General features: G+C 42.3%; 51 protein-coding genes and 1 pseudogene. 21 read left to right on the top strand and 31 right to left on the bottom strand.

Features of this window, described 5'->3' with window-relative positions:
• Positions 1-18: 18 nt before the first annotated feature.
• Positions 19-1,209, bottom strand: a complete 1,191-nt coding sequence (efeO, locus tag V7L29_RS28055; protein ID WP_334737509.1) for an iron uptake system protein EfeO — start codon at positions 1,207-1,209, stop codon at positions 19-21.
• Positions 1,210-1,240: 31 nt separating this feature from the next.
• Positions 1,241-2,074, bottom strand: coding sequence for an iron uptake transporter permease EfeU (gene efeU / locus V7L29_RS28050; protein ID WP_334737508.1), 834 nt, complete (start codon positions 2,072-2,074; stop codon positions 1,241-1,243).
• A 766-nt stretch (positions 2,075-2,840) separates the two neighbouring features.
• On the opposite strand from efeU, the gene V7L29_RS28045 reads away from it, so the two are divergent.
• Positions 2,841-3,761, top strand: coding sequence for a hypothetical protein (locus tag V7L29_RS28045; protein WP_334689059.1), 921 nt, complete (start codon positions 2,841-2,843; stop codon positions 3,759-3,761).
• A gap of 58 nt (positions 3,762-3,819) precedes the next feature.
• Here V7L29_RS28045 and V7L29_RS28040 read toward each other — a convergent pair whose 3' ends face one another.
• The 4 genes from V7L29_RS28040 to V7L29_RS28025 form a co-directional block, all read right to left on the bottom strand.
• Positions 3,820-5,088 carry an MFS transporter gene (locus V7L29_RS28040; RefSeq protein ID WP_334689058.1) on the bottom strand — a complete coding sequence of 423 codons (1,269 nt, stop codon included), beginning with the start codon at positions 5,086-5,088 and terminating at the stop codon, positions 3,820-3,822.
• Positions 5,054-5,527 carry a MarR family winged helix-turn-helix transcriptional regulator gene (locus V7L29_RS28035; RefSeq protein ID WP_334689057.1) on the bottom strand — a complete coding sequence of 158 codons (474 nt, stop codon included), beginning with the start codon at positions 5,525-5,527 and terminating at the stop codon, positions 5,054-5,056. The genes V7L29_RS28040 and V7L29_RS28035 overlap by 35 nt, the downstream gene beginning before the upstream one ends.
• 132 nt (positions 5,528-5,659) lie before the next feature.
• Positions 5,660-6,514 (bottom strand): ABC transporter permease, encoded by an 855-nt coding sequence (locus V7L29_RS28030; RefSeq protein WP_334689056.1) that lies wholly within the window; start codon positions 6,512-6,514, stop codon positions 5,660-5,662.
• Entirely contained in the window at positions 6,471-7,322 is an 852-nt protein-coding gene (locus V7L29_RS28025; RefSeq protein ID WP_334737507.1) for an ABC transporter ATP-binding protein, read from the bottom strand. Before V7L29_RS28025 ends, V7L29_RS28030 begins: the two co-directional genes overlap by 44 nt.
• 381 nt (positions 7,323-7,703) lie before the next feature.
• Between V7L29_RS28025 and V7L29_RS28020 the strand changes: the two genes are divergently transcribed.
• From V7L29_RS28020 to V7L29_RS28010, 3 genes are all read left to right on the top strand, one after another.
• Positions 7,704-7,859 (top strand): hypothetical protein, encoded by a 156-nt coding sequence (locus V7L29_RS28020; RefSeq protein WP_334689054.1) that lies wholly within the window; start codon positions 7,704-7,706, stop codon positions 7,857-7,859.
• Positions 7,860-8,017: 158 nt separating this feature from the next.
• Entirely contained in the window at positions 8,018-8,464 is a 447-nt protein-coding gene (locus tag V7L29_RS28015) for a hypothetical protein (RefSeq protein WP_334689053.1), read from the top strand.
• 14 nt (positions 8,465-8,478) lie between these two features.
• Positions 8,479-9,090, top strand: a complete 612-nt coding sequence (locus tag V7L29_RS28010; protein WP_334737506.1) for a PIN domain-containing protein — start codon at positions 8,479-8,481, stop codon at positions 9,088-9,090.
• Between the two features lie 295 nt (positions 9,091-9,385).
• On the opposite strand, the gene V7L29_RS28005 is transcribed toward V7L29_RS28010, so the two are convergent.
• Both V7L29_RS28005 and V7L29_RS28000 read right to left on the bottom strand, forming a co-directional pair.
• A complete protein-coding gene (locus V7L29_RS28005) occupies positions 9,386-10,165 on the bottom strand; it encodes a DUF3598 family protein (protein WP_334689051.1) in 780 nt (259 codons plus the stop codon).
• 277 nt (positions 10,166-10,442) lie between these two features.
• Complete coding sequence (locus tag V7L29_RS28000; protein WP_334737505.1) at positions 10,443-12,113, bottom strand: ABC transporter ATP-binding protein; 1,671 nt, start codon at positions 12,111-12,113, stop codon at positions 10,443-10,445.
• A 507-nt stretch (positions 12,114-12,620) separates the two neighbouring features.
• Between V7L29_RS28000 and V7L29_RS27995 the strand changes: the two genes are divergently transcribed.
• The gene (locus tag V7L29_RS27995) at positions 12,621-13,475 is read left to right on the top strand and encodes a phosphate/phosphite/phosphonate ABC transporter substrate-binding protein (protein WP_334689049.1); all 855 of its coding nucleotides are present in this window, start codon (positions 12,621-12,623) and stop codon (positions 13,473-13,475) included.
• A gap of 59 nt (positions 13,476-13,534) precedes the next feature.
• Here V7L29_RS27995 and V7L29_RS27990 read toward each other — a convergent pair.
• The 4 genes and pseudogenes from V7L29_RS27990 to V7L29_RS27975 form a co-directional block, all read right to left on the bottom strand.
• Positions 13,535-13,789 (bottom strand): annotated as a pseudogene (locus V7L29_RS27990) (RNA-guided endonuclease TnpB family protein); the annotation flags it as partial.
• A gap of 382 nt (positions 13,790-14,171) precedes the next feature.
• Positions 14,172-14,942: a hypothetical protein gene (locus V7L29_RS27985; RefSeq protein WP_334737504.1), complete on the bottom strand. Its 771-nt coding sequence runs from the start codon at positions 14,940-14,942 to the stop codon at positions 14,172-14,174.
• A 610-nt stretch (positions 14,943-15,552) separates the two neighbouring features.
• Complete coding sequence (locus V7L29_RS27980; RefSeq protein ID WP_334737503.1) at positions 15,553-18,492, bottom strand: GAF domain-containing sensor histidine kinase; 2,940 nt, start codon at positions 18,490-18,492, stop codon at positions 15,553-15,555.
• Positions 18,493-19,047: 555 nt separating this feature from the next.
• Positions 19,048-19,518: an N-glycosidase gene (locus V7L29_RS27975; protein WP_334689559.1), complete on the bottom strand. Its 471-nt coding sequence runs from the start codon at positions 19,516-19,518 to the stop codon at positions 19,048-19,050.
• 129 nt (positions 19,519-19,647) lie between these two features.
• Here V7L29_RS27975 and V7L29_RS27970 point away from each other — a divergent pair, with 129 nt between their 5' ends.
• Positions 19,648-19,812: a hypothetical protein gene (locus V7L29_RS27970; protein WP_334737502.1), complete on the top strand. Its 165-nt coding sequence runs from the start codon at positions 19,648-19,650 to the stop codon at positions 19,810-19,812.
• Here V7L29_RS27970 and V7L29_RS27965 read toward each other — a convergent pair.
• On the bottom strand, positions 19,801-21,408 hold the full coding sequence (locus V7L29_RS27965; RefSeq protein ID WP_334737501.1) for an ATP-binding protein: 1,608 nt from the start codon (positions 21,406-21,408) through the stop codon (positions 19,801-19,803). The two genes, V7L29_RS27970 and V7L29_RS27965, sit on opposite strands and share 12 nt — an antisense overlap.
• The gene (locus V7L29_RS27960) at positions 21,408-22,088 is read right to left on the bottom strand and encodes a response regulator transcription factor (protein ID WP_334689565.1); all 681 of its coding nucleotides are present in this window, start codon (positions 22,086-22,088) and stop codon (positions 21,408-21,410) included. Before V7L29_RS27960 ends, V7L29_RS27965 begins: the two co-directional genes overlap by 1 nt.
• Before the next feature lie 150 nt (positions 22,089-22,238).
• Here V7L29_RS27960 and V7L29_RS27955 point away from each other — a divergent pair, with 150 nt between their 5' ends.
• From V7L29_RS27955 to V7L29_RS27945, 3 genes are all read left to right on the top strand, one after another.
• Positions 22,239-22,448, top strand: coding sequence for a hypothetical protein (locus tag V7L29_RS27955; protein WP_334689562.1), 210 nt, complete (start codon positions 22,239-22,241; stop codon positions 22,446-22,448).
• 83 nt (positions 22,449-22,531) lie between these two features.
• Positions 22,532-23,332: an intradiol ring-cleavage dioxygenase gene (locus tag V7L29_RS27950; protein ID WP_334689563.1), complete on the top strand. Its 801-nt coding sequence runs from the start codon at positions 22,532-22,534 to the stop codon at positions 23,330-23,332.
• Positions 23,333-23,457: 125 nt separating this feature from the next.
• On the top strand, positions 23,458-23,991 hold the full coding sequence (locus V7L29_RS27945; RefSeq protein WP_334737500.1) for a hypothetical protein: 534 nt from the start codon (positions 23,458-23,460) through the stop codon (positions 23,989-23,991).
• Positions 23,992-24,822: 831 nt separating this feature from the next.
• On the opposite strand, the gene V7L29_RS27940 is transcribed toward V7L29_RS27945, so the two are convergent.
• On the bottom strand, positions 24,823-25,257 hold the full coding sequence (locus tag V7L29_RS27940; RefSeq protein ID WP_334693148.1) for a hypothetical protein: 435 nt from the start codon (positions 25,255-25,257) through the stop codon (positions 24,823-24,825).
• Between the two features lie 269 nt (positions 25,258-25,526).
• The gene (locus tag V7L29_RS27935) at positions 25,527-28,511 is read right to left on the bottom strand and encodes a valine--tRNA ligase (RefSeq protein WP_334737499.1); all 2,985 of its coding nucleotides are present in this window, start codon (positions 28,509-28,511) and stop codon (positions 25,527-25,529) included.
• A 114-nt stretch (positions 28,512-28,625) separates the two neighbouring features.
• On the opposite strand from V7L29_RS27935, the gene V7L29_RS27930 reads away from it, so the two are divergent.
• From V7L29_RS27930 to V7L29_RS27920, 3 genes are read left to right on the top strand one after another with little or no spacing between them, the layout of a single operon-like run.
• Positions 28,626-29,015, top strand: a complete 390-nt coding sequence (locus V7L29_RS27930; RefSeq protein WP_334737498.1) for a GxxExxY protein — start codon at positions 28,626-28,628, stop codon at positions 29,013-29,015.
• A 46-nt stretch (positions 29,016-29,061) separates the two neighbouring features.
• Positions 29,062-30,327, top strand: coding sequence for an MFS transporter (locus V7L29_RS27925; protein ID WP_334737497.1), 1,266 nt, complete (start codon positions 29,062-29,064; stop codon positions 30,325-30,327).
• A 15-nt stretch (positions 30,328-30,342) separates the two neighbouring features.
• On the top strand, positions 30,343-31,299 hold the full coding sequence (locus tag V7L29_RS27920; protein WP_334737496.1) for an N-acetylglucosamine kinase: 957 nt from the start codon (positions 30,343-30,345) through the stop codon (positions 31,297-31,299).
• A gap of 26 nt (positions 31,300-31,325) precedes the next feature.
• On the opposite strand, the gene V7L29_RS27915 is transcribed toward V7L29_RS27920, so the two are convergent.
• Positions 31,326-32,045, bottom strand: a complete 720-nt coding sequence (locus tag V7L29_RS27915; protein WP_334737495.1) for a dienelactone hydrolase family protein — start codon at positions 32,043-32,045, stop codon at positions 31,326-31,328.
• Between the two features lie 213 nt (positions 32,046-32,258).
• On the opposite strand from V7L29_RS27915, the gene V7L29_RS27910 reads away from it, so the two are divergent.
• Together V7L29_RS27910 and V7L29_RS27905 are read left to right on the top strand one after the other, a co-directional pair.
• The gene (locus tag V7L29_RS27910; protein ID WP_334737494.1) at positions 32,259-33,848 is read left to right on the top strand and encodes an McrB family protein; all 1,590 of its coding nucleotides are present in this window, start codon (positions 32,259-32,261) and stop codon (positions 33,846-33,848) included.
• Positions 33,839-35,032: an McrC family protein gene (locus V7L29_RS27905; protein ID WP_334737493.1), complete on the top strand. Its 1,194-nt coding sequence runs from the start codon at positions 33,839-33,841 to the stop codon at positions 35,030-35,032. The genes V7L29_RS27910 and V7L29_RS27905 overlap by 10 nt, the downstream gene beginning before the upstream one ends.
• Positions 35,033-35,239: 207 nt before the next feature.
• On the opposite strand, the gene V7L29_RS27900 is transcribed toward V7L29_RS27905, so the two are convergent.
• On the bottom strand, positions 35,240-36,496 hold the full coding sequence (locus tag V7L29_RS27900) for an FGGY-family carbohydrate kinase (RefSeq protein WP_334737492.1): 1,257 nt from the start codon (positions 36,494-36,496) through the stop codon (positions 35,240-35,242).
• Between the two features lie 157 nt (positions 36,497-36,653).
• On the opposite strand from V7L29_RS27900, the gene psaM reads away from it, so the two are divergent.
• Both psaM and V7L29_RS27890 read left to right on the top strand, forming a co-directional pair.
• Positions 36,654-36,785 carry a photosystem I reaction center subunit XII gene (gene psaM / locus V7L29_RS27895; protein ID WP_334693634.1) on the top strand — a complete coding sequence of 44 codons (132 nt, stop codon included), beginning with the start codon at positions 36,654-36,656 and terminating at the stop codon, positions 36,783-36,785.
• Between the two features lie 252 nt (positions 36,786-37,037).
• A complete protein-coding gene (locus V7L29_RS27890; protein WP_334693635.1) occupies positions 37,038-37,445 on the top strand; it encodes a hypothetical protein in 408 nt (135 codons plus the stop codon).
• A gap of 219 nt (positions 37,446-37,664) precedes the next feature.
• On the opposite strand, the gene V7L29_RS27885 is transcribed toward V7L29_RS27890, so the two are convergent.
• Positions 37,665-38,390: a tetratricopeptide repeat protein gene (locus tag V7L29_RS27885; RefSeq protein ID WP_334737491.1), complete on the bottom strand. Its 726-nt coding sequence runs from the start codon at positions 38,388-38,390 to the stop codon at positions 37,665-37,667.
• 533 nt (positions 38,391-38,923) lie between these two features.
• Between V7L29_RS27885 and V7L29_RS27880 the strand changes: the two genes are divergently transcribed.
• Both V7L29_RS27880 and V7L29_RS27875 read left to right on the top strand, forming a co-directional pair.
• Positions 38,924-39,388 (top strand): hypothetical protein, encoded by a 465-nt coding sequence (locus V7L29_RS27880; RefSeq protein ID WP_334737490.1) that lies wholly within the window; start codon positions 38,924-38,926, stop codon positions 39,386-39,388.
• 6 nt (positions 39,389-39,394) lie between these two features.
• Positions 39,395-39,952: a glutathione S-transferase family protein gene (locus tag V7L29_RS27875; RefSeq protein ID WP_334737489.1), complete on the top strand. Its 558-nt coding sequence runs from the start codon at positions 39,395-39,397 to the stop codon at positions 39,950-39,952.
• Positions 39,953-40,056: 104 nt separating this feature from the next.
• On the opposite strand, the gene V7L29_RS27870 is transcribed toward V7L29_RS27875, so the two are convergent.
• The 5 genes from V7L29_RS27870 to V7L29_RS27855 form a co-directional block, all read right to left on the bottom strand.
• Complete coding sequence (locus tag V7L29_RS27870; protein ID WP_334693652.1) at positions 40,057-40,548, bottom strand: YajQ family cyclic di-GMP-binding protein; 492 nt, start codon at positions 40,546-40,548, stop codon at positions 40,057-40,059.
• Positions 40,549-40,852: 304 nt separating this feature from the next.
• Positions 40,853-40,963, bottom strand: coding sequence for an MAPEG family protein (locus tag V7L29_RS35675; protein ID WP_442944278.1), 111 nt, complete (start codon positions 40,961-40,963; stop codon positions 40,853-40,855).
• Positions 40,912-41,100 carry a hypothetical protein gene (locus V7L29_RS35670; RefSeq protein ID WP_442944277.1) on the bottom strand — a complete coding sequence of 63 codons (189 nt, stop codon included), beginning with the start codon at positions 41,098-41,100 and terminating at the stop codon, positions 40,912-40,914. The genes V7L29_RS35675 and V7L29_RS35670 overlap by 52 nt, the downstream gene beginning before the upstream one ends.
• 145 nt (positions 41,101-41,245) lie before the next feature.
• Positions 41,246-41,749, bottom strand: a complete 504-nt coding sequence (locus V7L29_RS27860) for a DNA recombination-mediator protein A (protein ID WP_334693639.1) — start codon at positions 41,747-41,749, stop codon at positions 41,246-41,248.
• Between the two features lie 81 nt (positions 41,750-41,830).
• On the bottom strand, positions 41,831-42,367 hold the full coding sequence (locus tag V7L29_RS27855) for a PadR family transcriptional regulator (protein ID WP_334693640.1): 537 nt from the start codon (positions 42,365-42,367) through the stop codon (positions 41,831-41,833).
• A 94-nt stretch (positions 42,368-42,461) separates the two neighbouring features.
• On the opposite strand from V7L29_RS27855, the gene V7L29_RS27850 reads away from it, so the two are divergent.
• A complete protein-coding gene (locus V7L29_RS27850) occupies positions 42,462-42,980 on the top strand; it encodes a DUF4188 domain-containing protein (RefSeq protein WP_334693641.1) in 519 nt (172 codons plus the stop codon).
• A gap of 55 nt (positions 42,981-43,035) precedes the next feature.
• Here the strand turns inward: V7L29_RS27850 and V7L29_RS27845 are convergent, their stop codons facing one another.
• The 3 genes from V7L29_RS27845 to V7L29_RS27835 all read right to left on the bottom strand — a co-directional run bounded on the left by V7L29_RS27845 (position 43,036) and on the right by V7L29_RS27835 (position 47,819).
• Positions 43,036-44,130 carry a phosphotransacetylase family protein gene (locus V7L29_RS27845; protein ID WP_334737488.1) on the bottom strand — a complete coding sequence of 365 codons (1,095 nt, stop codon included), beginning with the start codon at positions 44,128-44,130 and terminating at the stop codon, positions 43,036-43,038.
• Positions 44,131-44,992: 862 nt separating this feature from the next.
• The gene (locus V7L29_RS27840; RefSeq protein WP_298919162.1) at positions 44,993-45,493 is read right to left on the bottom strand and encodes a fatty acid hydroxylase; all 501 of its coding nucleotides are present in this window, start codon (positions 45,491-45,493) and stop codon (positions 44,993-44,995) included.
• 2,146 nt (positions 45,494-47,639) lie between these two features.
• Entirely contained in the window at positions 47,640-47,819 is a 180-nt protein-coding gene (locus tag V7L29_RS27835) for a CopG family transcriptional regulator (protein WP_334737487.1), read from the bottom strand.
• Positions 47,820-48,260: 441 nt separating this feature from the next.
• On the opposite strand from V7L29_RS27835, the gene V7L29_RS27830 reads away from it, so the two are divergent.
• Complete coding sequence (locus V7L29_RS27830) at positions 48,261-51,836, top strand: NB-ARC domain-containing protein (protein WP_334737486.1); 3,576 nt, start codon at positions 48,261-48,263, stop codon at positions 51,834-51,836.
• A 154-nt stretch (positions 51,837-51,990) separates the two neighbouring features.
• On the opposite strand, the gene V7L29_RS27825 is transcribed toward V7L29_RS27830, so the two are convergent.
• Genes V7L29_RS27825 through V7L29_RS27810 form a run of 4 tightly spaced genes read right to left on the bottom strand, consistent with a single transcriptional unit; the run spans position 51,991 to position 56,716 of the window.
• Positions 51,991-52,746: an SDR family oxidoreductase gene (locus tag V7L29_RS27825; protein ID WP_334737485.1), complete on the bottom strand. Its 756-nt coding sequence runs from the start codon at positions 52,744-52,746 to the stop codon at positions 51,991-51,993.
• Between the two features lie 49 nt (positions 52,747-52,795).
• Positions 52,796-53,764, bottom strand: a complete 969-nt coding sequence (locus V7L29_RS27820; RefSeq protein ID WP_334737484.1) for an SGNH/GDSL hydrolase family protein — start codon at positions 53,762-53,764, stop codon at positions 52,796-52,798.
• Positions 53,765-53,820: 56 nt separating this feature from the next.
• Entirely contained in the window at positions 53,821-54,948 is a 1,128-nt protein-coding gene (locus V7L29_RS27815; RefSeq protein WP_334737483.1) for a 3-oxoacyl-ACP synthase III family protein, read from the bottom strand.
• 10 nt (positions 54,949-54,958) lie between these two features.
• A complete protein-coding gene (locus V7L29_RS27810; RefSeq protein WP_334737482.1) occupies positions 54,959-56,716 on the bottom strand; it encodes a ScyA-related TPP-binding enzyme in 1,758 nt (585 codons plus the stop codon).
• 538 nt (positions 56,717-57,254) lie between these two features.
• Between V7L29_RS27810 and V7L29_RS27805 the strand changes: the two genes are divergently transcribed.
• The gene (locus V7L29_RS27805) at positions 57,255-57,596 is read left to right on the top strand and encodes an HAD family hydrolase (RefSeq protein ID WP_334737481.1); all 342 of its coding nucleotides are present in this window, start codon (positions 57,255-57,257) and stop codon (positions 57,594-57,596) included.
• Positions 57,597-57,671: the final 75 nt, after the last annotated feature.

The following is a 57,671-nucleotide window of genomic DNA, read 5'->3' as shown; positions in this document are numbered from 1 at the left end:
CTAGGAATTCTTGATCAATTAGTTAACGCCGAGAGTGCCGCGTAACTGAGACAAATCTTCAGAAAGTGCGGCTATTGCTGTTTTCATATCTTTTTTATCTGCTTCACTCACCTTGTCGTAGGTAGCAAAACCACCATCTGGGGTTTTGTATTTAGCAAGTTTTTGGTTAACTTTGGTGAAATTGCTATCCACACGCGTCAGCAAATCTGGGTTGGCTTTTTGGATAACGGGGTGCAATAACTCCACAATCTTTTGGGAACCCTCTACATTAGCGCTGAAGTCCCAGAGGTCAGTATGACTGTAACGGTCTTCTTCCCCAGAAATTTTGGTAGCAGCTACTTCTTCAATTAAGTCAGCAGCACCGCCAACCATCTTTTTCGGTTCAATGGTCAAGGTAGCAATGCGCTTTTGTAGATCGAGTCCATCTTTTTGTAGCTTTTCGGCAAAAGGTTTCATGCCTTTTGTAGTTTTGTCCTGGAATAAAGCTTTCTCTATGCGATGGTATCCAGTGAATGCTGGGTCAGCCTCTTTTTTGGCAAAGTCATCAGCACGGGAATCCATCGTTTTATCGAGATCGGAGAAAAGTTCAGCTATCGGTTCTGCGCGTTCCCAGTGGGCATGAGTAGAGGGATAGAGTTTCTGAGCTTTAGCAACATCTCCAGCAATCACAGCATCCGTGAAGGTCTTGTTGTCTGCCACTAGTTGGTCAGTTTCTTTAGTGACGTAGACTTTGTATTCGGTGATCGCACCGACTAATTGACCTTGATCTACAGTCCCTTTGGCTTGAGAATTTTCACCTCCTGCTTTGACTGTGATTTTCCCTTTGGGATTGCTGCGTAAACCGCAAGCCATGTCATATTCACCCGGTTGTAGATTGGTTTTGAGTTTTTGAACGAACCCAGGAGCAATATTTTCCTTTTCCTCAACGACTTTCACTCCAGACAAAATCTCCCACTCCAAAGGTTGGCTGCTTTTGTTGGTAAGCACAAAGTTGTTTTCCCCAGATGTTAATGTCAGCTGATTGGGTTCGCAACCTTTATCTGTCACAGCCAAAGCAGTTTCTGGAGAATTTTTAGCAGAGGTATCGCTGGCTACTTTAGCTTCTGGAGAATTATTCGTGGAAGTATCGCTTGATTTTTTGGATTCACAGCCAGCTACTGTCAAAACAATTAGACAAATAATTGTTGAGTACTTTAAAACATTTTTCATTGTTGTATTTTCCTAAAAATTATTCAAGTAGCTAGGAATGCCTTGCTGTAGTCTTCTGTCCAGGGTTATCCCCTAAGAAGAACAGCAGCATGGTAGGAATTAGATAGCCAAAATAGGCGATCGCCTCGCTAACAGTCGGGGTATCGTTATAGCCAAAAAATCCCGCCAAAAGTGAACCTAGAAACCCGTTCTTGGGAAGTACCCCACTAGCATCAAATATCACTGTTTGTAGTGAATTCCACACTCCGGCTTCATGGAAGGCTCTCACCCCACCTGCTAAGAGTCCAGCAGCAACCACGATAATGAAGGCTCCTGTCCATTTAAAAAATCGCTTCAAGTTGATGCGGATACCACCTTGATAGATGCCTACACCGACGGCTAGGGCGGCTGCATATCCGAACAATGCCCCCACGGGAGCTTGAATTCCCAAATTTTGCTGAAACGTGGCCAGCAAAAACACTACTGTTTCCAGACCTTCCCGCAGTACTGCAAAGAATGCCATCCCCACTAGTGCTGTACCCCATTTATCCCCCGACTGAATGGCAGTTTCAATTTGAGACTGTAACTCGCCTTTAATCGAACGAGCAGCACGGCGCATCCAGAAAACCATCCAGGTGAGAACCCCAACTGCGACGATGGAAATTACCGCTTCAAATAGTTCCTGTTCTTTCTGCGGAAACTCCTGACTGGTTATTTGCAAAATAATTCCAGCACCTAGACAAAGAATAGTCGCTAGTGCGATGCCAATCCAGACTGACTTCATCAAATGGGTACGTCCAGTTTGCTTGAGATAACTGGCAATGATCCCCACGACAAGTGCAGCTTCAACGCCCTCTCGGAACATGATCAAGAAGGGAAAAAGCATGGATAACCTTATTAGTTATAATTACTATCAAATCATCATGAGAATAATAACTTACTTGAGAACATTTGTATATAACTACGAGTTAAAAATCTCTAAAATCCTAGAATAATAAATTTCCCATTTAAATGACAATCTGTCAAAAAAATATTGCAGACTGTAAATTATTACTCAATTGAACTACGTAAATTAATTAAACAACTCCTGCAACGCATTGCTAGAGCGCCAATCCAGTAGAAGGAGTTGATGTAAAATATAGAATATGGGTGTTGTTTAAATTGAATATTTAGGCTCTGCGTTTTAATGCAATCGCTAAAAATAAGACTCGGACTTACGCACTAAAGCCCGAAACTTTGATTACCCCTAGCCCCACTTTAAAAGGGGGAAACTTCTAAAGCCCCCTTTAAAAAGGAGGCTTTAGGGGATCACAACTGCCATGAAATAATCCCTTGTACTGTCAAAGGATCGCCCAAGAAAACCTGATTTGTGCTTAAAGCCGACTTAAAATAGTCAACCTCAAACAAATTTTTGAAATTGACTGCTGCTCGGAATCTATTTTTCTATAGAAGATAGCAGCGTCCGTGCGTAGATAGCTAGGCAATGTAAACGTATTGGTTATATTTCCTGTTTTTGCAGTACAGCTAAACGTAACTGCATAGTTTGGTTGTGTTGAGACTTATAGTTAAATAGGAGAAATTTGGGAATCGTCACCAGCCATAAGGAAGCCTCTTAGACACAATTTACCGTAAATGAGGGAGAGCTTTGTCGGATGAAAAACATCCTTGATTGGGCTGGCAAAAATGGCGCAGCGGTCGTAATAGCCGGAGTCGTCATCGGCTTGTTCATCCCGCCATTGTCAAATGCCGCCAGGCCATATCTATCTGTAGCCATATTCGTTTTTACCTTCGGCTCGTTCCTAAAGTTCGACTTGAAATCTATGGAATCCGAGCTTGGAAACGTGCAGCGAAACCTGTTGATGGTGGCATGGACTACGTTCGGCTTGCCGCTGCTGATCGCGTTGCTGATCGTGGTCGCTCGACCGAGTCCGGAGCTGGCGCAAGGCCTGCTGTTCTGGGCGCTAGTCCCTGCAAGTCCGGCCTGCGTCGCGTTCGCCGCCATCCTCCGCCTGAACATACCGATCACATTGCTGGCCACCGTGATCGGCACCGCAGCGTCACCGTTCTACATCCCGGCCTTCGCGGCACTGCTCGGTGGCTACCACCTCAAGATCGATCCTGTCGCCATCTGCCTCCAACTCGTCCTCCTGATTGGCGGCGCCCTGCTTGCATCCCTCGTGGCAAAGCGTTGCGCGGGCGGGTTCATTCGGGCAAACCCCGAGACCATGACCGGGATCGCCGTGCTGGCGATGTTTCTTGCTGGAATGGGATCGATGCGGGGAATGCGCCAAAATCTGCTTACCCAACCGACCACGAGCATCAAGTTCATAGTTCTAGCTTATGCTCTGCTGTTTGCAGCAGAGTTGATTGGGACGCTGGTGTTCTGGCGTTACGGCCGAACTGCGGCCCTTACTGCCGGTCTCATCAGCGGAACTCGCACGATCACTTTGGCCTGGGTCGTCCTCGGCGATAAAGTGTTGCCGCTCGCCGATCTGTTCCTCGCCGCAAGCATGGTTGCAAAATATACGGCTCCCGGTTTGACAAAGTGGCTGCTGGCACGGGTAGTGTCTTAGATTTGTTGTTAGGCTATCGCTTGTTTTTTAGCCAACCTCACAAAATCGCATTGCTCCCCTATTTATACTCCTGCAAAGCCCCTAACTTCCGAATTTCCGGCCAAATCATGGCTGTAGCAATCACTACTACAATTGTGCCAATTCCACCACCCACAACCGAAATCACCGGGCCAAACAACGCAGCAGTCAAGCCTGATTCAAAGCCCCCCAACTCATTCGAGGCACTAATAAACACGCTATTGATAGCAGCAACCCGACCACGCAAATGATCCGGTGTTCTGATTTGAACTAATGTATGGCGAATCACAACGCTAATACTATCTAATGCGCCACCAAGGATCAGCATCAGCATAGATAGCCAAAACGAATGAGAAAGTCCAAAGATAATTGTCACAACCCCAAAGCCAACCACTGACCACAATAAGGCTGGACCTGCTTTGCGTAATGGTGGTAAATACACCAACGTAATCGTCATAGTCAAAGCACCGATGGAGTGACCTGCCTGTAAATATCCCAACTCCACTGGCCCCACATGTAAAATATCTTTGGCAAAGATGGGTAGCAGGGCGATCGCACCACCCAACAATACAGCAAACATATCCAATGTAATCGCCGCTAAAATCAACTGATTCTGCCAGACAAATTTAGCACCAGCTGATAGGGCTTTGAATGAGATTGGCTCAGTTGCGCGGATGATTTTTTGCTCTTTGATCGGCAGTATTAAAATAAAACACAGCAACGCGGCGATCGCAGCCAACACATATACTCCTGTGGCGCTTCCCAGCCAAGCAATGCCGAATCCTCCCAAGGCTGGGCCAATAACAGTAGCCAATTGAAAGCTACTACTATTCCAGGTAGCTGCATTGGTAAAAGCGCTAATAGGTATCAACTGCCACATCAAGGCATCACTAGCAGGCTTGGAGAATGCCCTGGCAACACCGATTAAAATTAAGCAGGCATAAACGAGAAAAATTGCACCTTTAGTATAGGAAAGCACTGCCAAAGCCAGCGAACAGAGAGCTAGTAGCATCACTGACAGTAACATGGTGAGTTTGCGATCGCGGCGATCAGCAACATCTCCGGCAATTAAAGTCAGAGCAATCATCGGCAAGACTTGCGCCAGTCCCACACCACCAAGAACTATCGCTGAGTTAGTCCGCTCATAGAGTTCCCAGCCGATAGCTACAGTTTGCATTTGCGATCCCACGGACAGCACCAGCCGTCCAATGATAAATAGCTGATAATCTCGAAATTTCAAGGCTGCAAAGGGATCGTGCTGTGCAACCTCAGAGTTATGGGGATTTGAGTTCCGTTTGCTCGAAGACATTTTTTAGTAGAGTTAAGCCTTCTTCAATGTTGGAAATTTGCTCTTGTGTAAGACCTTTCAACAGGTCGGTAATATGAGTACGAGTTTGATCTTGGGATTGCTTGAGATGGTGCTTTCCATCTTCAGTCAAATTCAGCAACACCCGCCGTCGCTCTTGAGGATGAGCGATGCGTTCCACGAAGTTGCGTTGTACCAAGCGTTCTATGGTTGCTGATGCTGTGGCAGAGGTGACACCTAAATGCTCTGCCAAATCAGATAATGAAGCACCAGGATTCCGGTTGATAAATGCTAGCGATCGCAACTGAGGTATAGATAAAAAAGCAGCGCTGTGAGCACGCATATCCGCTCGGATAAACCGCATCACTAATGGAACTGTGTCCATTACTCTAGCGGCACATTCTTCGGAAGTTGCACCTTGAGTAGGTTTATCCAAGGTCATGGGCTTGTTGTTCTCCTGATTACATCGCCACCCGTGGATCAAGTTTTCCACTAATGATGGCTAAGATTATTAGTGTTAATAAGAGAATTGTACAATCCAGACCAAAACCATAAATGCTAGTTCCATTGCGGATTACATTGCTACCCGTGGATAAAGTCGTCCACCGATGATCGCCAAGACTGTTACTGTTAATAAGAGAATTGCCAAATCCCAACCAAAGCCATAGACGCTGATTCCATCCACTAGCATTGTGCTGCGTAAGGCGTCAACCTGATAAGTTAAGGGATTCAAGTGGGAAAGAAACTTTAACCAGTCGGGCATCATTGAAATCGGATAAATAGCATTGCTGGCAAAAAATAACGGCATGGTTAACATTTGTCCAATTCCTGTCATCCGCTCTCTGGTTTTTGCCAAACAGCCAATAATTAATGAAAAAAGACAAAAGCAAGCCGCCCCCAGCATCACTATCAGTAGCACTTGCCCAAAAGCTAGAGGATGGAGATTTAATTTTACATGTAAGACAAAAGCCAATACATAAATTACTGCTACCTGTGATAAGCACCGTACCCCACATGCTAGAGCTTTGCCCAAGACCATTGCTAAACGGGGTGTAGGACTAGCAAGAAATTTATGTACAATCCCTAAATCCCGCTCCCAAATTAGTGTCATTCCACCTGTGATAATAGATACATACAACACGCTTTGAGCGAGAATGCCAGCAGCCATGAAGTCTAAATAAGGTAAGTTCCCTGTAGGAATCTCCCGAATCTTGGAGAAGACTTGCCCAAAAATCAGCAACCATAATGACGGTTGCACTGATCTGACTACTAAATCAGTGGGATCGTGGCGGAGTTTACGCACTTCCAATTCAGCAATCGCCAGAGTTTTGGTAACTAGCTCTTTAATTGCAGAGATCAGATTGGCTTGGCGAGTAGGTGGTGCTTTAACCCAACCGTTGAGCAGTACGTCTGGTTCTGGCTGTGTCACGGTAGTTGACTCCTAATCTTAACTGGTCGCCTGTATAGTGAATAAAGACATCATCCAAAGTTGCGTTTGGTTTATCTAAAGAAGCTTTTAAGTCGCTTGGTATGCCTGTAATTACGACTTCACCTTGCTGCATAATCGCCACTCGGTTACATAAGCTGTCTGCTTCTTCTAAAAAGTGGGTTGTTAAAAATATAGTTGTGCCGTAATCAGCACAGAGTTGTAGCACAAGTTGCCATACTTGAGTGCGAGCGATCGGATCTAGTCCGACAGTCGGCTCATCAAGAAACAAAATTTGGGGTTGATGCAGAACTGATACGCCGATTTCTAGCTTGCGGATCATCCCACCAGAGTAGTTTCGTACCAAGCGCTTCGCCGCATCTTGCAAACCCATGTATTCTAGAATCTCATAGATGCGGCGATCGCGTCCTTTGGCAGGTATTCCATACAGCTTGGCGAAGATTAAGAGATTTTCGTAACCCGTGAGACTACCATCAGCAGAGAGTGCTTGGGGGACATAGCCGATAGCCCGTCTTACAGGATTAGGTTGACGAGTCACATCATAGCCAGCCAGAGTTGCTTTTCCTGCACTGGCTGGCAGTAAAGTTGTCAACATTTTAATAACTGTACTTTTCCCTGCTCCATTGGGCCCGAGCAGTCCAAAGACTTCACCCTGTTCTACAGATATGCTCAGGTTATTAACAGCGGTTAACTTGCCAAAATGGCGCGTGAGTCCCTGAGTTTCCAAAATCGGCGGTCTTGTTTCGTTAGGAGATTCTGACCGATTTATTTTTCCCGTCAGTATTGTCACAAGTTTGATGCACTTCCATTAATTAGTGAAACTAACTATTAGCTTCTCAATATATGTGTCTGAAGTCAATAGACTTGTTACAGAAATCTGAGTCAGAGTAAAAGGAAACTCAGTAGAGTGGCAGCGAGGTTATTGATGGGTAAAGTATCACTGACAGCGATCGTTGTCTAACCACCGCCGATAAATACCTTGACGGTGGCCTGTCGTCATCTGCTAAAACCTAGTACACTGACGCGGATTATTTTGTTAGCTTGTTCTGTATTTGTAATCAATTTGTGGAGCTGAGTTGACAGCTTTCAGTATTTACGGTCTTGTAACCACGATGATGTGTTGCAATGTTTTGCATCATCGAATTCAGTAACAAAAGTGCAATTAGACAAGATGGCTAGACATTGGGAAATTCCTGTAGAGCGATTTATCAATACCTTATTACTTGCATATATGTTGTTATGGGATGCTGAGGATGATGGCTGGCTTGATAGCTCTGATTGGGACGGCGGAGATTTCGGGGGTTCTTTGCCTTCAGCAAAGCGATAAGTTGAGTGTTCTAGGTTATATGCTGCCGCTAACTTTTGCCGTTAGCTGTCTCATCATGGTTTAAAGCACTGCACCAGGATATAGAGGAAAGAGCGATCGCCCATAACCTATAATTAATAGCGCTGTTTAAAATGGTCAATGTCACGAGGATTTGAAAAATGGACGTTGAAAAACTTAGTGATAAAACAATAGAGGTATCAGACATTACAGGTTGGAATAAAAATGGACAAAAACTTTTAGTATCAAAAATTAGATCAAGAGACATTCAAGAAGATATTAAATCTAAAGTAGAAGAAATTCTCCAGTTCGAGTATGAACATAATAAAGTTATAGTTCCTTATGCTATGACTGTTACCCCTGAAAATATTATTTTTTTTAAATGGGATGGAAAAAATCTAGAGACTCTCTACACTTTCCCAACTCACGAAGTTATGTCTGAATACGATTCAGAATTTGCAAAAAAGAGGATTTCTGAGTTTTATCTAGAAATATTAGTTGAAAGTTGGTTAAGAGATTTAGCATATAACTGGAAAACAGATAATCCTCCTAAATTACAAGAGTTAAAACGAATAGATTTTGTACAAAAGCTGGCAGATGCAGCATAAGGGTAAAAAAACTAGTGACTACACTTTATCTTGAAACTAACTTTTTCATTGGTTTCGCCAAAAACCAAGATAAAGATTCTGATGTTTTAATTTATCCTCAAATAAATGAGCAAATATCGCAAATTAAAATTGTGATTCCTGCAATTTGTTGTATGGAATCTCTTTCTGTTCTAGAAGATGAACGCAGAAGAAGACATAGTTTTACAGAAAGGTTAGAGAGAGAAAGAAACGAACTGAAAGGAAATATAAATTCCGAATCTTCTGCGGAAATTTTGCGTTCTCTTCAAACCGCAAAAATTCATAATGAAGCAATGACTAATGATATTGAAAACCGCCTTTTTGAAGTTTTGAAATGGGCTGGCAATAATGTAGAATTAATAAATTTAGAATCATCTATACTCATTACCAGCCTTAATCAACAACTTATTCCTGATCCGACAGATAACTTAATTCTACATTGTATTATTGCTCATGCAAAAACGTCTTCAGATGGGCATAAAGTTTTGTTAAGTGGAAATTCTAAAGACTTTGGTACAAAAGAGATTAAACAAATATTGGATGCAGCAGGAATAAAAAAATATGTCGCAAGTACGCGAGACTTTTTAGGGTGGTTGCAGTCAATTTAATTATTAGAGTAGAGTGCGATCGCCTATGGTAATTTTGATAGCGATGCCTACGGCTGGCTATTCGGTGTCGCAGCACTAAAATTAAAAAAATAGTATAGAGCGATGCCTACGCATTTTTAAAATCATTCCTGAACCAGAGATTTAGTTTAGCAAAGGCGATGTCTGCCTTGAAAAGTTCAGAATTGCTTAAATGTAAACTCTTGATTTTTGTTAAGTAATTTATTCCTTGGAAGTCCCTAATTCGCAGTTGATTTTTGAATTGGCTATATTAGCAAAGCCCACCAATTCGGGAGCATCAAATGTGCAGGAGTTCTAGGGTCAGTGCAGCAAAAGCGCCAGACTCATCATACTTGACGCTCAATTGTTGCAATTTGGAGTCTGTCACCAGCCAATTCGCTGCCAAAATCAAAGGAGTACCAACACTCACTTTATCTGGACAACTGATAGAAACTCCATCAGGTAAAAAGAAGGTATTTTGTCCTTCCCAACTAGGGTGTAGTTGAGTTGGTACAGGCTCAGAAATCTTTAAATCAGGGGTAATGGTGACGGAGGTTCCTTGCCAATTGCCACTCAGATTTCTCTGAGATACTTGTTCTATTTCTTTAGACCAGTGTTTACTAGGGAAACCTGTAGCATCTTCACGAATGTTCGCCGTTCGGAACAAAGCTCCTTGCTGATCGTAAACAATACCGACACTATGTCGTAGTTCCTCGTCCTTAAAAAATAATTCAACAGCAAAAAAGGAGTCAATTTTTAACTGCATTGTCACCCAAGCAGCATGACCTGATTCAAAGAATAACCCCCTCATCCACTGACTTTCGGGATGAAAAACACCATCAAGTAAGCTATTAGACTCGAAGTTATATTCCCAACTTTTTTCCTCGATTGTGCCATCAGCATACATATAGCGATTAGTCTGAGCTATTTCTGTCTGCTGTGGATTGCTCTGAAAGCTTCTCAGACTACGAAACGACTCGGTAACTTCTCCTTGAGGAGAATATTTTGTCCAAATACCGTGCCAGTCGTACAAATGGTTTGCTGTCAAATTTTTCCAGTTTTGTGCTTTTAATTCCATCTAATTATTCACCTGCTAATTAACTAATTTTTATCTAACTTTTCCCTAGATTAAGTCGTTTGAAGTCCAAAAGCTATCCTTTTATTACTAATCTTATAAAAGATAATCGACCACAGGTTTAACGTGGATTCAACAACAACCTATTTCAATAATTGGATGAGTTATGACGATAAATCCTAGAGACTCCAGCAGATTCAATATAAGTAAATCAGCGGTTACGAGTCATGACAATTAAGCAGCATTTATTACTTGCTTGGTTGTGTTACCGGACATGATATCACGCGCGTGCTAGTAACGGAGCAGCAGCTAGTAAGGTTTTGGTATAAGGGTGCTGAGGATTAGCAAAAATATTTTTTGTCAGACCGAGTTCGACAATTTTACCGCTATTCATCACGGCAATCCGATCGCACAAAAATCGAGCTAACCAAAGGTCATGAGTAATGAACAGATAAGTTAAATCAAACTCTTCCTTTAATTGCAACATCAAATCTAGCACTTGCGACTGCACGCTGGCATCTAACATACTCACTGGTTCATCGCAGATCAAAAGTTTAGGGTGAGTAATCAAAGCACGAGCGATCGCAACTCGTTGCTGTTGTCCCCCAGACAAATCTGATGGATAACGCTCATAATACACTTCTGGCGGTGTTAACCCAACTTTCTCTAGCATCCACAAAACCTGCTCTTTTGCCTTAACAGGATTGGCAAGATTGTGGATAAATAAAGGGTCAGCGATACTTTGTCCCACTGTCATCGCTGGATTGAGACAAGCATGGGGGTCTTGAAAAACCATTTGTATTTGTCGTCGTGAGGAGCGAATTTCTTGACGCGACAATTTAGTTAAATCCTGTCCTAAAAACTCAACTTTGCCACTAGTAGGACGAATTAGTTGCAAGATTGTTCGTGATAGTGTACTTTTACCACAACCTGATTCCCCGACTAAGCCGAGAATTTCTCCTGAATAAAGATCCAGGTTAATCCCATCTACTGCTTTAATTGTCTGCTCTTGTGTGTTAAACAGTCGTTCGATAAAGTTAGGTTCTATGGTATAGTATTGCTTGAGCTCTGTAAGACTCAAAATTGGGGATTTATGATTAATAATCGGTAATTGCTTTTCTGCGTCATTGGCAATTATCAATTCTCCATTATCTTTTACTGCTTGAATGTGTAAGGCTGCTTTTAAAAGCGATCGCGTGTATTCATGTTGAGGGTGTCTAAATACAGTTTCTGTAGAACCCATTTCCACCATTTTGCCGTTGTACATAACGCCAATGCGATCGCAATACTCAGCCACCATTGCTAAATCGTGAGAAATCAGCAACAATCCCATGTTTTCTTCACCGCACAGGCGAGTTAATTCTTGCAATATCTGTGCGGAAACAGTGACATCTAAACTGGTGGTGGGTTCATCGGCAACAATCAACTTGGGGTTAAGAAGTAAAGCTAAGGCGATCGCTACCCGTTGCCGCATTCCCCCGCTAAACTCGTGAGGATACTGATTCCAGCGACTAGCTGGAATATTCACCTTAGCCAAGGTAGCAAGTGCTTTTTCTTTGGCTTGCCGCGTTGATAATTCTGGGGAGTGCGCCTGAAGGGTTTCAAGACAATGCTTACCAATCGTCATCAGCGGATCGAGGCGTGTCATCGGATCTTGAAAAATTAATGCGATCGCCTCTCCCCGAAACTTCCGCAACTGGTTAGGTATCAAGTCAAGCACCGACTTTCCTCGAAATGTCACCCGTCCCTGAACACGACTAGAGACTGGTAGTAAACGCATTACTGCCCGTCCGATAGTTGACTTACCACAACCCGATTCTCCCACCAATCCCATTCTTTGGCCTGGTTGCAAGGTGAAAGATACATCATCAACCGCCCAGCTTGCTTCTTCTCCACTTTGCCCAGGATAGGCAACTCGCAGATTTTCGATACAGAATAAGGCTTCACTCATAGTTAGTTATCAGCCCTGAGCTACCAGCTTTTATAATTTCAAATTTAAAATAGTCTATCAGATTAGTATTAGACCACTTTTGTGCGAATATCTTTATTGTCTTAGCGTAATAGGGGATCTATACGACTTCGTGTATAGTTTATAACTGCGTTCACCATTTGGATGAGAATCTTCGCTTGAGAAGTTACTTCATTTTGCGCTCTCCCTTAAAGTACACTGGATAAAGCAACGCCACTTCTCAAAATACTGACTATGAAAACTAATATTAAAAGTAAGTTAAATTTAGCACCTATTTTTAAGTTTGTTAACGTAATATTGTTTAACATAATTTAACCAATGAAGGTGATATCTGAGTTTGTCTAATATTTATTTATACCTGTTAGAAAGGATCTCAAAAAGATTTAAATAAATATTAATTTTTTGCGGCAATATAACGTATTTAGGCAGCAGTCAAATTTATCTAAATGAGTCCTGAAAGCCAAGTTACTTTCTTAACCATAATTAGTGATGTTTTTGCGATTTCCCCGTCGTTTATTTCTGTTTTATCTGTTAGGTTTTACATTTGCTGCCTGCCAACAACAAAAGGAGTTTGAGGGCACTTTAACTATTGGCGTTATCAACTATGGTGGAGGCGAACAGATAATTAACCAGTATGCTAAATTCAATAGTTACTTGGGTGAAAAGACAAATGCATATATTCAGCTAGAGCCTGTTTTTAATGAAAATAGAGCGGTTGATCGCCTTGAGGCTCGTGCTTGGTCATTGGTATTTGCTCCACCGGGTTTAGCGGCTATTGCGATCGCCCGCTACCAATATGTTCCCTTATTTCCTTTAATAGGTATTAGTAATTTGCGTTCAATTTTCGTTGTTCGCAAAGACAATTCGATAACCGAGTTAAAACAGCTACAAGGTAAAACACTGGCTTTAGGTCAGTTAGGTTCAGCAACAGGATATTATTTTCCACTTTACAATCTTTTTGGTACAACACTGGCTGACATACTGTTTGCACCCACACCCAAAGCCGCGCTAGAATTGGTAGTTCTAGGAAAAGCGATCGCCTGTGCTGTCTCGGAGGCTGAATTGAGTCTCTACGGTTCAGAGTTAGGTTCAAGCGAATTCCGCGTACTATTTAAAGACCCTCACTATGTACCATTAGGTGTGGTCTTGATTGGGCCTAATGTAGAACGTAACCGTCAAGAGTTCATCCGCAAAGTGATGAGTGATTTGCCTTCAGGTTTAGCTGAAGAAGTGGGGTATGTACCCAATGGACAAATACCAGATTACAAATACATGATTTCTGTGGTTGATCGGATAAGCTCAATTAGTTCTCAACTACAAAAAAAACCTGTTCGTGTATTTTAATCAACGTAAAATCAACCTTTTTAGCGTTTACTCTTGTTTAAATCCTCAAATACAGCGTATTGATAGGCTTTTTCAATTCGTTGGCATATATCTTGTACCGCTTGAGAGCCTACTGATTGCCAGAAAGGGTTACGTTTTCTCCGTTTGGCAATATGAGACTGAAGTTTTGCACAACTTAAATGCTTACCCCACATTCGGTAGTAGCGTTTATGGAGAGCAATACAATGGTTATAAATCACCCCAGATGCATTAATCATTCGCTTGAGGTGTCTATTCCGCTTGTGTTGATAAAGCTTGAACTTCAGTGTTTTCATATTATCCATGATCACATAAATGGGTAGCCATTGGATAGCAATATGAAAGAAAGACTGAGTATATGGGTTAACCCTGAAAGGCTTGAAAAATTAAGAAGAGTTGCCAAACAGAAGCGCAAGACGATGACTTAGTTGATTGAAGACTGGATTGATAGACTACAGGAAGAAAAGCCGCTCCTTTAGGACGGGGCTTTAAACCGCGCGACCTGAATGGTCGATTAAACCGTAGCACCGATGCTACTCGATGATTCTCTTCATCGACCCCTATGTAAAAGGCTCAACTAGATAAGGATAAAAAGAAATAATTCCCAAAAACTCTAAATGTAAAAAGCTCTCTAATAAGTAGGGAGCTTTTATTTTGAGAAAAATTTGAGCTTGAGGCTCAAAAAAACAATTTGAATCGTGCTAGCTGGTTTTCAATAGTTCCTGTCAGAATTTTATTCAGTTCTGTGGTGTCTTGGAATTGCAAAATTTGCTGTGTGGGTAAGTCGAAGGGAAATTGACCTTCAAAGTCTGGGCGTTGCATTTGTGCTAATAAAATCTGTTCAGACCGCTTACTTTGGATGGCATAACCAATCTCAATACAGACATTCGGACTGGGAATTAGTTGAGGGGTTTCTTTACCATCAATACTAGCAATAGGCGTGGTGTCAGCTATAAATAACAAACTCTTACGGATTTTTCGCATAATCGTACGGTTAATTCGTACAGTAGCATCACTGGGACGAGAGGATTCTACTAATGTTAAAGGAAGACGCGATCGCAAATTTAAACTGTCCAAACTTTTTCGCAGTTCTTCTCTTAGAACATTCGTCGCTGCGGCATACTCAGTTTGATAGGATAAAAAAATCGTTGGTTCTAACTGAGCTAACACCGCCTGCTTGATGAAATAAATTTCATGACTAATTAAGTCAATGTTAGCTACGCAATAACCACCACTACCTTCAATATAAAATTCAATATTCTCCCCTTCCAGATAGCGCCCAAACCAAGTTGATTTGTTAACTTCCTCACTTTCTTCCAAAAAGTCTGCTCGCAATGCTGATCTCAGCAGGCTTTTTTTGCTTAAGCGAATATCTGGCGGACGTTTTTCTAGTTCTGGAATTGGCTCGTAATCCTGTAGATACCACGCTCTGAGCGCAATAATTGACATAAGGCGCTATTTCAACTCTTTCTCGCTATTTAACTTTGTATAATCTTACACCCACAGGAGTCCTTATTTCAGACTTATCTTTAAACACAACAACACCCAATCCTCTACTCGCTGAACTATCTCCTCTCCTTGTTTATCCTAGCCAGGGATGTACTAACTTTCATCGCTTCTGTAAACAAGTAATGAAAATCAGTTACAGCGTTCCCTAATCTTCCATATTTGAGGAAATAGCAGTTTTCGCGTTGGGTGTTGCTGTGTTTTGACGAGACAGATGTAAGTTAAACAGCGTCTTTTACCTCTTACTACATTTCTAATGCAGCTGTTGTATCTGCCAGGGAAGCATATTTAGTGGCTTCAACTATTAGATTATCATTTGGGGATAGGAAGGATTTTTTTTGCAACGAAACTTTACTTTGGAAGTATTTTTAATTCAAGTCAGTATACTCCACTCCCTAGATAGCTTCTAAATCTTTTATTTAGTCTGTTGCTAAAAATTTTATCATCAACCTTTTGGATGAATTGAGTAATTGCTGATTCAATTTTTAGCTTATTTTAGACAGGCTTTTGCCTTAAGTTGACACCGATGATTCTCCCCTGCTTCCCTACTCCTTTACCTTTGGTTAACTATTTTGGCTGGAGGCTTGATAGGAATCTCAATCCAGAATTCTGTACCTTTGCCAGGTTCTGAAATGCACTCCATTATTCCACCATGTTTTTCGACAATAATCTGATAGCTGATTGCTAGTCCCAGTCCTGTACCCTTGCCTACAGGTTTGGTAGTATAAAACGGGTCAAAAATTCGCTTTTTCACCTCTTGAGTCATTCCAGGCCCATTGTCACCAATACAAATCAACAGACGAGAGTTGTCTGCTGAGATTTTAGTGCAAATGTGAATAGTGGGCATTGAGCATTGGGGAGCCAGTGCGTTGCGGAGGTTCCCTTTATTGAAGCAACTGGTGTCATTGGAGAGCCAGTGCGTTGCGGAGGTTCCCGACGCTCGTTCGCCCTTGGCGTCTCCTCTTGGGAGAGGACTCGCTAACGCTGTGCTATCCGTTGTTCGCGCAGCGTCTTTGACAGGAGAAGCAACTGGCGTTATTGGGCATGGGTTATTTTCCTTTTTGCCCTTGTCCTGCTTATCCTCAGTCCCCATTACCAGGGCATCTATGGCATTGCTGAGAATATTCATGAATACCTGATTCATTTGACCGGCATAGCATTCCACCTGTGGTATGTTGCCATAGTCTTTGATTACCTCAATGCCTGGAAATTCAGCATTTGCTTTCAGCCGATGTTGCAAAATTAATAAGGTGTTCTCAATGCCTTCATGCAGGTCAACGCGCTTGTTTTCAGCCTCATCCAACCGAGAAAAATTACGTAATGACATTACTATTGAGCGGATGCGATCGGTTCCTACTTGCATTGAGGTGATGATTTTTGGGAGGTCTTCTATTAAAAATTCAAAATCGATCGCTTTGATCGCGGCGTGAATTTCACTATGGGGATAGGGATAGTGTAGCTGGTAGAGACGTAAAATTTCTAGCAGTTGTTCGCTGTAGTCACTGGCGTGGCACAGGTTACCGTAGATAAAGTTAACGGGGTTGTTGATTTCGTGGGCGACACCCGCCACCAACTGTCCTAAGCCGGACATTTTTTCGGTCTGAATTAATTTTGTCTGTGTTTCTTGAAGTTGATGTAGGGTATGCTCTAACTGTGTAGCTTGATTTCTGGCTTCAGTTTCCGCATCACAGGTTTGTTCGTAGAGTTGTGCTTGTTGAATGGCGATCGCAGCCTGATCTCCTAACTGTTGCAATAAATCGATTTCTGCATCCTGCCAATTTCTCGGAGCGTTACACTCATGGGCAATTAGTAACCCCCATAGTTCCATACCTATATTAATTGGAACTATTAAGTTTGCTTGCACTTGCAGCCTCTGCAAAAACTCGCGATGACAATCACTTATAGAAGCTGTTGAAACGTTGTTAATTGCCCTTATCCTGCCCTGACAGTATAGACGAGTATACTCATCAGGAAAGCATTCCGGTGGTGCATTCACTCCTAAAACTGACTGCCAATTGCCATTAATATCTTCCACAATAACTGATTTATTCTTCAGTTGGAATATCAGCACTCGGTCTGAATTTAGCAGGGGACGGACTTCCCGAACGATAGTTTGCAGAGTTGTCTGCAAGTCCAATGTGCGGCGAATATGCTCTGTGACTTGCTTGAGTAGTTTGGTAAGCAATAATGATTTTTCGAGTTCAGCAGTTTGCTCTTGCACCCGCAATTCTAGGTTGGCATTCAGGGATTGTACCTGTTTGTACATTTGCTGCTGCTGAATTGCCATTGAGAAATGATCGTATAAGGCTTGTGCTAATAAGATTTCTTCCGGTTTCCACTCAGCTGCTTGCCCCTTTTTTTGCTCTCGCCAAACCTCAAAGGAAAGCTGGGGTAACAGTTGTCGTCGATTTAGATCACATCGTCCCGCCCATAAGATTTCCGTTTCAAATTCAGAGCGAAAAATGCTTAATACACCAAGAAATTTTTCGCGGTAATGTAGGGGAATCACCATGAGTCCACGAATTTGAGTAGAACGGAACGCTAAAGCCAAAACTCGCAAACGTGGTTCTTTGTAAAGGTCAACCGTTGCCCAAATATTACCTTGTTTACACTCAGCCATCCACTTTTGCCAGATGGGATGCTGTTCGATAATACTGTTATCTAACTCGTAAGGCAGTGTCGGTTGGTCGCCCCAGGTGTATAGTTCCCGACTCTGTTCAATGTAAAGCCTGCCACCTACTCCACCGAAGGCAGTAATAACTTCTTCTAGCGCTCCCTGCAATTGGATTGTCGGCAGTTTATGCAATAGTGTGGTAACTCGGTTAATAGTAGCTTCTCGCTCTTGCTTGGCGCGGGCTGCGGTGAGTAGATTACTTTGAGCGATCGCACTCCCTACCTGGTCAACAATTTGCTGCAATACTTTCAGTTCCCGCTTCAAAATCTTTCGCGGTTCACTGTGGTGACATACCAACAATCCCCATAATTTCGGCTTTGCCGATTGTTCTTGTGGGTCGGAATCTAAAATTGGCATTATCAACGAAGACTGCACACCCATTGCGTTGAGGTATAAAAGATGGCACGGGTCTACCTGCCGATAGTAGATATTAGTTTGTAGGCGTTTGCCAGTTTCTTTTGACTGTAGAGGCGATAGCCCGATCTTCTGGTTTACCACATCCACAATCGAACGTTGCTGCGCTAACAGAAACATATCCCTAGCTTCTTGTGGAATATCATCAGCTGGGAAGCGCTGCCCCAATAAGGATGGTAGACGTTGCTCATGAATAGATTCAGCAATGACTTCACCACTATCATCAGTATCAAACCGATATATTTTTACCCGATCTACACCCAAAAATAAACGCACTTGGCTAACGGTAGTCGTTAATATCTCTTGGAGGTCGAGCGATCGCCTGATCTGTTTTATCATCCGGTGCAGTAAACTTCCTCGGTCTAAGCTTGGCTGCAACTCGTTTAGTTTATCGGTAAATGTCATTGCCTATATACACTATGACTGAAGTATAATTTTTTTATAATTGTCCCTGATGAGAATTTTAAACTTTTAATGCCTTGATTTTCATCCCATTTCAGAAAATTTTTGGTACAAATGTGTTGCTTGGGGCGTACATCTGTTGTAAATATTTTGAAAATGAGATTAAAGGACATTTAATAAGTATCAAATATTTGGCTTGATTCCTTTAGCTTTATAAAGTTTATTTAGGAGAATCTCGAACCCTTTGTTAGATTACCAAATACTTTCAAAATATCCTCTCAAGTCTAAATTTAAGAAAATCTTAATCAGAGACACTCATTAATTTTATATTCTCAATCATCAAACTATTTCAGTAATCCCACCTAAATTAATGCTTTTAAAATTGCTTGGAAATAAAAATATTTTTTTCCCATTTTTGCCCATTATTTCAATTAATTAAGATTTTTTTAAATAAATAACTAAATTATTGGCAACTTACTCCCAGATTTTTGGCTGGGGAATTTTACTATTCCCCGTGTAATTGCTGATTTTATGTTTAATGTAAGTATGATGATGAAATTATTCGTAAATTACTGTTAAAGATAGTAAATTACGGATTTCTTCACGCACACTCATGAGAGTTTTACCGAGATGATTAAGACCAGCTTTATTAGCACCACAGCCCCAAAAAGAATCGGTTGGAGAGTTTTCAACCAAAATCTCATCACCTGTCCTCAGGAGAACTTCTCTAATATCAGTATGAGTGAGAAATTTTTTGAGTACAGCTTCTCGCATAATTTCAGTTTTGACCAAATCCCAGTCTTGACGGAGTTGGCGAGTACTACATCTTCCCAAAGCGGCAGCTTCTTCTGGGGTGGCAGCAACATGGATCAGGGGTATAATTGCCGCATCTGTGCTGCCAACAAATTTTTGCGCTTGATAATAATGCTCAACCGTTGGCCAGTAAGTACCCTGGATGTGGATTTCGTGAGGAGAAAAGTTAGAAAAACAGCCATAAGGCTGCCAAACCTTATAAAAGTAAATGGTCATTTTAAAATTGCTCTTTTATATATCAACTTCAGGGTAGCTGAAAGTTTTAGATTTCAAAACCATTCATTTGTATGAAGGGTTAATAACATACCTGATATTCAATCCCAGGTTTACCATTGATACCCAGGAATGACTCAAAAGGGTAAATTTTGGTCAACAGACGAATTGCTCGCACTCTCAACCCAAAACCGAACTTATCAAACAGATTTTATCTCGGTTCATATCACTGGGGATTCTTTCCAACGACTTATAAAAATTCTCAAAATTTTACGGAGCGATCGCTCAATTGCGTAACTTCATTGGTAAGGTGAGGGTGAACGCTGTTTGACCAAAAGATGTCTGATCAACGGTGAGGTCGCCATGATGTGCCCTGGCAATTTCACGGGCTAGGCTAAGTCCCAGTCCGATTCCTTCTACCTTGCGGGTTCGCGCCGGATCACCGCGATAGAAGCGGTCAAAAATGCGTTCATGTTCGCTCAGTGGAATATCTTTGGATGCATTGGCAATGGTGACGTGGAGAGTTGTTGGAGTTTGATGAGTGCGAATCTGTATCCAGCCGTTGGGGAGATTGTATTTGATGGCATTACTAAACAGGTTTTGCAAAACTTGAATCAGAAGATCGCGATCGCCCAGTAAGCGCAGCCCATCAGTGAAGTCAGTTTGCACACTCAAGTGGGGAGCTAGCATTTCCACATCTTCTAGCATCTCCATGAGCAACTCAGACATATCCACCTCAACCAGGTACAAGCTCATTTTTCCGGCATCTGCCAGAGATAGCAGCAAGAGTTTCCGCATAATTCCACTCAGGCGACGCACCTCATCCAATAGGTTGCTTAAGCGCTGTTGCACTTCACTTCCAGGATCAACCTGTTGCAATGTTCGTTCCAGTTCGCCTTGCAAAATAGTCAGTGGGGTTTTCAGTTCATGAGCGGCGTCACCACTAAAGCGAGAAGCTTGGGTAAAACTGCGTTCCAAGCGTTCCAGCATTTGGTTAAACACCTGAATCAGCAGGGCAAATTCAACATCAGTTGTCCCAATCGGAATCCGCTGATCTAACCCTTTGACAGTCACCTGTTGAATGACGCCCGTTAATTGCCGGATGGGACGTAAAGCACCACCAGAAACCAACCATGCTCCGATCGCAACCAGTAGGAACGCTCCTGGAATTGAAACCAGGAAGATATTGCGAATGGTAGCCATTTCTTGATCGACGGCTTGTAGATTAACGGCAATGGCAACCTGAATATTAGGAAATTTAGCTGTCCCAATCCGCCAAGCTGCTGTTGCTGTCTGCTCAGTGACAAATTGAGGTGGGCGGGGAGGAATCAGGGGTGGCGGCTCAACGGATGGATTTGTATTGGAGGGTAAAGGTGGTGGTTCTCTATTGGGAGGCGGTGGTAGAGGTGCCAACTGGAGACGCCCAAGCAGTAGACGATTCACCTCAACGTCGGTAGGTAGGGAGTTGGATTGATAAAGTATGTTGCCGTTTGCATCAAGTACCAGTAAGGCAATGGGAGTTTTTGTATTGGTTCCGAAGGCATAAGATAAGGAGTCTTCGTAAAACTGCCATCGCGAGCGATCAAGCGAGGGTCGGCTTCCTTTGCTTAGAACTTCTCTTTTCAGAGACGCTGCCCGTAGCTTGCTTCCACCTACCACTTCGTGGAAGCAAGCTACGCGGAGCGTTCCGTAGGAAAGTGGTACGGGAGGTTCCCCCGGTGGAGGCAAGTTCGGAGTTGCCCGCATCAAGTGATTTAATAGTTCTGCATCAAGACGGCTAATCTTAGCATTGTAAATTTGAAACCAGGAAACTGCGCCAAATCCTACTAATGCGCTTCCAGCTAGAGCCGCAGACAACAGGGCAATCCGGAGTCGAAATGAAGGGAGTTTCATCAGCAAGGGTCTGGCTTGCGAAACCGATATCCAACCCCTCGAATGCTTTCAATCCAGACTACTTCAGCAATGGGGTCAATCTTTTTACGAATTCGTTGGATACAAACATCCACGACGTTGGTGTTGGGGTTAAAGTCGTAGCCCCAAACATGTTCCAGAATTTGGGTACGGGTGAAGACCCGTCCGGGAGAGCGCATGAGATACTCCAGAAGATTAAACTCGCGAGTGGTGAGTTCTATCGCCTGGTGATTGCAAGTGACTTCCCTAGTGATGCGATCGAGTTTGAGGGGCCCAACGCAAAGCAGATTTTGGCGCTCGCTTACACTCCGGCGGACAACCGCATGAATTCGAGCTGCTAACTCTTCCACAAAAAACGGTTTAGCGATATAGTCATCGGCTCCCAAATTTAGTCCTTGCAAGCGATCGTCTAGTTCATTCCGAGCCGTCAACAAAATCACCGGAGCATTCCGACCTTGCCGCCGCAAGAGTTTTAGAATCGATAGTCCATCCTTTCCCGGCACCATAATGTCGAGTACAATTACATCATATTCGTTGTCTAATGCCCGCAGATATCCTTCATCACCGTTATCGCAGTAGTCTACAACAAATCCCTGCTCCTTCAATCCAGCCCGGACAAAGTTGGCAATTTTCGCTTCATCTTCGACAAACAAAACATTCACAAGCATTTATTACTTCACATATTGTTCCATTTTAAATTCATTATTTTTTTGTTTAAATTACAGTTTTGTAATTTAAAAAATAGACAAGCTGTAATTTTGAGATGGCTCAATTAGAAATATCAATACCTTACCTTTTGAAGGTTGATTTTTATGAATATTCGTCGAGTGTTAGCTGTAGCAGCGATTCCTTTTGTGATTGGTACATTCGGTACATTCGGTTTCATTGTACCCAATCAGGCAAATGCCGCTAATCCATCTCATCGGAACGCACAGATTTCACAACAGCCCCAAAGACCACAGAATGAATCGCACAGACCTGATGATAAACCACAGGTCAAGCATCGGCGACCACGCCCATAGCAGAAAAAACGTCCTCCCCAACCTCAAAATCAGGGCGCAGGTCAAAATCGGATAGGACACAATAACCGTTAATTGAAGCGCCCTTGGATTTCGCCTCGCCAAATCAGGCGATCGCAATTAATTCAAAAGCAGGGTGGACTGTAATCATGAACAACAAAAATCGCCAATTAGGTTTGATTTTCAGTCGAAGAGATGTACTTGCTCTATTTAGGACAGCCGGAACGGCAATACTTGTGGTTGGATGCATACCAAGAAAGTCGAGTGTAGCCAATTCTGCTATGTTGCCCGCCTGTGTCCTTAGTCCAGAACAGACCGAAGGCCCTTATTTTGTGGATGAGAAGCTCAATCGCTCCGATATCCGTTCCGATCCGGCGGATGGTTCGGTGAAAGACGGTGTGCCACTTTATCTGACACTGCAAGTTTCTCAAATTGGCAATACTGGCTGTACACCACTTGCAGGTACGATCATAGATGTTTGGCACTGTGACGCACTGGGTGTCTATTCGGATGTAAAAGACCAAAGTTTTAGTACCGTCGGTCAAAAATTCTTGCGCGGCTATCAAGTAAGCAATGCGAATGGAACTGTCCAGTTCACAACCATTTACCCTGGTTGGTATCAAGGCAGAACCGTCCATATCCATTTTAAGGTTCGCACGGATGCGACATTAAAGCAGCCTTATGAGTTTACGTCGCAGCTATATTTTGATGACTCGATCACTGATCAGGTACATACCCAGACACTCTATGCCAGCAAGGGACAGCGCACGCAGAAGAATGCTGATGACGGAATTTTTCAAAGTGATGGCGATCAAATGGTGCTCAAGCTCACCAAGAAGGGACAAGGTTACGCAGCAACTTTTAATATCGGGCTGAGGATTACGTGATTTTAGTAGAAGAGTTAGGGCTTAAATGACAAAAATTACACAACTGTAATTTAGAAGCAGGGCAAAGTGTAATTTTGGGTTAGTTGAATCAGAAATGTAAACAATCTATCTTTTGGATGTAGATAATGAATATCCGTCGAGTATTAGTTGTGACAGCAATACCTGTTTTGGTGGGCACATTTGGTATTATTTCACTCAACCAAGCAAATGCCGCTAATCAATTCCATCAAATTGTACAGGCGCAACTACCGCCCAACCAACCACCGGAAGGACAGCCGCGTCCGCCTCGACCTGATTTTGCAGCCGCTGCGGCAAAGTTAGGAGTTACAGAAGCACAGTTAAAGGCTGCCTTAGGAGTCCCTGCCAATCCTCCAAATCCAGGCGATCGCAATCAGCGTCCACCCCGACCTAATTTTGCAGCCGCTGCGGCAAAGTTAGGAATTACAGAAGCACAGTTAAAGGCTGCCTTAGGAGTCCCTGCCAATCCTCCAAATCCAGGCGATCGCAATCAGCGTCCACCTCGACCTGATTTTAAGTCAGCTGCGACAAAGCTGGGTGTCACTGAACAACAGTTGATCGACGCACTAGGCGTTCCACCTCATCCTCCTGGCGTTAGTGGAGCCTCTCCTCAGGAAAATCGCCCTAATCCACCAAAATAACTGAACATTATCTAGATTAGGACTTACGCATCAGGTACGAAATGTAGGGGCAATACCCTGCCCATTGGTGTCAACTTAACGTGAAAGCTAGATTTGGCGAACTTTCCAGGTTTGACCCTCACCCCCAACCCCTCTCCCAATTTTGGGAGAGGGGGGCAAATTCTCTAGTTCTCCTTCTCCCAAGTTGGGAGAAGGGGTTAGGGGATGAGGGCAAAACGTCCTCTCAAAGCAGATTTTTTCTTAAGTTGACACCAATGTACCCTGCCTTAAGCTAATAGGCTTGGGTTAAGAATTTCTTCCTTCTCTTTGCGTCCTTTGCGTCCTTCTCTACCAGACGCTGCGCGTTGGCGGAAGCCCCTCGTAGAGAAGGCGGTAGCCTGCGGCAAGCCGCTCCGCGTCTACGTTAAAAAAATTGACTTGAAGAAAGAGTTTTAGCCTTAACCCAAGCGTATTGTGCCTTAAGCCGCAACTCTTAGAGACGCTTTGCGTAGCTTGCTTGGACGTAGGAGTATGCGTCTACATGAATTGCCCCTACGGTCAATCAAGGCTTTCACTGCCTTTTTGCGTAAGTCCTATAGATTAAGGAAAAAATTAAATTATCCATTAATCGTAGTAGTGTGGAAAGTCTAAAATAACGCCTTCTAATTCTTCTGTGGGATGGAGAGAAGTCTGTAGCTTGCTTCTTGCAGGCTACCACAGAGGTGCAGAGAACACAGACACACCAAAGAAATGCTTAACTGAACTGTATTGTTCTATAACGAGGGTTTCACCGTTTTAAACGCGGTCACTTGCGGGTGTTGTAGGCTTTATGGACAATACAATTAGAAACTTTTAATTTTCCTCTTCGGGATCATCATTTTTCTCACGTTTGAGGGTTTCTTCTAAGGCTTGAATTTGTTCACGACGAGCTTCCAATTCTAAGGAACGTCGCGCTATGTCTTGGTTTTGCAATGTCAGGGATTGTCGCCAATGTTCTGCTCGTTCAGCTTCCTGCTGCAAAAATTCTGGGGTAATGCCGATGGTGAGATAGCTTTGTATCAGATGGAGTACCCAGTTGGTGGCGTCTTCTAGTTTTTCAATGTCGCCTGTAGGGGAAAGTTCCACTAAAACAAGCAAGTTCTCACTCATAATCTTTCCCTTTCCTAGCAGAATGGGTGTTTCTTCCGAAATTATTGCCCACAAGTTATCAGCTTCTTGACGCGCTAACAAGCGTAACTGGTGCTGGTCTAAAAAATCGTTTTTACCCACCTGGGCTAGATATAGCATGAGAGTCGCTTCGCTCCAATTCAAAATTCACGCATTCAAAATTAATAAAAAATTTAATAAAAAAATAAGTGCCAGAATTGATATTTGGATCTTGTTAATTGGTAATGGGTAATTGGGAATTATTGACACTCCCATTACCCATTACAGTTATCCTAAGCCACGCAGGTGATACCTACGACAACCTCCTGTGTTATTTGTGGGCATGGTGCCAGTGGATGGTTATCCTAAGCCACGCAGGTGATACCTACGACAACCTCTTGAGACGATGCCTACGGCAACGCTTCAAGGCGTACGCGCAAAATTTCTGCTTGCTTGTGTGCTTCGGCTAAAGCGTCCCGCGCTCCTTGCACTACGTCTGCTCTAGCTCTATCTACAAAACTAGGATTGTTTAATCTGGCGCTCAGGGACTGAACTTCTGCTTCTGCTTTACTCAGACTTTTCTCTAGCTTGGCACGCACAACTTCAATATCCACTACGCCGCTGAGGGGAATTAGCACTTGTATTGTACCAATCACACCAGCAATGGAATTTTCTGGTTCTTGTGGTTGTTCTAATTCTCTCTGCGGGAAAAAGCGTCTCCATAAATTTTGTCTTGCTTGAGCAGTGAGTAAGTTTTGGCTAACAAACCAAGCTGTGTAACCAAAACCAACTATTTCAAAGAAAGTTCCGACGATGGGAGTGTCATCAATGGCATTCCCCACAGCTAAACCCAATCTACCAAGGAAAATGGCCACAACAATTAAGCCAATTATCTTCAAACCCCTCTGAGGTTTTTTAGCAGCAACAGGTTGGTTTTCTTGCTTGTCAGTAATGCTTAAAGTTTCAACCTTAGCCAAATCTTTTATATAAGACTGTCCAGCAGTAAGAATTTCTCGCTCCTTCTCACTTTCAGTTTGCAAATTCGCTGTCACTTTTACTCCTGGCTTAATATCCGCCTCAGCACGCAAATTCCGAATTGTGCGGATAGTGGCAAGCAGCAATTCAAACTGTTCCTCTAAGGCTGCATCAACCAAGTTTGCATCCACCTGGGGATAGATTTGTAAGGCTAAAGTTTGCGGGGAATCTGCTGATTGTTGGGTGAGAGTCTGCCAAATTTCCTCGGTAATATGCGGCATGAAGGGATGAAGCAGTTTCAAAATTCCTTCCAATACGTAGGCGAGGGTTTGCTGTGCTACCCGCCGCGATTCTGGATCTGCATCTGCTTGCAATCTGGATTTCACCAGTTCAATATACTGATCGCAGAAATCACCCCAAATGAATTCATACAATCCTTTAGCTGCTTCTCCTAAACCGTAATTATCGATGTAATTAGTGGTTTGTTTAACAACTTGATGATACCGCGAGAGAATCCAGCGATCGCTCAATTCTGTGGCGACTGGATTCCCCAATTGTTGCGGTGTCTGTCCATCCAAATTCATCATCACAAACCGGGCAGCATTCCACAACTTGTTAGTAAAGTTGCGGGATGCCTCCACCGATGCTGATTCATCCTTTTTGCGATCGTACTCCAACCGGATATCTTGACCCGCACCAGCCACTTCCCTAATTAGGGTATACCGCAAAGCATCAGTACCATATTTGTCAATTAATAACAACGGGTCAATCCCATTACCTTTGGTCTTTGACATCTTCTGGCCTTTTTCATCCAGCACCAAGCCGTGCATGTAAACTGTTTGGAAAGGCATTTGCTGCGTAAAATGCCCAGCCATCATGGTCATTCTAGCTACCCAGAAAAAGATGAGATCAAAGCCTGTCACCAAAGTGGTAGTCGGGTAGTAAGTTGCTAAATCCTGAGTTTGTTCCGGCCAGCCCAAAGTCGAAAATGGCCAGAGTCCAGAAGAAAACCAAGTATCTAGCACATCTGGGTCTTGTTCTAGCTTGACATTTTCGCCAAATTGCGGCTTAGCTTTCTCCCAAGCTTCGGTTTCCGATTTCGCCACTACAAACGGTGTATTATCAATAATTTGCCCATCGGTTTCACTGATAGCGTACCAAGCAGGAATTTGGTGTCCCCACCATAATTGGCGAGAGATACACCAATCAGTGAGTTTTACTAGCCAATCACGATAAACTTTTGTCCAGCGTTGGGGGACAAACTCCGGTGAATTTTGTTCATCGAGGAATTCGAGAGTGTTGTCAGCTAGGGGGCGAATTTTGACGAACCACTGAGTCGAGAGGAGGGGTTCAATGGGTACTTTACCGCGATCGCTGTAGGGAACGGTATGTTTATAATCTTCTATCTTCACCAGAAAGCCATCTGCTTCTAAGCGAGAAACCACATTTTTTCTAGCAACAAAGCGGTCTTGTCCTTGAAATTCCCCAGCATTAGCGTTGAGAGTGCCGTCTTTGTTCATAATATTAATCAACGGCAGATTGTGACGCTTACCCATGTCAAAATCGTTCGGGTCATGGGCAGGAGTTATTTTCACACAACCCGTGCCGAAAGTAGGGTCAACAAATTCATCGCCAATGATCGGAATTTCTCGGTGTAGAATGGGCAGAGTTACAGTTTTACCAATGAGATGTTTGTAGCGATCGTCATTGGGATTAACTGCTACAGCCGTATCGCCCAGCATCGTTTCTGGTCGAGTTGTCGCCACTTCTACAAAACCAGAACCATCGGTGAGGGGATAGCGGAAGTGCCAGAGATTTCCATTCACCTCTTGATTTTCCACTTCCACATCAGACACAGCCGACTGAGAAGCGGGACACCAGTTAACTAAATATTCACCACGATAAATTAAGCCTTCCTCGTAAAGGCGAGTAAACGCCTCGACAACAGCTTTAGATAAACCCTCATCCAGGGTAAACCTTTCCCGTGACCAGTCCACTGAGACACCCAAGCGTCGTAGCTGATTTAGAATCGTTCCCTCAGACTCCGCCTTCCATTGCCAAGCGCGTTCTAAAAATTTCTCGCGCCCCAATTCGTAGCGAGTCTTACCCTCTGTCTTAAGTTGCTTTTCCAGCATACTATGCACAGCAATGCTGGCGTGGTCAGTTCCGGGTAGCCATAGGGTATTGCGTCCCTGCATCCGGTGGTAGCGCACGAGGGTATCAATTAAGGCACTTTCAAAAGCGTGACCCATGTGTAAGCTACCGGTGACATTCGGCGGCGGAATGACGATGCAGTAGGGTTCGCCGCCTTTGTTGGGGTCAGCTTTGTAAACTTGGTTGTCTTCCCAGAATTTTTGCCACTTGGCTTCGGTGGAAAAGGGGTCGTAGAGACTGGGGAGATTGGGAATGGTTGCGGTCATGCGGGGCAAACTAAGGAAGGACTTTAATAAATTTTGCCACAGGGTTGGAGAGGGATTATATGGAAACGAACCGCGAAGGACGCAAAGGACGCAAAGGAAGAGGAGGAAGGTAAGATGAGGCAACCGAGTGCTCAGTTAGAAAACTTAGCTTATAGGGTGATTGGGGCAGCGATTGAGGTACATCAGGTATTAGGAGCGGGGTTTTTAGAGGAGGTTTATCACAAGGCGTTGAGAGAAGAATTTCTGATTCGCGGAATACCTTATGAATTTGAGCATCCAGTAAAAGTACACTACAAAGGTCATTCAGTAGGCGAGGGAAAATTAGATTTTTTGGTTGGAGACTCTCTAATTGTTGAATTGAAAGCTGTCCAAAACTTAGCCCCCATTCATGAAGCCCAAGTCCTCTCCTACCTTAAAATGACTCATTACCCTCTAGCCCTTCTTATCAACTTTAACGTCCCTCTCCTCAAAGACGGCATCAAACGCATCATACTCTCTTCTTAATTTTCTTTGCGCTCTTTGCGTCCTTTGCGGTTCGTTCCCCAAATTCATGAAACACCAAACAACCTCCCCTTGGATATTCATCCCCACCCTATATTTCACCTCCGGCATACCTTACGTCATCATCAACACAGTTTCCGTAATCTTTTACAAAAAACTGGGAATAGATAATACTCAAATCGCCTTATGGACAAGTTTTCTCTATCTACCTTGGGTCATCAAAATGTTTTGGGGCCCAATTGTCGATATTTACTCTACCAAACGCAAATGGATACTTTATACCCAATTTGCCATGTTCGCTTGTTTAGGTTTGATGGCCTTATCCTTACAACTGCTAAATTTCTTTTTCATCTCTCTTGCAACATTAACAATAGGAGCATTTATTTCTGCAACTTATGACATTGCCACAGATGGCTTCTATCTGCTGGCTTTATCTCCTGAACAACAAGCCTTCTTTGTCGGTATTCGCTCACTGTTTTATAGACTTGCTGTAATCTTTGGCTCTGGGATATTAGTAGTTTTAGCAGGTCAGCTTGAAGGATCTCTCAATAACATTCCTTTAAGCTGGACAATAGCTATTAGCTTCTCAGCTTTAATTTTAGCAATTCTATTTATTTTACATCGCCTAATTTTACCCTTACCTGAATCAGATAACCAACAACAAATACAAGCTAGGGAAAATATACCCTTTTGGTCAATCATTAGCTCATATTTTGCTCAAGAGAAGATTATAGTTATTTTAGCATTTATCTTACTTTACAGATTTGGTGAAGCAATGCTTGTCAAGATAGCTTCTTTATTTTTATTGGACAAGCCAGAAGTAGGGGGCTTAGGACTATCAACATCAGATGTCGGATTAGTCTACGGGACATTTGGTGTAATATCCCTGATTTTTGGAGGGATATTAGGAGGCTTACTAATTTCTAAATATGGATTAAAAAAGTGTTTGTTTCCTATGGCTTTGGCGTTAAACTTGCCTGATATATTTTATGTGTATATGGCTTACATTAAACCTTCGCTAACATTAGTGTATCCCTTGGTTTCTTTGGAGCAATTTGGGTATGGTTTTGGATTTACCGCTTTTAGTGTTTATTTAATGTATATTTGCCAAGGCGAATATAAAACTTCTCATTTTGCTATCTCCACTGGCATCATGGCTTTAGGAATGATGCTACCAGGTTTAATTAGTGGTTATCTGCAAAAAGCTTGTGGCTATCCATTATTTTTTATTTTGGTTTGTTTGCTGACCATTCCTGGGATGATTGCTCTATTTTTTATACCTTTAAAAGCAGAACCAAAGCATCAGAATAATTAACCTTACTACCGAATTATGAGTTACGTTTTGGGAATAGATGGCGGTGGTAGCAAGACTGTTTGCATACTAATGAATGATTTGTGTCAAGTACTAGGTCGCGGTGAAGCAGGCTCATCTAATTATCAGAGTATAGGTATTGAAGCTACTCTACAATCTATTCAATCTGCAATTCACAATGCAGTTGAGGCAGAAATAATTACAAATACCCTGAAGATTGATGCGATATGCCTGGGTTTAGCAGGTGTAGGTCGTGCAGCAGATATCGAAGTAGTAAAAGCTTTAGTACAAGACTTGCAGAATAACAAATTACCTATTATTTGGGCATTACAGCCAACGAATATTCTAATTTGTAACGATGCTTTAATTGCTTTAGTTGGTGGAATTGGTCAGTCTGTAGGAATTGTGGTTGCAGCAGGTACTGGTTCGATAGTTTTTGGGCGAAATCATCAGGGACATACCAAACGAGTCGGCGGCTGGGGGTATATTTTAGGAGATGAAGGTAGCGCCTATAAAATTGCGATCGCAGGCATGAATGCAGCATTAAAATCTTATGATGGACGGGAAATATCAACGAGTTTGCTGGAGGATTTCAAACAGCATCTTGATTTAGAAAGTATAGAAGATTTAATAGAAGTAGTCTATCGACGAGAGTGGGGAGTTAAACAGATAGCGGCTTTAGCACCAATTGTAGATTTTGCAGCAGCGTCAGGTGATATAGTAGCGAATATCATCATTAATGATGCTGTCAAAGAGTTAGTGAAAGCTACATCTACAGTAATTGATGCTATTTTTACTGCCGACTCAGTTTTGGAAGTAGTCACCACAGGAAGTGTGTGGCGAGGGAAATGCAAGATCCATGAAAGATTTGCAGCATCAATTGTTAAAAATTTTCCGGAAGTAAAGGTGATATTTCCGAGAGATGAACCTGCTTATGGTGCTGGTTTGTTAGCGTTGCAGACAACTCAAAAGTGACGCGAAGAAAGCAATAATATAAGTTTTCACTCTGCAAATATGCGCCTTAAAAAAGTTACTATTTCAGACCAAGCTGCGGTGCTAGCACTAGAATCATAACGATAACCGTCGTCGCGCATGAATGTATGCTCTGCTTCATACAAGAAAACTTGATGATGTATGTTAGCATTTTCAATTGCTTTTATTATGGTTTGGCGATCGCTCTCTGGTATATGAGGGTCAAGAGTACCGAATACCATTAGCATCTCGCCTTTAATTTCACTTACCCGCTGGATTGTATCAGCTACTTCTTTACCGAGTTTACCACTGGGAATACCAGTAGGGTAACAGCAAACAGCAGCCCGAATTTCGCTTTGAAATGCGGCGCGGAAAGCTAAATGTCCACCAATACAAAAGCCGAGAGTGCCTATTTGATTTGGAGAAACTGCACTCTCTGTTTTCAGAAATTCAATCACAGCAAGGCAATCGGTATCATAATCAGCTACCGAGGTTCGACGCGCATCGTCATTACCCCGCATCCTTCCCAAATCGTCTGGCTCAATTCGGTGAAAAATTTCTGGCGCTGCTACTACATAGCCGTATCCTGCTAAGTAGTTAGCTAGACGAATCATTGGATCGCCTAGCTGATAAATATCACTATAGAAGACAATACCAGGATATTTTCCTGCTGCTTTGGGAGCCGCAACATAAACACGCATCAAACTGCCATCTACTCTTAACTCAACGTTGCGCTTAGTGATTTGCACTTTTTTATCTCCGTGTTACGCTTGCTATCATTAGCTTCTACACTGTAGCGCCGCAGTATCCGGTTACTTTCAACCCACAATTTGGCGTTCTTTTACCATCAATGCGATCGCTTAATATCCCCAGTGAAAGTTTGTTGCGATCGTCTTAATAGTTAATAAATAAGTATTAAATGTTATAAAGTAATGAATTTGGCTATTTAGATCATCTGTAATATGAATCAAAAAAATATTCTTACTTGGGGTGATGTAGCTTACGCTTCACGAATTGCGACTGGAGGATCAAAGCAAGAATGGGAAGCTTTAGAACTGATTTGGCAAGCATGGGAAATAATAGTCTACACCGGACTTGGAAATTATTCTAATAAAGGTGAGCTTTTGCTAGTAGTTATAAGATTTTTTGCTATTGTAAGTTTTTACCTGGAATTTTTTAATGATTATTATTGGGAATACTATATTAATAATTACAGTAGAGAGTGGCTTAAAGGTATTCACATAACTCATGAGTATAATGAATACATAATCGACTGTGTAAATGCTTTACACTGCCCTATACTACCGAAATCCCAACCAAATAATCTACTTGTGTACTTTGTCGATAATGCTTTACAGCAAGTAATGCAAGTACTGATGGATAGCCTAGACAGTGACTCAATGCTATTTAAATCTGTATGGGAAATTAAGCACCAGCAGTTTAAAGTGGATGGAGATATATATGATTTGCAAAGAATAGAAGCTGAAATAATCAGTGAGAGTAGATTTTTGGATAAGATCATCAACTTAGCCGAAATACATGAAACTTATAATCAAGATAATAAATTTATTATAGATGAAACTGCAATTATAGAAATATTTTTTGACGAAGATAATATAGACAAAAATTGGATGAAATGCACAACTAATAAAAATGTTCAGCAATCTCAAGAAGTTATAGATGCTACTAATAAATTTGTGGCTTTTTTTTCCTTTTATCAAATAAAACCTAAATATTCTACTAAGCAGATTTCTCAGGAAACTGGATTTAATGAAACAGAGTTAGGACGCTGGATACGTACAATTAATCGCAAAAAGCAAATAATTTTATACGGTTCTCCTGGAACAGGAAAAACCTTTATTGCTGAACACCTTGCAAAACATTTAATAGGTGGTAATGATGGCTTTTCAGAACTTCTGCTATTTCACCCTACATACTCTTATGAGGACTTTATTCAAGGTATACGTCCTCAAAGCCAAGATGGACAATTAATATACCCTTTGCTTTCAGGCAGTTTTCTAAAATTCTGCAAAGAAGCAGAGTCTCATCAAGGAACTTGCGTTTTAATTATCGATGAAATAAACCGTGCTAATCTTACACAGGTTTTTGGCGAACTAATGTACTTACTTGAGTACCGAAATAGAGAAATTCCACTAGCTGCTGGTAACACTTTTCGCATTCCAGAAAATGTTCGCATTATTGGGACAATGAATACAGCAGATAGGTCTATCGCCAATATAGATCATGCGCTACGCCGCCGCTTTGCATTTATTGAACTTCGCCCAAACTATGAGGTACTGCGAAGTTATCACCGAAAAAGAGGTTTTGCAGTAGAGGGATTAATTAACATTTTACAGCAATTAAATCAGGCGATCGCAGATAAAAACTACGAAATTGGTATTTCATTCTTTTTAACAGATAACCTACGTGAAGATATAGAAGATATATGGCGTATGGAAATTGAGCCATATTTAGAAGAGTACTTTTTTAACCAGCTAGAAAAAGTAGATGAGTTTCGCTGGAATCAAATCAAAAATAAACTATGGATATAGACTCAGTACAACCTAAAATTATTGAACTTACAGAATATGAAAATAAATCATTTCAGCGTAATGAAATACCCTATTCAGATGGAGTCGAGTTATACAAAAAATACAAAACACAAGTTGACATAGAATTTCCTACTTATTTAACGAGAGAACATTGGAAACTCAAAGCTAGAGGATGGGTAGGTTACATTCCTGTAACTCCTGAATTGCATCTAAAAATAAATCCGAAAGTGCCTATCCAAAACCTCTTCGGAATGCTGAAATATGCCTACAATTTAAAAGGTTTTCGCTTTCTCGAAGGGCTGATGGATTGTGAATCTCTAGAGGAATTTTATAATAATCTGGCTCATGTCTTAGCCGATAAAGTGTTAGAGCGATGCCGCAAAGGATTATATCGTACTTACTTGCTTAAAACACAGCAGCTTTCTTATGTGCGTGGAAGGCTAGATATACAACAGGTAATTCAAAAGCCGTGGAATGTTAAACTTAAATGCGATTACGAAGAACACACGGCTGATATTAAAGAAAATCAAATCCTGGCATGGACACTTTATATCATTGGTCGTAGCAGTTTATGTTCAGAAAGAGTATCACCAACAGTACGAAAAGCTTATCACGCTCTACAAGGATTAGTATCGTTGCAACCTTGTAGTGCAGAAGATTGTATCGCCAGACAGTATAATCGCCTTAATCCAGACTATGAACTACTACATAATTTATGTCGATTCTTTTTAGAAAATAGTAGTCCAAGTCATCAAAGGGGAAATTACAAAACCCTACCCTTTCTCGTCGATATGGCGCATTTATATGAACTTTTTGTTGCAAAATGGCTTCAGAAAAACACGCCACAAGGCTATTTTTTCAAACAGCAGCATTCAATAGAAATTAGTCATAATCGGCACTTCAGTATAGATATATTACTGTGTGATGCTGCTACTGGCAAAACAATAGCAATTTTGGATACAAAGTATAAATCCCCTGAATTGGCAGGATATACAGATATTCATCAAATGATCAGCTACGCCAACACAACAAAATGCAAGGAAGCCTTTTTGATATACCCCAAAGACTTGACACAGCTACTAGATATTAAAAGTGATCAAATCCGAGTCCGCAGTCTCACCTTTTCTCTAAATGATAATCTTGATCGCGCAGGTCAAACCTTCTTAAAAAACCTTTTCTCCTAATCCCCTCAAAACTCACACCGATAATTAATAAAGGGGATAGATGACATTCGCGCTGTGGCGAAGCACCCATCCCCGAATAGCTGCCCAGATGATCAACCTGGAATCTATAGTCCGGTATCTAATCATCCCAGTATCGGCCGAGATATGTCGATTGTCACTGGGATAGATACTGATTTACGAAATACCTACGAAAAGATAGTTACAAAATTACTTTTGTTCACCCATCGCCAACAGCGCTGTCCCGTAAGCAGCTTCCGTGTACACTGACGCTACTACAGGAACCTGCAAATAACGCGCCCTAATTGCAGTCCAAGTATCATTCGCCGCACCACCGCCAGCAGTATAAACACGGCTCAGTTTATCAGCACCCATTCGTTGTAATAATTCATACCCTCGCCCTTCTATGCGGGCAATGCTTTCTAATAACCCATGCAGAAATTCCACTGGGTTATCTGGGCGTGGTGACAAACGTGGGGCTAAATTGGGATCATTAATCGGAAAGCGATCGCCTGCTTTCAATAACGGATAATAATCTAACTCGCTGGCTTTTGATGCATCAATCTCATGGCTAAGGCTTTCTAACTCAGCATTTGTGAAAAATTGCTTTAGTACTGCACCCCCAGTATTAGAAGCACCACCAGTCAGCCATAAATCCCCCAACCGATGGCTGTAAATTCCATATCTGGCATCTTCTACACGAGTACGACTTAACAACTTTAGTACCAACGTTGAACCAAGGGAAGTCACGGCTTCACCAGGTAATTTTGCCCCACTAGCGAGAAAAGCGGCAATACTATCAGTTGTACCTGCACATACCAGACAATCACCGCGTAAACCGAACTTATCCGCAATTTCAGGACGCAATTGAGCAATCAGAGCTCCAGGAGTTAAAACTTTGGGTAGCTGAATCGGTATTTGCAACTTTTCTAGCCATTCTGGGTATTTCAACTCTTCCACGTCATAACCCAGCTTTAAAGCATTATGGTAATCGCTAATACCCAACTGTCCATGTAACAGGAACGCCAGCCAATCTGCTTGATGCAGGAAATATCTAGCTTCACTAAAAGAGGGTAATTGCCTCATCCACAAAAGTTTGGCAAGGCTGGAGGTGGCACTCAACACAGTATGATTGGCAGGTGCGATACTCTTCAAATGCTCTAGCACAGATGATCCCCGCGCATCGTTGTACAGCAGAGGTGCATCTGTGGGATTGCCAGCAGCATCGACTAGCAAGACGGTAGAAGAAGTACCATTAATTGCGATCGCTTTTATTTCTCCCCGCAATTGCTCAGGTATTTGTTCCACCAGCACAAACAAAGCCTCCTGCCAAATTTTTGGCATAACAGAGGCTGGTGAATCCTGGAAAGGATATCGCACCTCAGCCTGAATACAAGAAGCTTCCTTGTTAATCACCACGCCGCGGGCGCCAGATGTGCCGAAGTCAATACCCAAATACAAATTCATATTTTTATAAATTTTTCTAATAGAGAATAACTAACGACTACTGACCAATAACTGCTTTTGTTGCATCTTGTAACAAGATATTCCCCAATCTTGGCAAAACAAGGAAAAGTAGTAAACGAACTGTTCAAAATTCATTCAGGTTAGGAGGTTTTCAGCCATGCCTATCTTAGATACTCTGTACATCGCTCAGGTGTCTTCCATTTCAGATACTCAAGTCTACATCGCTCTAATTGTGGCGCTGATCCCAGGAGTTTTGGCTTGGCGATTAGCCACAGAACTTTACAAATAACGCTACGATGTGACACAGTTAAAAAGCTAATAATCCTGGCAGTACGGGGTGCAATTTCGAGAAGCTTGTGACTTGACGCCATAAGTAGCTAGAAGCCTTGCACTTACGTAAGCCAGGTTATTTTTTAACTGGTGCAACACTTGTAGCTATTTCCAAAAAATGAAGTAATATGACAGCTAAATCAAGCAGTAATTAGTGCTAGAGCGCTTTTACAGTGCTTCCCTTCACTCAGCGAGGTTATTTTTTAGCATCATGAACGCGATTCAACCCTCCAGACCACCGTTACAACCTATACAAAAACGCCGGGTCATTCCTCGACCAAAGCGGCATCTTCGTCAACGTTCTTACCAGGTGATGGCGCTGGAAAGCACAGCCAAAATAGCGGTTAATCTTGTGATTACAGCTGTTGCAGTATCTGCTTTAGGACAACTTTTGCCTTATCATTGGTCACAGCAAGAAAAGTTACGAGAAATTAGTACTGAAGTCAAGCTGATGGAAGGACATGTGAATGGTTTGCAGGCGGAATTTAGCCGTAACTTCGATCCTCAGGAAGCTAAAACTATTAGACAACAACAAGGATACCGATTTGATCCCAGCCAGCGTCGGGTCGTGTTGATGAATCAGGATCGCCGAGAAGATGAACAAACATCATCACCCTAAGACAAATGCCGAATTTCGGATTATTCAGGTTTCTTGTGATTTAGGCTACGTATAAACCGGGTGTTAATTTATATTATTGCTCATAAATAATGGTTAATAGCTAATTTTTGAATAGCTAGGTAGTTATCATCTATTAGTCATTAGCGATACAGCGTTACTAAACTCCAATTCAAAATTTAATCAATTATTTTGAATTTTGAATCCTCTAGAACAACTAATCTACCAATTAGGACGCTGATCAGATAGCAACTCGTTTAACCAATTTTCGAGTTGTAAACGTAAGCGACAACCAGTAACATCCTTACTGTTGTCCATAGAGGGCAGTTGAGTGAGGGCGCGATGATAATCAGCGATCGCACAATTCCAGTCGCCCCAAAGATGGTAAGTCCTGCCGCGTTCAGCCCAAATATGACCTTCTAGTTGACCAAAAAGCAGTGCTACCTCAAAATTCTCAATTGCCTCCTCGTATTGCCCTAAGTCACGCCAGGTAATGCCTCGGTTAATCCATGCGCGAACATGGCGAGGATTCAAATCAATCGCTTGATCGTAGTCGGCAAGTGCTGCTGCTAATTCTCCACAAGCAGCGTAGTAATTTGCCCGATTATTATAAGCACTAGCTAAATTGGGATTGATTTTGAGGGCGGTATTATAGTCGTCAAGCGCTTTTTGCGTTTCACCACTTTGGAAATAAATTAGCCCCCGGTTATTGTAATCAACGGCATTATACGGATGGCGGGAAATTAGTTGGCTTAAAAGTGCGATCGCCTCAGTATAATCTCCTTGTTGAGCCGACCTCAAAGCACAAGAGCGTAAATAGCTGTCTCCTAAAGCAGATTCGCCATTGTCATTTTTCCGATGTTCTTGGGCTTTATGTGTAATATTTAGAACAAATTTATATTTGTTACTTTGCTGGTCACCGTCAGCTAAAAATGAGTGAATATTCATCTTTTCCTAGATTATAACCGTGCTTTGTAGAATCAAATTCTAGTTTTTACCTGATAGTGGTTTTACCACTATGTCTACTTTTAAAGTATTTAGGGTTACATTAAAGCCAGATCAAGAGAGAACTTAAACTAATCGCATAAGAAAAATCTACGCCCTAAATAAACAATTGATCCTCAAACCTAATCATGAATACCTCATCCCCAAGGTGAATTCCAGAAATAGCAGATGTCAATCTCAAAGACTAGTCAAGTAGTAAGAGCGACAAATTGGTAGAATGCCAACAAGCCATTCTTTTAGAGATGAGAAAGAGGGTAGAGAGACAGGGGGAGATGAGGGAGATGAGGAAGCAGAGGGGAAAGAGATAATTTTTCATTCTCCCCCATGCCCAATACTTCTCTACCTTGGGCTGCGCCCTAAGCGTAGCTATGCCGCAGGCTTTACAACGCCGCTCAGTACAAGTGCCCAATACCCCATGCCCCATGCCCCAATGCTCAGTCTCTGGATTCAATTTTTAAGTTTTGAGAAATTTTTTGATGACAACCGCAATTTCCTATCCCAATGCCCCTGATTTAGCAACCGATGATTACATTGTTATCGGCTTGGCAACCTGCTTCGTCAAAGAAGATGGAGAAGTTTATCAAATCGAAGTTATAGAACCAATTCCCTCTGCGGCTTTGGAAGCGCTTTTAAAGGGCATCCCCACCTCCTATAAGCTGGCTCATGCAACAACTTTGGGAGCTGTGCTGGATGGCGATTCACAACTGGTGCCAGATGGCTTCCCAGAGTCGGCTCAGTTTGGAGAAGAATTTGTGCCACGGGCATTTGCAGCAGCTCGTACCTACAAGCGTCGTGAATCTGCAAAATCCCTGATTCCCTTAGGTACAAACTACACTGAATTTAAGTATTCCATTGAGCGCAAGCGGGTATTAAATGCCGCTAGAGTTGTCACCAAAGAAGACAACGTTAAACAGCATTCTCACACTCACAAAGTTCTTTAAGTAATTATGCTAAAACTTTACGGCGGCACTCGTAGTCGAGCGTCTATTGTTCACTGGTATTTAGAGGAACTAGGAATTCCTTACGAATTCGTCAAGCTAGATATGCAGGCGGGTGAACACCTCCAGCCTGAATATTTGGTAATTAACCCAGTTGGTAAAGTTCCAGCAATTGTTGACGGGGATTTTAAACTTTGGGAATCTGGGGCAATTTTGCTGTATCTTGCCGATAAGTACAGTAAAACTCCACTTTCACCAGAAGAACGTGCTGTATTTTCCCAATGGGTGTTGTTTGCCAATGCTACCCTTGGGCCAGGAATTTTTGTAGAAGCAAGTCGGGAGCGAGAAATGCCCCGCTTGTTGACTCTGTTAAATGAAATTTTTAGTAAGCAACCTTTTTTACTGGGTAATAAATTCACTGTTGTCGATGTGGCAGTGGGGTCTATTCTGAATTACATTCCCATCTTGCTGAAGCTAGACCTCAGTTCCTACCCAGCGGTGTTGAACTATATGAAGCAGTTATCTGAGCGTCCGGCATTTCAAAAAAGTATTAGCGGACGGGCTTAATTGTAGTAGGGGCGACAGCTGTATGCCCCTATTGTGTATTACATCCAAACAAAAAATTTTCACAAAATTTATTTTGGGTGGGCACCGCCCACCATGCAAATCTTTTAACGATAATTTGTAAATTGCAAAGCAACTGGGTAGTCTTCTTGTTTCAGCCGCTGCATAACTACTTGTAAGTCATCTTTAGATTTGGCAGAAACCCGCACAGCATCCCCTTGAATTGAGGCTTGTACCTTTTTGAATTCGTCGCGAATCAATTTGGAAATTTGTTTGGCGATTTCCTGGCTGATGCCTTTTTTAAGTTTGATTTCTTGACGCACGCGATTACCACTAGCTGATTCAACTTTGCCAAAATCAAAGATTTTCTGGGAGAGGTTACGCTTGGCGGCTTTTTCCCGCAGAATGTTGTGTATAGAATCTAAGGTAAACTCGCTATCAGTACTAACGTTAATGCTTTCTTCGACTAACTCGACAGTAGTTTGAGTGTCTTTGAGGTCGTAACGACCTTTGATGTCTCGTATAACTTGATCGACAGCGTTAACCAACTCTTGTTGGTCAAAATCGCTCACAACGTCAAAGGAAAAAGTAGAAGCCATAGAAAATGTTGGGTTATTAGATGTTGGATTTCGGAATTGGAGTTGGGCATAAAACATTAGTAATTATTCATATGCCCCATGCCCCATGCCCCATGCCCCATGCCCCAATTAACTAGTAGCTGATGCTCAAGAAAATCAGAGTGGCAGAGCCAAGGATGCCAATGCCAAACATCAGTGAGCCTCTTTCAGAGGAGCTACGCTAACGCAAAAGGGGTATATTCAAAATATAAAAAATTGAGTATAGCAAACGCGCCACCACAAAGATGATGTCTGACGACAAGCCGCTTTGCGTCTACGCAGCAAATTATACTGTATAATAATTTACACTATTTACATATGCCATCAATGCAACTGCGGCAAATATCATAAATGCCTCAAAGGTGTTCTGATGTGCCCAAGTAGCTCTTGGGCATATGGAGGCAGTTTATCATACATAGCGTCAAGAGTAGAAAACATTTCATACTCAATACGCACACGGGCATAAGCTATGACTAAAAATGGCACGAAAATCAGAACAGCAGCAGCAGCGATCAAGTACAAAAAAATTATCATTACTTATTAGTCATCAGTCATCAGTCATTAGTCAAATATAAAAGACAAATGACAAAGCGCAAAGTCTGAGCGTCGGCTTCCGGCGATGGCTCCGCCAACGCCAAGGGCGAACAGAACTTTGTAAGAAAAGACAAATGACAAATGACTAATCAAAGTAGAAGAGGGTCACTACTTTTCTTTGTTCTTCTGCATCTTGACAAGTTTGCAACAGGGTGCCACTGTCGTGAAATGCAAAGCAGATCAGTTGCTGGCAACGAGAGACAATTTCCTTGTTGCACAGGTAACTAGCTTCAGCAAGAGACAGATTATCATTACTGGAATTTTCCACTAGATGCATTACCTGTTCTAGTTGCTGGCGCGATTCCAAAGGCTGGCGTTCCAGGCTTTGGGGTAGAATCACCGTTAACAAATTCGGATCAGCCCGCGTTGCTCCCTTGATGGCAGCTGAATTTGTACCTGTAGCACCAGAAGTAATGATGCGATTACCCGATAAAACTAGGGCATATGTCATCATTTCAATAAGATTCTGATGCGTAATCGGGACGTGACGAGAACCCAGCAAGGCAATTCTTTTAGAACCCGTTTGCTGGATTGTCGCCAGTTCTTGCGCTAATGTATCGAGTTTAATAAGGTCTGTTGATTGGCTCAAAGATAGACATAATCCGATTAAACGACCCAGATATTTTACCAAACAGCGTGTAGGTGCGAGGCGAATCTGAGTTAGACATTGCTACAATTTTTCGATTGTTTGGATTACTTGGTCACACCAAGCCAGCCAATATGTTTCATAAGTGATGCCATTCAGGAGAGTCAAATACTGAAATTTTGCTGATTCTGGAAGTTCTTGCGGATTCTGAAAGCATTCTTGTTCTAAATTCTTGTACGTAGATAATTTTTTTAAGTGGGCTTTTTGATGACGCTCTAGCTCTGCCAAGATCATCTGGTTAGAAGCAATATGCCCAGCAAAAATTTTAACAAGCAAATCATCTTTAATCGGTGTGGGTTCACAAGGTTGAGCAATCCACTCTTTGAACTGCTGTTCTCCCAAGTCTGTAACCCTGTAGAGCCTTTTATCTGGGCGTCCTGCTTGGACAATCGACTCAGAACTGATCCATCCTAGATCTTCTAGCTTTGACAACTCTCGATAAATCTGCTGGTGACTTGCTGACCAGAAGAAGCCTACTGAGCCATCGAATCGTTTTGCTAAATCATACCCACTACAAGGGGCGTCAACGAGAGCAGCTAATATTGCGTGCGCTAATGCCATAATTTTTAATTCATTACTTGACATATGCAACTAATTGCATAAAATAAGTATATGCAATTAATTGCATATAAACTCAAGCAACAAGGAGTGATAGATGCCTCAAGTAATACAGGGACGATTTACAGCCGAGATTAATGAACCCTTTGTTGTGTTTCTGATTGGAATGCGAATTAATAAATTCTTCGCTTTTTCCAAATGGATTCCCACAGCTAGGGCAATGTCGCCCATGCTACGAAGCCTTAATCAGAATCCTGAAAAAGGGTTTTTAGGGGGAGAAAGGTTTATCTACCCGCGAGGGGTAGGATTGATTCAATACTGGCGATCGTTTGAAGATTTGGAGCGTTTTGCCAGAAATCCAGCTGATGCACATCTAAAAGCTTGGCAAAGGTTTAATCAAGCCATTGGTGCTGATGGCAGTGTCGGCATTTGGCACGAAACTTATTTAATCGAACCGGGAAGATATGAGGCGGTTTATGGAAATATGCCTGTGTTTGGATTAGCTGCTGCAACTAAGCACGTCCCAGCTATGGGGCGCAAGGAGACAGCACGCCGTCGCCTGGGAGGTAACGGCGAACCAGCTGTACCCTCACCAGTAACACAGCCTGCTAACTGATAACTGAGCATAGATGCTCTTGATTGTTTGAGTTGATGAATCTAAGTTAATGAATCTAAGACAATGCCGCTGCAGGAGTTAAACCCAGTTTAGATAACAGGCGGTCAATGTCAAAATGCTCAGACATCAACTGGCGAATGCACTGAACCTTAATCGGCTCGTGGAGGCGGACTTGTCCGAAAGTGCGGTCAACAATTTCTACAGTGGTGAGCGTGTCTAAATCAACAGATAAAATGGGGATTTCTAGTTCTTCAGCGCGACTGAGAATGAACGGCGGCGGCGGTAGTTGCCCGGTGAGAATTAAACATTGGGTAGAAGTTTCCAAAGCAGCTTGCTGAATTTCCACACGATCGCCTCCTGTTACCACTGCCATATTCCGGCGTTTGCGGAAATACTTGACAGCGGAATTGACATTCATCGCTCCAATTGCCAGACTTTCCACCAACAAATCTAGGCGATCGTTGCCACAGAGAACATCAGCCTTTAACTGCTTGACTAGTTCGCCAACACTGACACTGCGGAGCAAATCGTTGTTCGGCAACATTGCTAGCACCGGAATCCCCTGCTGTTCCAAAAATGGGCGCAAGAGAGTGTCAACCGCTTCTAGTTGGGTGAGTGGGATATCATTGATCACAACTCCAATCAAGCGATCGCCCACACGCCCTTTAGCAGCCAATAGCGCCTCAACCGAAAGCAACGATTTATAGCGGGTTACTAACAGCACAGCAGCATCCAATACTTCAGCCATTTGCAGCAAAGACAAGTCAAACAAATTGCCTTCGGACAAATCACCAGGCCCCTCCAATAAGACCAAATCTCCTTGGGACATTTGCAAATATTGCTGTATTAGGGACTGCTGATAATCGGTTTTGTCTTCCCCTCGCAAGCGCTTTTGCACATTGAGTTGATCCAAAGCCAGCATTGTAGGTGCAACGCGGTTTTCCGGCAAATTGAGGCTAAGAGCGATGAACTGGACATCTTCCTCAATTACGGTTCCCCTAGACGAATTCAAACACGTACCGAGCGGTTTACCGTAGGTAATATCCAGTCCTTTTTGCTGTAGCTGATCAGACAAACCCAGAACAGTTGCAGATTTACCGCTGTAAGTCTCGGTTGAGCCAATCAGCAAATATTTAGGGGATTTTGGCACACATGCACTCCTAATTTCAAAAGTCCGAAGAACCCAGCTAGGTGTTTCCTAATTCTAGTTCCTTCTGGCAAAAGCCTCTCGCTCTCACAAATTAAGGTTTCCCAGAATTACCTTCTGATTGAACAAGCAGGCAGTAGGCGCTGAAGAGACTCTACGGGTGGCTCACATCTTGCACCAAGAAAATTTCATGAAACTTTATTACTCAGATTAACCTGTAGCCCATGATTTAGCGATAAAAGCCGCTAAAAATAAGGTAGCTTTATCGTCGATATTTTGAGGTAACCTGGGATTGTACGGATAAGTGCAAAATCTGAGGTGGGAGAAAGGATGCAGTGGAGAGGAATTTTCCCCTACTGCCCTCTGCTCCCTGCCCAATTATTTGTAGAAGATAGGGGCTGGGGCATGATTGGCAAACCTTTCTTGGAAACGATAAGGAAATTTGAAGTTCATTTTGATGAAATTTTCCCTGGAAGCTTTTTTGAATCACAAGAAGCATAAAAGGAAGGTTTTGATGTTCGCCTGTTTAAGCTAAAAGCTTTTTATCGCAATAAACCTTTGTGTCTATTCTTACTCAAGTTTCCTCATTATTATAAAAAGTTTGGCTTTCCACTATCACCAGAATTAGAAATTTTAAAGTTATATTGATTGCAGTAAAGACCCAGCGTCAGTCAAAAATACTGAATCTGGGTTAGCCCCAACTCTAGGAGACGCTACGCGTAACTTGCTTCTCCGTAGGAGTACGGGGAAGTCAAAAGTTACTCATTCAAAAGTCAAAATTAAGATTATTAAATAGTTGATAAAAAAAGCTGCGATCGCAGCATTTGGTAATTTTAAAAAGTATTTAGTTAAGCAGTAGCTTCAGTTAGATTCGAGAGTAGCGAAAACGAAGTCTGAGGAGTCGAAGCCAGCGTAACCACATTTGTGCAGGTTGTTCAAAGAAGGTGAAAATATCACCGAAACCTAAATTAGTTTTGTGATGATGTAACCAGTGTCTCTCAGGAGTAGTAATAAATAGAATTTGGCATAAAATATTTACAGGTTTTGAAGTTTGCCAACCCAGTACACTTATGTGTCTCCACCATACATGAAACTGGCCAAGCAGTAATCCAGAGATAACGCCAATGGGAGAGAAAGACCACAGGACTACTGCTATGAGTACATAAGGCAAAGCTCCCAAAATACCATCTAAAAGAACCTGGGGATTAAAAGTCAAAATAGCGTAGTGGCGGAAGTCCTTCTTCCAAGAGTGGTGGGTTTTTAAATGAAGGCTACCAAAAACGTGCTCGGGTACGTGGTAAAAGAATGTAGATAGAAAATCGCCGAAAAACAGTAATAACCAAGCAACAGCGATAGCCTCAAGCATTTGTACTCCTCAAGTAAGTTAAGAAAACTCCACACAAAATATGCAAATGTCATGCTGTCGGCGTAGACACCTAGTTTTCTAGTATGCAAGCAGCACCTGTGCGTCTCATGGGTCTACACTCCAATTAATTTGGCTCAAGTCTATGTAATTGGATCAGTTGCAGTTTCATGAATATCCGATTCTTAATGCAGTCAACAGTAACTCGTAAGAACCTCCAATTTTACTTCTAGCTCTGGGTTAATGGTATCAATACATCTAAAACTCGATGTAAATACCGTATTTTACCATAGTTACTACACAATCTTCTTACTAAGGGATACAGCCTAAGCAAAGGTTGAGTTAAAGTTAGTACAAATTTAGGTTAAGACTTTCTTCAACATCATTAATTCTAAATTGATTGTAATTAAGCTTTAATTATGAATCTAATTAGAACGATATAAATAAGTATTATGTCAACATAATCTTAATTATCGAGGTGAATAAAGCAGATTTACAATTAAATTGATAAGCGGGAAAATTTCAAGGTTCTTGAATTAACTAGATATTATAATAGTCGGCTATCAATCAACAAATCATGGGTAGAGAGTGAAGCAAAAACAGGAAGACACAATGAAGCGGAGAATAAATATTTTGCTGTATCCCCGTTTCAACCTATCAATTTCAACTAATCCCTCAACTCTCAGAAAATCTGGTTTCTTAGAAGAGGGATTAGTCTTTAATACTAGTGACGCTCCTATATCTCTCTTGCAAATAAGTGTAAGCTTCTCAGGCACTCCGAAGAATGGGTATAACATCCTTAGAGATATCATCAGTGATAAGCTAATCGTCATTCATTTTTGCAGAATAATTCGCTTGTAGTGAGTTAGCACCTCTTCTCTTAAGGGGAGCTACTGCGTTGTCCAGAGTTGTCTGAGCAGAGGCTTCCGACGTTCGATAGCGACTGTAGCATCTGACTCCTTCGCGCTTCTCTACGAGACGCGCAAGGGACGCTATCCGTTGGCGTAGCCCGCCGCAGCGAAAAGTCGAGCCAGTGCTTTCTTGAGGTACCCCCGTGCTCAGAGTTGTCTAAGCAAAGGCTTCCGACGCTCAATGACTCCTTCATGCTTCGCTATCCGTTGGCACAGCCCGCTAAAAACAAGGGCAGCACGCAGAAAACAAGATGACGTGATAACTTTATTGAGTTACACAATGAGGAGTCAGAGACTGTTTCTCGGTTCGGCGACTATTTTTCTTCTGTCGTCACTTCCGTTAGAAAATAATTTTTAACCGTTGTTTTTTAGTATTTTCGCAACAAACAGAAGTATTGAAATAGCAAATATTTAGTCAGAAGGATCTAATTTATGATTACCGCTTTGGAATTACTCTTGTCAGAGTAAATTTGAAAACCTTTGTCCAAATCTGCAACACCTTCTCTTTAGCTATGACCAGTAAACCAAAAAGTTTTTAAGAGAAGATTGATCGCAAAATAAATAGTATTATTTGATACTATTAAAAACGCATTTTCCTTACCAGCAGACATAGTATTTATTAAGATAGCTTATGAATCTCCGGTTGATAAATTGTCAATATTATCCCGATGTAATATAAATGCTTTCAACTACTTGATATTTACGCTGTAGGGCTTAAGATAAAAAGGCTAACATCTGTTTTAATACAAAAAGTGTGCGATAAATTAATCGATTACCCTTCCTTTTTCGGCTGATTTTGAGAGGATGTTTTAAAAGGGTCTTTTGCTCTGATAGTTAGTACAGCAAAGCATCTCAGTACATAGCGCAACCTTGATTTTGCGTTGTATTTAAGCCAGTGCAGAACTGCAAAATTATACCTTTCGGGACTTTTAAAACATCCTCTCAATGGATAAATTTCCTCCTAAGCACTTAATAACCTCTTCAAGGGTTTGTGAGTCTGTTAAAACCAGTTCTTTTGATGAAACAGTCAATTTTTTCAGCCAATATGGTACACACTACTTTTATCATTTCATTTTTTGAAACATTTTAGAGTATTATAAGCATTACTCATCTTTTAGTCATATCTAATACTTTCAAGTACGTAAGCTGAATTAGCAATCGCTCTTTTGGAAAAACTTTTTGGTTTACTGATGACTCTTCTTTCTTCGGGTTTTTCAGACTTGGTGTGAAAAGTCAGGTCAAGGCAAGGCTTGAATGAGTTCCCGAATCACATCTATTGCTAGTCTGCCTGTCTGTTCACAATACTTTTCAAGGTTCTGGGCTTCATCTGATGTTAGGTTTATAGTGATTCGCTTAAGCGCCCTTTTTTTACTGGAAGTTGCCAAACGCGGAAATTTAAGTGCAGCAGTTTTATTCATTGATTGATAAGCTAGATATATACAAACTTTACTTATTAAGCTTGCCAATTAAAAACTGTTTTTACCAGTGAAAATCGAGATTTTGAGATTGAACTTAAGCTTTACGCCCCAAACAAACATATTACTGAAAAGTCAAGGTATTAAATAACTAGCACCACACGTAATGAATCTGCCATTACCCAAGTGCAATAAGCTTTCGGAGAGCTGATATCAGCAATCCCTCATAGACCAGATTGTCTGTTGAGCAAGCGGTGTTGACTTACTGAGACCAGTGAATTACCAAAGGTGGTTTTCATTAGTGAACATTTAGGTCATAGACTTTTTTTAAATCTGCTGCAACATGAAATTATTTGTTTGTTATGGCTATCGCCTCATATTTATAGCAACCTAGTAAATAATTCCTTTTAGTCAAAGGTGATTACGCGAACAGTGAGTTAATACATGACTTTACAAAATTGGAGACGCAAGCGTGGCGTTGCACTTACTACCAAGGGTTTACAAAAAATTAAGGAAGCAAAGCATCAGTCAGAAGCAAAGGAAAATTTTGGAAACAGGTACACTCTTGAAGAAATGAGCGCACGCTCTGGGTTATATTCCGGTACTATATCAAAAGTACTAAATCGTGAAGGAGGGGTTGACAAACAGACTATTGAACAGCTTTTTTCGGCTTTTAACTTAAAAATAGATAAAAGTGACTATTCAAGCTCAAATAATCGTCTAGATTGGGGAGAAGCTATCTTTAACTCAGCTTTTTATGGACGTACAGAAGAACTTACTACGCTAGAGCAATGGATTCTCGATGAGCACTGCCGATTGGTCGCACTATTAGGAATAGGAGGTATTGGTAAAACGGCACTGTCTGTAAAGCTTGCTCAAAAAATTCAGGACAACTTTGAGTATGTGATTTGGCGATCGCTACGAGAAGCTCCACCTGTTAAATTTATTCTAAGTAACCTAATCCAATTTCTATCTGACGAACACGAAACAGAAGGTAACTTACCAGAAAGCTTTAATGATCGGGTATCGCGGCTACTCTACTATTTACAAAATTATCGCTGTTTAGTAATTCTTGATAATGCAGAATCAATTCACCGCAGTGGTAGCCGCGCTGGACTTTATCGAGAAGGATATGAGGAATATGGTGAGCTTTTAAGACGGGTAGGAGAAGCAACTCACCAAAGCTGTTTAGTGCTGACTAGTCGTGAAAAATCTAGAGAAGTGGCATTATTGGAAGGACAAGCACTACCTGTTCGCTCATTGCCACTGAGTGGCTTGAAGGTGGTAGAAGGGCAAGAAATCTTAAAACTCAAAGGGCTATCGGCGGCAGAGGATGAATGGAAAGTAATGATTGAACGCTATGCAGGCAATCCATTAGCCTTAAAGATAGTTGCCACGACCATTCAAGATATCTTTGATGGTAGTATGACTGAGTTTTTGCAACAAGATACGTCTGTCTTTGGAGACATTCACGATATTTTAGAACAGCAGTTTGAGCGCTTGTCAGATTTAGAAAAGGACATAATGTACTGGCTAGCGATTAATCGGGAGTCGATTACACTCTCAGAATTGCGCGAAGATATTGTATCACCAGTACCACAAGCAAAATTACTAGAGGCTGTAGAATCTTTAGGAAGGCGATCTCTAATCGAGAAGGCTTCTTCACGAGACGCTGCGCGAACGCTAATGCCAACGCCTACGCTGATTGAAAAAAGTGAAGCACTATTCACACTTCAGCCTGTGGTTATGGAGTATATGACTAGTAGATTCATAGAACAGGTCTGTGAAGAGATTGTCACTCAGAATATTGATTTGTTTAGGCGTCATGCTTTGATGAAGGCGACTGGTAAAGACTATGTTAAAGATATTCAGGTTCGCCTTATCCTTAAACCAGTCATAGATGGATTGCTTCACGACTTAAGAAGCAAAAAAAATATTGAAAGTCAGTTAACTCAAATTCTTGCAAGACTGCGAGAAGAATCTCCTTTAGAAGCGGGGTATACGGCTGGCAATATTCTCAATCTGCTTTCTCATCTAGAAACTGATCTGAGTGGTTATGATTTTTCTTATCTGACTGTTTGGCAAGCAGACCTACGTAATATAAATTTGCACAATGTTAATTTTGCTCATGCCAATCTAAGTAAATGTGTTTTTGCTGAAACACTAGGGGGGATTCACTCAGTGACATTCAGCCCAGATGGAAAACTTTTAGCGACAGGAGATACTAATAATGAGATTCGCCTGTACCAGGTTGCGGATGGAAAACAACTGCTTATTTGCAAGGGGCACAAGGGTTGGATCTGGCCAGTTACCTTTAGTCCTGATGGTCGTGTTCTCGCCAGTGGCAGTGATGACCAAACAGTCAAGCTATGGGATATTAGCAGTGGGCAATGCCTCGCAACTTTAGAAGGTCATAGCGGTGGAATATGGTCTGTTTCTTTCAGTTCGGATGGTAAAATGCTGGCAAGTGGCAGTGAAGACACAACGGTGAGGTTGTGGGATGTCGGCAGCGGTCAATGCATTAAGATTCTACAGGTATCCAGTCGGGTATGGGCAGTCGCATTTAGTCCTGATAGTACAATACTTGCGAGTGGAAATGACGATCACACGGTGAGACTATGGGATATCAGTATCGGTCAATGTATCAAAATTCTGCTGGGACATACTCATAGGGTGCAGTCTGTTGCCTTTAGTTTGGATGGTTCGCTAGCTAGTGGTTGTCATGACCAAACATTAAGGGTGTGGGATATCAGCAGTGGTCAATGTCTTCAAATTTTGCAAGATCATAATGACTTAATAAATTCAGTTGCCTTTAGTTTAGATGGTCGAAAGTTGGCAAGTAGCAGTGATGACCAAACAGTTAAACTGTGGGATGTGAGTACAGGTAGATGTATCAAGACTCTAAAAGGACATGGTAGCAAGGTGTGGTCAGTTGCCTTTAATCCTGCTGGTACAACGCTGGCGAGTGGTAGTGATGACCAAACGGTTAAACTGTGGGATTTAAATACAGGTGGATGCCTCAAGACCTTCCAAGGTTACTGTAATGGGATATGGTCAGTTACATTCAATCCTCAAGGCACGATGCTTGCTAGTGGTAGTAATGACCAAATGATAAGGTTATGGGATACCAGCACAGGTAAATGTCTCAAAACGTTGCAGGGGCATAGTAATCGGGTTACATCAGTTTCCCTTAGTCCAAATGGTAGCATCCTTGCTAGTGGCAGCGAAGATCAAACAGTGAAACTATGGGATATTAACACCAGTAAATGTCTCAAAACTTTACACGGACATAGTAATAGAATATTATCAGTCGCCTTTAGTCCCAATGGCATGATGCTGGCCAGTGGTAGTGAAGACCAAACAGTAAGGCTGTGGGATGTTAGTACTGGGCAATGTTTGCGGATTCTGGAGGGACAAACTCACCGGGTATGGTCAGTCGCTTTCAGCCCAGACGGTCATACATTAGTCTGCGGTTGTCACGATCAAATAGTAAGGCTGTGGGATGTTAGCACTGGGCAATGTTTGCGGATTCTGCAAGGTCATACTGACTGGATCTGGTCAGTTGCCTTTAGTCCTGATGGTACAACATTGGTAAGTAGCAGCGGTGACCAAACAGTAAAACTATGGAATGTTAGTACCGGATTGTGTCTTAAAACTTTATATGGGCATACTAATTGCGTATATTCCGCTGCCTTTAGTATGGATGGTTGCACATTAGCAAGTGGTAGCGGTGACCAAACTGTGAAGCTGTGGGATGTCAGCACGAGCAGCTGCGAGAAAACTTTATCAGCACACACTAAGTTAACCTGGTCAGTTGCTTTTAATCCTCAAGGTAACACTTTAGCTAGTAGCAGTGAAGATGGAACGATTAAGCTTTGGGATATTTTAACAGGTGAATGCCTGAAAATTCTTTTTAGCTCTAAACCTTATGAAGCCATGAACGTTACCGCTATTACAGGTGTAACTTTGGCGACTATTGCCACTCTAAAAGCTTTAGGAGCAGTTGAGCAATCACTATAGTAGTACTAAAGTACTGCTATAGTGATTGCTCATTTGTTCTTCATTCAATATCTTGAGATGCTCTCAAATTCTACACTTGTCGTTGATAAAAAATAGATGTTTTTGAAGCAAGTGAAATTGCGAACTTGTTACCCTCACCTTCATCTACCCTGCCTTACTGTGCAGTATATCCTCCATCAATCATCATATTATGCCCCGTGATGAAAGAAGTCGCATCTGAACACAACCAAACCACCGTTTTTGCTATCTCCTCTGGTTTGCCAATACGCCCTATTGGATGCGCTGTTGGAAGTTGAGCAATTAAATCTACGGGAAGACTAGCTAGCATATCAGTTTCGGTAGCACCTGGACTCACGACATTGACTCGGATACCAGATTTAGCATATTCTATTGCTGCTGTTCTAGTTAGGGTAATGACTGCGCCCTTTGTGGCTGAGTAGATGGCATAACCAGGTACACCAACAACAGCACCGACAGAAGCCACATTTACGATCGCCCCACTGTTCTGTTTGAGCATCGCCCTGATTTCGTACTTGAGGCAGAGCCACGTTCCTTTAAAATTTACGTTCACTAGACGATCCCAGTCTTCTTCTGACATATCATCGGTGATTAAGCCGGGATTGCCCCCAATCCCAGCATTATTGCAAGCGCAGTCTAGACGACCATAAGTTTTTACAGTTTTATTGACCAGTGCCTCTACTTCAGCAGCATTTGAAACATCGGTCTTGACAAAAATAGCCTCACCTCCTGTCTCTTTTATAAGGCGCACGGTCTCCTCACTTTCGGCGAGCCGACGACTAGCAACCACGACTTTTGATCCAGCGCTGGCAAATGCGATCGCTGTTGCTCGACCAATACCTGATGAAGCCCCTGTAACCAGCGCGACTTTTCCCTCGAATTGACCTGTCATTAGGTGTGTTCCTTCCCTTTTGATTGCTTTGTTTTGCACTAACTGATAGCTATTTGTGTTTCCGTAGCGATACTGCACCTACACCGAAAGCTAAGACTCCTAACACAGTGGAAGGTTCAGGGACAGGCAGTGGCTCAAGGGCTGAAAATGCTAATTCTCCGATTAGCTTATGAGCCGCAGTCGTTGGATGGACTTCATCCCAGAACAAAAACTTGTCTGGCATACATATAACTGGCTGTATGGTAACTTCAATCGGCACTACTGGTGAATCTCCGATGCACGAGTCAGTTCCATTCGTGAGACTGAATTCCTCCGGCTCTGTGATGATCCGATTAAAAAGAGAATTAACATCAACAGGAATAATGTTGATATTAGGGTTTAGTTCTTGACTCAAAAGTTTGAGGTTTGTGGCCAAGCTGGAATTATGTTTACTGGTAAAAGTGCTAAGTAAGCTAGAAACTTGACTATTGCCACCTGTAACTGGAAACTTTCCTAAATTTGGCAGATTTAATACCATGATATCTCTAGCTCCAACAGCAGCAAGCGATTTTACCGCCGTTGATAAATTTGTAACAGTCTGGGTAGGGTTGGGAGTGCTTTGGAAAAAGTAATCTAAATAATCATTAACACCTGCCCACAAGATATAAAGGGAGTTTGGATCGGCAGAGGGATTTGCTGTTGTAAAGCTGTTGATTTGTTGTTGTAATCCTGGTAGAGTGCTGAGTCCTATATTCTTGAATCCTGTAGTTGCACCACCGAAGGCAAAGTTAGTGTTTGGATTGAAAGTTAACCCTAGATCGGAGGCGAGATATTCCACCCAAACTGGACCATTAGAAAAACGCCCACTAAAATAGCTTGGGCTTGGAGGAACGGCCCCTTTAGTGGTGTTGAATACATTACCTGTATCAGAGAAACTGTCGCCAAAGACATAAATCTCGTCATAATTTTGTGCCAAGACTTTTAGCGGAAATATTAAAGATAACAGGAAAAATCCTGTTGTTAGGATTTGTTTTTGCACAATTAACTACTGGGTATCTTTTAAATATTGATAGATATCCTTAACAAGTAGCAAAGCTACAATCTGAGGAACTTTTCAGTGCTCATTCTAGGTTCGTTGAGATGTGGAACAAGACCTAGCGCCACGTTACCCCAGCGCATCACACTTGCAGAAGCAGCACCTGCTGCACCCAAGCCATAGATAAGAACCAGGTCATTTTCATGAATCTTACCCAACTGTGCAGCAAAGTACAGATTGGCTACTGTGATTACTGGTCCAATGTTTGCATACTGGGGATAAAGGTTGATGACGCGTTCTGGGTCAATACCAAGTACGCGCGTGCAAAAGCTTGCCCCCCAAGCGGTGGATGTATTGAAAACAAAAAAGTCAACTTGCTCGATGGTGACACCAGCTGCGGCAATAGCGCCCTCACAGCACGTACGCAGTTGTCCTACAGCTGTTTCGCGAATCGCCTTATTTGCGCTCTTGTCCATCTGCATATGCACTCGTGGATTGCCCCGCTCGTCCTGCGTGAGGTTAGCAAAAAAAATGTCACATAAAGCAGCAGTATGAATAGTTTTTGTGCCGAGGATACCCTGGTTCGGTGCAAGTGAACTGACTACAAAAGCACCGACACCGTCACTCATAAACCATGATAGGGTATCGTCTTCATCGAAAAAGCGAGAGTATGAACATGAGATAACCACCAGCACATTGCGATATTCTCCCGATCGCACTAAAGCACAAGCAGTTTGAAGTGCAACTGGGGTAACCCCGCACGCAGCATCAAGATTCCAAGCAGCACCCTGCAAACCCATTTGACGAGCCAGGTAAGCAGCATCGCCAAATCCAATTTGTTCAGGCCAAATGGAGGCGACGAGCATAAGATCGACTTCTTTAGGAGCAAGCTTTGCTGCATTGAGGGCATCACGAGCTGCACGCTCTTGCAGCATCAGCGACGATTCGTCTGAACTAAGCACCCATCGCTCGATAGTACCGCGAAAAGGGTCTTTAAGATAGGGCAACATCTCTGAGTCAAACTCGTTGCTGGGTGTAGAGCCAGCAAGCGAAAACAACCTTGCCAAACTTCTTTGCTCAGCCTCAGCAATCAGTTCGGGGTATTTTTCTCTATAGTAATCATTTGTACGCTTAATGCTTGGCAAGCTCAATGCCAGTGCTCGAATACCTACTGAGTGATGCACCATATATCTCCTATCAATAATCTGTAGCGCCCTGCAAAATCAAACTGGAAATACGATCTCCAATTGGTGCAAGTCTAGTTGGGTCAATTACTATGTCAACAACGAATGGACTAATCGTGGCTATTGCTTTTTCTAACGCTGCTTGGATGTCAGATTCTCTTTCCACACGGATGCCATCGGCTCCCATTCCACAAGCAATTTTGACGAAATCAGTATGCGGAATCTCGACATCCATGCCCTTAAACCCTTGCATTTTTGTGCCTTGGGCGCACATATTGTAGAGTCCGTCGTTGAGCACAATCCAAACAGCAGGAATATTGTACTGTACAGCCGTGCTTACCTCATTGTTCATTAACATGGCACCATCTCCAACTATGGCGACGGTCTTACGATTGTGTGCCAACGCAGCACCCACGACGCCTGTGACGAAATGACCCATAGATGCAAACCTAGTGCTGACTCGAAAACGACTTGGTTTGGCAAATCGCAGTAGGTTAATTGCCCAAGCTAACGAGTTTCCTCCTTCAGCCATAACGACCGCATCGCTCCCTTCAACTATTTGCTGTTGAATTGCATTCATGAGTACTTCCGGTCGTACTGGTCCCTCTGCACGGAGATTAATTCTTACAGGCTTGGAACAAGGCAGTAACAGTTCTGTTAAATGATCTTGGTGTTGTGGAAAGTACTTTAGCAGTGCCTTTACAAACATTCGCACCTCAGACTGGATGGCAAACGTTTCGGCAGATGGATATGCAGTTCCTGGAACCTCTGGGTCGATATCAACATGCACGAACCCTCGTTTTGGAACCATCACGGAATTCCAGAACGAGGTCCACTCCCCGAGGCGCGTTCCTAGCACCAACACTCGTAAAGGTCGTTGTTCTTGCATATACGTTAAAACTGACGTATGTCCGGCAAAGCCCGTAACTCCAACAAATTGAGGATGGTTTTCGGGAAAAATGCCCTTGCCCCGAGGTGAACACATCACCGCCGCTCCCGTCGCTTCTGCAAGCTGACGAATTTCTGCTGCTGCACGCCGCGCACCAAAGCCGACCCAAATGGCAAATGGCCCTTCTGAAAGCAACCGTGTACATTCTGCAATAGTTTCCTCATTTACGGCTGCGGGAGCAAAAGAGAAAGCCACTCGTGGCAACGATGTCTTAACTGAACTAGTTTGGATATTAGTGGAGATATTTAAGTGTGCTACAAAGCCATCTGGTCGGGCTACACCAAGTGCCAACCGTCGATGAACCTTTGACAGTTCATCACTGCATTCGAGAGTCGTCGCATAATGAAACAGTGGTTCTGAGGTAAACAGCCCTGCATTAAGCATGGTATAAGTGCTGGTTTCTTGGAATGCCCACCGTCCACGCTGCGGTGCCGATGTTGAAGGCGACAGAAAAATCACTTTAGCACCCTCCCAACGTGCAGCAAATAACCCGGTTAAAGCGTTGGTGATCCCTGGGCCTATTGTGGTAAAAACTACGACGGGTCGATCGCTAGCAAAGTAAGCCTCAGTGGCTGCAAAAGCAGCTCCTGCTTCGTGGCGAAAATGAAGCACCTTGATTGAGCTGTGTTGTAGCGCTTGCCACACTGGCGCGATCGCACCTCCCGAAACACCAAAGGCATACTCCACTCCCATATCTGCCAGGATTTTTACCACTGCCTCTGCTACCGAAAAAGTTACGGATGGCTTGCTATGAGACGGCTGTTGAGTTGAGTTTAATTGTTCAGTGGTAGTTGCTTGTGTATCCTGAAATTTAATATCCATACAAACACAGGGCTATTTCATTCTAAAATGTCACGTTTTATGCTTACGAGTTAATTCCCACAAAATGGGCATTTTTCAGGGGTAGGTTCATTGCTAAATTCTTGTTTTTCCCAAAAAGATTCGTCAAAACTGCCCTAAAAATAGAACGAAATAGCCCTGATACAAACATCTTAGGTATAACTCCTTATATTCAGATAACATTATCCCACACCATAAGTAAGTCGGTGTAAATATTTGTTGTTTAAATAATGCAGCAAAAAGAAGCCCGCAGGCATTATAAAAGAGGCTTTTAGCCTACTTCATCTTTCTTAAGATAGTTTAGTTTTTTTGTACCCATTTATTTGCTTATATTCACACAGTTTGGTATTTTATTGTCTACTTACTTAAACTCTGCTTTGATATAGAAAAAATGTTCAGAGACTTTAACAGCGGCAAATGTGGCGATGCCTGCGGCGGGTTACGCCAACGCAAATGGGTTCACCCGTCTTTTGGTTTATAAAAACTAAACACTATTAATCAAGCTCTAAAGTATAAAAAGGTGATTAAATTTAATCAGTACAAGGCTTTAACTTTCGATTGTTACGGAACCCTAATCGATTGGGAGAAGGGCATCTTAGATGTACTAAAGCGACTTCTGCTGGCACACAACATTAATTTGGATGACGAGCAAATTCTAGAACTTTTTGCTGAATTTGAAGCAGAAGTAGAAAAAGGAGAGTATATCAAATATCGAGAAGTTTTGAAAAGAGTAGTCCGTAAATTTGGTGAGCGATTTGGCTTTGAGCCAACTGCTGACCAACTAAATTCACTTGCTGATTCGATTCAGCATTGGCTGCCTTTCCCTGATACAGTTGAGGCACTTAAACCTCGTCTACATTGAAACCCGTAGTTTTTCCTCGTCAGGGTCAAGATGATTTTTCACCCACAAGCGGTCACCAATTTCAAAAGGGTTGGA

Origin of the sequence: Nostoc sp. (assembly GCF_036916575.1) — a bacterium.
GTDB lineage: Bacteria > Cyanobacteriota > Cyanobacteriia > Cyanobacteriales > Nostocaceae > Nostoc.
Note: the sequence above shows the minus strand (reverse complement) of the source record. Positions and strands in the feature narration are given on the sequence as shown.

What these genes read in the sequence shown, in the direction of transcription:
- efeO (WP_334737509.1), bottom strand. Translation starts at nt 1,209, where the DNA reads ATGAAAAATGTTTTAAAGTACTCAACAATTATTTGTCTAATTGTTTTG.
- efeU (WP_334737508.1), bottom strand. Translation starts at nt 2,074, where the DNA reads ATGCTTTTTCCCTTCTTGATCATGTTCCGAGAGGGCGTTGAAGCTGCA.
- V7L29_RS28045 (WP_334689059.1), top strand. Translation starts at nt 2,841, where the DNA reads ATGAAAAACATCCTTGATTGGGCTGGCAAAAATGGCGCAGCGGTCGTA.
- V7L29_RS28040 (WP_334689058.1), bottom strand. Translation starts at nt 5,088, where the DNA reads ATGTCTTCGAGCAAACGGAACTCAAATCCCCATAACTCTGAGGTTGCA.
- V7L29_RS28035 (WP_334689057.1), bottom strand. Translation starts at nt 5,527, where the DNA reads ATGACCTTGGATAAACCTACTCAAGGTGCAACTTCCGAAGAATGTGCC.
- V7L29_RS28020 (WP_334689054.1), top strand. Translation starts at nt 7,704, where the DNA reads ATGGCTAGACATTGGGAAATTCCTGTAGAGCGATTTATCAATACCTTA.
- V7L29_RS28015 (WP_334689053.1), top strand. Translation starts at nt 8,018, where the DNA reads ATGGACGTTGAAAAACTTAGTGATAAAACAATAGAGGTATCAGACATT.
- V7L29_RS28005 (WP_334689051.1), bottom strand. Translation starts at nt 10,165, where the DNA reads ATGGAATTAAAAGCACAAAACTGGAAAAATTTGACAGCAAACCATTTG.
- V7L29_RS28000 (WP_334737505.1), bottom strand. Translation starts at nt 12,113, where the DNA reads ATGAGTGAAGCCTTATTCTGTATCGAAAATCTGCGAGTTGCCTATCCT.
- V7L29_RS27995 (WP_334689049.1), top strand. Translation starts at nt 12,621, where the DNA reads ATGTTTTTGCGATTTCCCCGTCGTTTATTTCTGTTTTATCTGTTAGGT.
- V7L29_RS27985 (WP_334737504.1), bottom strand. Translation starts at nt 14,942, where the DNA reads ATGTCAATTATTGCGCTCAGAGCGTGGTATCTACAGGATTACGAGCCA.
- V7L29_RS27980 (WP_334737503.1), bottom strand. Translation starts at nt 18,492, where the DNA reads ATGACATTTACCGATAAACTAAACGAGTTGCAGCCAAGCTTAGACCGA.
- V7L29_RS27975 (WP_334689559.1), bottom strand. Translation starts at nt 19,518, where the DNA reads ATGACCATTTACTTTTATAAGGTTTGGCAGCCTTATGGCTGTTTTTCT.
- V7L29_RS27970 (WP_334737502.1), top strand. Translation starts at nt 19,648, where the DNA reads ATGACTCAAAAGGGTAAATTTTGGTCAACAGACGAATTGCTCGCACTC.
- V7L29_RS27965 (WP_334737501.1), bottom strand. Translation starts at nt 21,408, where the DNA reads ATGAAACTCCCTTCATTTCGACTCCGGATTGCCCTGTTGTCTGCGGCT.
- V7L29_RS27955 (WP_334689562.1), top strand. Translation starts at nt 22,239, where the DNA reads ATGAATATTCGTCGAGTGTTAGCTGTAGCAGCGATTCCTTTTGTGATT.
- V7L29_RS27945 (WP_334737500.1), top strand. Translation starts at nt 23,458, where the DNA reads ATGAATATCCGTCGAGTATTAGTTGTGACAGCAATACCTGTTTTGGTG.
- V7L29_RS27940 (WP_334693148.1), bottom strand. Translation starts at nt 25,257, where the DNA reads ATGCTATATCTAGCCCAGGTGGGTAAAAACGATTTTTTAGACCAGCAC.
- V7L29_RS27935 (WP_334737499.1), bottom strand. Translation starts at nt 28,511, where the DNA reads ATGACCGCAACCATTCCCAATCTCCCCAGTCTCTACGACCCCTTTTCC.
- V7L29_RS27930 (WP_334737498.1), top strand. Translation starts at nt 28,626, where the DNA reads ATGAGGCAACCGAGTGCTCAGTTAGAAAACTTAGCTTATAGGGTGATT.
- V7L29_RS27925 (WP_334737497.1), top strand. Translation starts at nt 29,062, where the DNA reads ATGAAACACCAAACAACCTCCCCTTGGATATTCATCCCCACCCTATAT.
- V7L29_RS27920 (WP_334737496.1), top strand. Translation starts at nt 30,343, where the DNA reads ATGAGTTACGTTTTGGGAATAGATGGCGGTGGTAGCAAGACTGTTTGC.
- V7L29_RS27910 (WP_334737494.1), top strand. Translation starts at nt 32,259, where the DNA reads ATGAATCAAAAAAATATTCTTACTTGGGGTGATGTAGCTTACGCTTCA.
- V7L29_RS27905 (WP_334737493.1), top strand. Translation starts at nt 33,839, where the DNA reads ATGGATATAGACTCAGTACAACCTAAAATTATTGAACTTACAGAATAT.
- V7L29_RS27900 (WP_334737492.1), bottom strand. Translation starts at nt 36,496, where the DNA reads ATGAATTTGTATTTGGGTATTGACTTCGGCACATCTGGCGCCCGCGGC.
- psaM (WP_334693634.1), top strand. Translation starts at nt 36,654, where the DNA reads ATGCCTATCTTAGATACTCTGTACATCGCTCAGGTGTCTTCCATTTCA.
- V7L29_RS27890 (WP_334693635.1), top strand. Translation starts at nt 37,038, where the DNA reads ATGAACGCGATTCAACCCTCCAGACCACCGTTACAACCTATACAAAAA.
- V7L29_RS27885 (WP_334737491.1), bottom strand. Translation starts at nt 38,390, where the DNA reads ATGAATATTCACTCATTTTTAGCTGACGGTGACCAGCAAAGTAACAAA.
- V7L29_RS27880 (WP_334737490.1), top strand. Translation starts at nt 38,924, where the DNA reads ATGACAACCGCAATTTCCTATCCCAATGCCCCTGATTTAGCAACCGAT.
- V7L29_RS27875 (WP_334737489.1), top strand. Translation starts at nt 39,395, where the DNA reads ATGCTAAAACTTTACGGCGGCACTCGTAGTCGAGCGTCTATTGTTCAC.
- V7L29_RS27870 (WP_334693652.1), bottom strand. Translation starts at nt 40,548, where the DNA reads ATGGCTTCTACTTTTTCCTTTGACGTTGTGAGCGATTTTGACCAACAA.
- V7L29_RS35670 (WP_442944277.1), bottom strand. Translation starts at nt 41,100, where the DNA reads ATGATAATTTTTTTGTACTTGATCGCTGCTGCTGCTGTTCTGATTTTC.
- V7L29_RS27855 (WP_334693640.1), bottom strand. Translation starts at nt 42,367, where the DNA reads ATGGCATTAGCGCACGCAATATTAGCTGCTCTCGTTGACGCCCCTTGT.
- V7L29_RS27850 (WP_334693641.1), top strand. Translation starts at nt 42,462, where the DNA reads ATGCCTCAAGTAATACAGGGACGATTTACAGCCGAGATTAATGAACCC.
- V7L29_RS27840 (WP_298919162.1), bottom strand. Translation starts at nt 45,493, where the DNA reads ATGCTTGAGGCTATCGCTGTTGCTTGGTTATTACTGTTTTTCGGCGAT.
- V7L29_RS27835 (WP_334737487.1), bottom strand. Translation starts at nt 47,819, where the DNA reads ATGAATAAAACTGCTGCACTTAAATTTCCGCGTTTGGCAACTTCCAGT.
- V7L29_RS27830 (WP_334737486.1), top strand. Translation starts at nt 48,261, where the DNA reads ATGACTTTACAAAATTGGAGACGCAAGCGTGGCGTTGCACTTACTACC.
- V7L29_RS27825 (WP_334737485.1), bottom strand. Translation starts at nt 52,746, where the DNA reads ATGACAGGTCAATTCGAGGGAAAAGTCGCGCTGGTTACAGGGGCTTCA.
- V7L29_RS27815 (WP_334737483.1), bottom strand. Translation starts at nt 54,948, where the DNA reads ATGGTGCATCACTCAGTAGGTATTCGAGCACTGGCATTGAGCTTGCCA.
- V7L29_RS27810 (WP_334737482.1), bottom strand. Translation starts at nt 56,716, where the DNA reads ATGGATATTAAATTTCAGGATACACAAGCAACTACCACTGAACAATTA.